This is a genomic window from Synechococcus sp. R65.1 (genome assembly GCF_047461755.1).
Classification (GTDB): Bacteria; Cyanobacteriota; Cyanobacteriia; order Thermostichales; family Thermostichaceae; genus Thermostichus.
The window spans coordinates 1-43,219 of record NZ_JANSHU010000020.1 but is presented as its reverse complement, the minus strand read 5'-3'; the positions used below and the strand labels follow the sequence as shown (position 1 = coordinate 43,219).

The 43,219-nt window shown below is 56.3% G+C and carries 35 protein-coding genes, 1 tRNA gene, 1 other RNA gene and 1 pseudogene; 23 read left to right on the top strand and 15 right to left on the bottom strand.

Annotated elements, in window-relative coordinates; translation table 11 throughout:
* Positions 1 to 484 precede the first annotated feature (484 nt).
* Complete coding sequence (locus NW814_RS08975) at positions 485 to 2,020, top strand: aminotransferase class I/II-fold pyridoxal phosphate-dependent enzyme (protein ID WP_414406027.1); 1,536 nt, start codon at positions 485 to 487, stop codon at positions 2,018 to 2,020.
* 4 nt (positions 2,021 to 2,024) lie between these two features.
* Here NW814_RS08975 and NW814_RS08970 read toward each other — a convergent pair whose 3' ends face one another.
* The gene (locus NW814_RS08970; protein ID WP_414406026.1) at positions 2,025 to 3,458 is read right to left on the bottom strand and encodes a hemolysin family protein; all 1,434 of its coding nucleotides are present in this window, start codon (positions 3,456 to 3,458) and stop codon (positions 2,025 to 2,027) included.
* 162 nt (positions 3,459 to 3,620) lie between these two features.
* Between NW814_RS08970 and NW814_RS08965 the strand changes: the two genes are divergently transcribed.
* Together NW814_RS08965 and NW814_RS08960 are read left to right on the top strand one after the other, a co-directional pair.
* Positions 3,621 to 4,535, top strand: a complete 915-nt coding sequence (locus tag NW814_RS08965) for a branched-chain amino acid transaminase (protein ID WP_414393039.1) — start codon at positions 3,621 to 3,623, stop codon at positions 4,533 to 4,535.
* Positions 4,536 to 4,594: 59 nt separating this feature from the next.
* Positions 4,595 to 5,113, top strand: coding sequence for a phosphoribosyltransferase (locus tag NW814_RS08960; protein ID WP_414406025.1), 519 nt, complete (start codon positions 4,595 to 4,597; stop codon positions 5,111 to 5,113).
* Positions 5,114 to 5,194: 81 nt separating this feature from the next.
* On the opposite strand, the gene NW814_RS08955 is transcribed toward NW814_RS08960, so the two are convergent.
* Positions 5,195 to 8,050, bottom strand: coding sequence for a methyltransferase domain-containing protein (locus tag NW814_RS08955; RefSeq protein ID WP_414406024.1), 2,856 nt, complete (start codon positions 8,048 to 8,050; stop codon positions 5,195 to 5,197).
* Between the two features lie 284 nt (positions 8,051 to 8,334).
* Here NW814_RS08955 and NW814_RS08950 point away from each other — a divergent pair, with 284 nt between their 5' ends.
* Complete coding sequence (locus NW814_RS08950) at positions 8,335 to 8,868, top strand: type IV pilin protein (RefSeq protein WP_414406023.1); 534 nt, start codon at positions 8,335 to 8,337, stop codon at positions 8,866 to 8,868.
* A 109-nt stretch (positions 8,869 to 8,977) separates the two neighbouring features.
* Here NW814_RS08950 and NW814_RS08945 read toward each other — a convergent pair whose 3' ends face one another.
* From NW814_RS08945 to NW814_RS08935, 3 genes are all read right to left on the bottom strand, one after another.
* A complete protein-coding gene (locus NW814_RS08945) occupies positions 8,978 to 9,928 on the bottom strand; it encodes a glycosyltransferase family 2 protein (RefSeq protein ID WP_414406022.1) in 951 nt (316 codons plus the stop codon).
* A 17-nt stretch (positions 9,929 to 9,945) separates the two neighbouring features.
* Complete coding sequence (locus tag NW814_RS08940; protein ID WP_414406021.1) at positions 9,946 to 11,265, bottom strand: 2OG-Fe(II) oxygenase; 1,320 nt, start codon at positions 11,263 to 11,265, stop codon at positions 9,946 to 9,948.
* Between the two features lie 210 nt (positions 11,266 to 11,475).
* Entirely contained in the window at positions 11,476 to 11,820 is a 345-nt protein-coding gene (locus NW814_RS08935) for a hypothetical protein (protein ID WP_414406020.1), read from the bottom strand.
* 236 nt (positions 11,821 to 12,056) lie between these two features.
* Here NW814_RS08935 and NW814_RS08930 point away from each other — a divergent pair, with 236 nt between their 5' ends.
* The 3 genes from NW814_RS08930 to NW814_RS08920 all read left to right on the top strand — a co-directional run bounded on the left by NW814_RS08930 (position 12,057) and on the right by NW814_RS08920 (position 16,803).
* Positions 12,057 to 12,599 (top strand): hypothetical protein, encoded by a 543-nt coding sequence (locus NW814_RS08930; protein WP_414406019.1) that lies wholly within the window; start codon positions 12,057 to 12,059, stop codon positions 12,597 to 12,599.
* A 122-nt stretch (positions 12,600 to 12,721) separates the two neighbouring features.
* Positions 12,722 to 14,083: a glycosyltransferase gene (locus NW814_RS08925; RefSeq protein ID WP_414406018.1), complete on the top strand. Its 1,362-nt coding sequence runs from the start codon at positions 12,722 to 12,724 to the stop codon at positions 14,081 to 14,083.
* A 26-nt stretch (positions 14,084 to 14,109) separates the two neighbouring features.
* Positions 14,110 to 16,803 carry a class I SAM-dependent methyltransferase gene (locus NW814_RS08920; protein WP_414406017.1) on the top strand — a complete coding sequence of 898 codons (2,694 nt, stop codon included), beginning with the start codon at positions 14,110 to 14,112 and terminating at the stop codon, positions 16,801 to 16,803.
* Positions 16,804 to 16,836: 33 nt separating this feature from the next.
* On the opposite strand, the gene NW814_RS08915 is transcribed toward NW814_RS08920, so the two are convergent.
* Positions 16,837 to 17,562: a Uma2 family endonuclease gene (locus tag NW814_RS08915; protein WP_414406016.1), complete on the bottom strand. Its 726-nt coding sequence runs from the start codon at positions 17,560 to 17,562 to the stop codon at positions 16,837 to 16,839.
* Between the two features lie 460 nt (positions 17,563 to 18,022).
* On the opposite strand from NW814_RS08915, the gene NW814_RS08910 reads away from it, so the two are divergent.
* Complete coding sequence (locus tag NW814_RS08910; RefSeq protein WP_414406015.1) at positions 18,023 to 20,191, top strand: FkbM family methyltransferase; 2,169 nt, start codon at positions 18,023 to 18,025, stop codon at positions 20,189 to 20,191.
* Positions 20,192 to 20,267: 76 nt separating this feature from the next.
* The gene (locus NW814_RS08905) at positions 20,268 to 21,461 is read left to right on the top strand and encodes an RNA-guided endonuclease InsQ/TnpB family protein (protein ID WP_414406029.1); all 1,194 of its coding nucleotides are present in this window, start codon (positions 20,268 to 20,270) and stop codon (positions 21,459 to 21,461) included.
* On the opposite strand, the gene lpxD is transcribed toward NW814_RS08905, so the two are convergent.
* From lpxD to ssrA, 3 genes are all read right to left on the bottom strand, one after another.
* Positions 21,458 to 22,552, bottom strand: coding sequence for a UDP-3-O-(3-hydroxymyristoyl)glucosamine N-acyltransferase (gene lpxD / locus NW814_RS08900; protein ID WP_414406014.1), 1,095 nt, complete (start codon positions 22,550 to 22,552; stop codon positions 21,458 to 21,460). The two genes, NW814_RS08905 and lpxD, sit on opposite strands and share 4 nt — an antisense overlap.
* 15 nt (positions 22,553 to 22,567) lie before the next feature.
* Entirely contained in the window at positions 22,568 to 23,086 is a 519-nt protein-coding gene (locus tag NW814_RS08895) for a DUF4330 domain-containing protein (protein WP_414406013.1), read from the bottom strand.
* Positions 23,087 to 23,210: 124 nt separating this feature from the next.
* Positions 23,211 to 23,606: a transfer-messenger RNA gene (ssrA, locus tag NW814_RS08890) on the bottom strand.
* A 100-nt stretch (positions 23,607 to 23,706) separates the two neighbouring features.
* On the opposite strand from ssrA, the gene NW814_RS08885 reads away from it, so the two are divergent.
* From NW814_RS08885 to NW814_RS08850, 8 genes are all read left to right on the top strand, one after another.
* Positions 23,707 to 23,778, top strand: a tRNA-Lys gene (locus tag NW814_RS08885).
* A gap of 68 nt (positions 23,779 to 23,846) precedes the next feature.
* The gene (locus NW814_RS08880; protein ID WP_414406012.1) at positions 23,847 to 24,866 is read left to right on the top strand and encodes an endonuclease domain-containing protein; all 1,020 of its coding nucleotides are present in this window, start codon (positions 23,847 to 23,849) and stop codon (positions 24,864 to 24,866) included.
* Positions 24,867 to 25,068: 202 nt separating this feature from the next.
* The gene (locus NW814_RS08875) at positions 25,069 to 25,584 is read left to right on the top strand and encodes a hypothetical protein (RefSeq protein WP_414406011.1); all 516 of its coding nucleotides are present in this window, start codon (positions 25,069 to 25,071) and stop codon (positions 25,582 to 25,584) included.
* Positions 25,585 to 26,990: 1,406 nt separating this feature from the next.
* On the top strand, positions 26,991 to 28,823 hold the full coding sequence (locus NW814_RS08870) for a helicase HerA domain-containing protein (RefSeq protein WP_414406010.1): 1,833 nt from the start codon (positions 26,991 to 26,993) through the stop codon (positions 28,821 to 28,823).
* Between the two features lie 131 nt (positions 28,824 to 28,954).
* A complete protein-coding gene (locus NW814_RS08865; RefSeq protein WP_414406009.1) occupies positions 28,955 to 29,845 on the top strand; it encodes a hypothetical protein in 891 nt (296 codons plus the stop codon).
* Positions 29,846 to 29,923: 78 nt separating this feature from the next.
* Entirely contained in the window at positions 29,924 to 30,190 is a 267-nt protein-coding gene (locus tag NW814_RS08860) for a hypothetical protein (RefSeq protein ID WP_414406008.1), read from the top strand.
* Between the two features lie 20 nt (positions 30,191 to 30,210).
* Positions 30,211 to 30,918: an energy-coupling factor ABC transporter ATP-binding protein gene (locus NW814_RS08855; RefSeq protein WP_414406007.1), complete on the top strand. Its 708-nt coding sequence runs from the start codon at positions 30,211 to 30,213 to the stop codon at positions 30,916 to 30,918.
* Positions 30,919 to 31,095: 177 nt separating this feature from the next.
* Complete coding sequence (locus tag NW814_RS08850; RefSeq protein WP_414393069.1) at positions 31,096 to 31,308, top strand: CP12 domain-containing protein; 213 nt, start codon at positions 31,096 to 31,098, stop codon at positions 31,306 to 31,308.
* A gap of 58 nt (positions 31,309 to 31,366) precedes the next feature.
* Here the strand turns inward: NW814_RS08850 and NW814_RS08845 are convergent, their stop codons facing one another.
* Positions 31,367 to 32,170, bottom strand: coding sequence for an FTR1 family protein (locus NW814_RS08845; protein WP_414406006.1), 804 nt, complete (start codon positions 32,168 to 32,170; stop codon positions 31,367 to 31,369).
* 26 nt (positions 32,171 to 32,196) lie between these two features.
* On the bottom strand, positions 32,197 to 32,607 hold the full coding sequence (gene msrB, locus NW814_RS08840) for a peptide-methionine (R)-S-oxide reductase MsrB (protein WP_414393072.1): 411 nt from the start codon (positions 32,605 to 32,607) through the stop codon (positions 32,197 to 32,199).
* Positions 32,608 to 32,778: 171 nt separating this feature from the next.
* Here msrB and ndhN point away from each other — a divergent pair, with 171 nt between their 5' ends.
* The 3 genes from ndhN to NW814_RS08825 are packed head-to-tail and all read left to right on the top strand — an operon-like array spanning position 32,779 to position 36,128.
* Positions 32,779 to 33,234: an NAD(P)H-quinone oxidoreductase subunit N gene (ndhN, locus tag NW814_RS08835; RefSeq protein WP_414393074.1), complete on the top strand. Its 456-nt coding sequence runs from the start codon at positions 32,779 to 32,781 to the stop codon at positions 33,232 to 33,234.
* Between the two features lie 53 nt (positions 33,235 to 33,287).
* The gene (locus NW814_RS08830) at positions 33,288 to 34,292 is read left to right on the top strand and encodes an LdpA C-terminal domain-containing domain (protein WP_414406005.1); all 1,005 of its coding nucleotides are present in this window, start codon (positions 33,288 to 33,290) and stop codon (positions 34,290 to 34,292) included.
* A gap of 15 nt (positions 34,293 to 34,307) precedes the next feature.
* Positions 34,308 to 36,128, top strand: coding sequence for a R3H domain-containing nucleic acid-binding protein (locus NW814_RS08825; RefSeq protein WP_414406004.1), 1,821 nt, complete (start codon positions 34,308 to 34,310; stop codon positions 36,126 to 36,128).
* On the opposite strand, the gene NW814_RS08820 is transcribed toward NW814_RS08825, so the two are convergent.
* Positions 36,125 to 37,027 (bottom strand): 4-hydroxybenzoate solanesyltransferase, encoded by a 903-nt coding sequence (locus tag NW814_RS08820; protein ID WP_414406003.1) that lies wholly within the window; start codon positions 37,025 to 37,027, stop codon positions 36,125 to 36,127. The two genes, NW814_RS08825 and NW814_RS08820, sit on opposite strands and share 4 nt — an antisense overlap.
* 174 nt (positions 37,028 to 37,201) lie before the next feature.
* Between NW814_RS08820 and NW814_RS08815 the strand changes: the two genes are divergently transcribed.
* Entirely contained in the window at positions 37,202 to 37,963 is a 762-nt protein-coding gene (locus tag NW814_RS08815) for a response regulator (RefSeq protein ID WP_414406028.1), read from the top strand.
* Here the strand turns inward: NW814_RS08815 and NW814_RS08810 are convergent.
* The 3 genes from NW814_RS08810 to NW814_RS08800 all read right to left on the bottom strand — a co-directional run bounded on the left by NW814_RS08810 (position 37,960) and on the right by NW814_RS08800 (position 41,070).
* Complete coding sequence (locus NW814_RS08810; protein ID WP_414406002.1) at positions 37,960 to 39,297, bottom strand: CCA tRNA nucleotidyltransferase; 1,338 nt, start codon at positions 39,295 to 39,297, stop codon at positions 37,960 to 37,962. The genes NW814_RS08815 and NW814_RS08810 overlap by 4 nt on opposite strands.
* A gap of 140 nt (positions 39,298 to 39,437) precedes the next feature.
* The gene (gene hemH / locus NW814_RS08805) at positions 39,438 to 40,463 is read right to left on the bottom strand and encodes a ferrochelatase (RefSeq protein WP_414406001.1); all 1,026 of its coding nucleotides are present in this window, start codon (positions 40,461 to 40,463) and stop codon (positions 39,438 to 39,440) included.
* 124 nt (positions 40,464 to 40,587) lie between these two features.
* Entirely contained in the window at positions 40,588 to 41,070 is a 483-nt protein-coding gene (locus NW814_RS08800) for a hypothetical protein (RefSeq protein ID WP_414406000.1), read from the bottom strand.
* 289 nt (positions 41,071 to 41,359) lie between these two features.
* Between NW814_RS08800 and NW814_RS08795 the strand changes: the two genes are divergently transcribed.
* Entirely contained in the window at positions 41,360 to 41,875 is a 516-nt protein-coding gene (locus tag NW814_RS08795) for a Tic20 family protein (RefSeq protein WP_414405999.1), read from the top strand.
* Between the two features lie 131 nt (positions 41,876 to 42,006).
* Positions 42,007 to 43,219, top strand: a pseudogene (locus NW814_RS08790) (hypothetical protein); the annotation flags it as partial.

The following is a 43,219-nucleotide window of genomic DNA, read 5'->3' as shown; positions in this document are numbered from 1 at the left end:
CAAGCGCCAATTCCACCTGATTTTCTTGGGGCTGCCCCAGTTGCACCTCCACATCTCGGCCAAAGAAGCCTTGCATTCTCTTCTGGTAGCTTTCCTGCCATTGTTAATAAGGAAACCTTGGGAGAATAACAGAAGCCCTAAGGTATACCGTCCACCCCGCAGTTCTTCTCTGTACTCTCTCACCTTGGGCAGCTCTGCCTCTAGAGGGCCCCGCAGGCCGAAAAACTCCAGATATGCGTTGGCCTCGTAGCTAGTGATGTCGGCGCGGACTCGTTCACGCTCCCCTCAGCAGCAAAGGGATCCCGGCAACAGGCCGATTGGCAAAGCCCCAACCGTGGGGGCAACTCCAGCCAGCAATACTAAGCATCGCAGGCAAAAAGCTACCTGAAACCCAGGCTAGCAGGAAATGTAGCGGCGGTGGACTTAACCCCCACTGGGGTGAATAATTACAGAGACGTCCACCTGGTGTGTTGAGGAGTGGCCTGTGGTTCTATCTCATCTGTCCAGAGCGTCTCATCGCTTGCGCCTGCTGGATCGCAAAGCCCAGGAGCGGGCCCCTCTTTTTGAGGCCATCCGCCACTATTGCAGCTTGGATAAGGCTCCCTTTCACACGCCCGGCCATAAGCAGGGACGGGGGATCGCCACCGACTTGCGGGAGTTTTTGGGAGAGAACGTCTTCCGGGCGGATCTGACCGAGTTGCCGGAGGTGGACAACCTCCACGATCCCGATGGGGTGATCCGGGAGGCCCAGGAGCTGGCTGCAGCGGCCTACGGCGCCGATCGCAGTTGGTTTTTGGTCAACGGCTCCACCTGTGGCGTAGAAACCCTGGTGATGGCGGTGTGCGACCCAGGGGACAAGATCCTACTACCGCGCAACTGTCACAAGTCGGCCATCGCCGGCGTGATCCTCTCTGGGGCCGTGCCCGTCTACATTGAGCCAGATTTTGACTTGGAGCTGGGCATTGCCCACGGCATCACCCCTGCCAGCCTGGAGCAAGCGCTGGCCCAGCACCCCGACGCCAAGGGCGTGTTGGTGGTCAGCCCCACCTACTACGGGGTTTGCTGCGACTTAGAAGCGCTGGCAGCCATTGCCCATGCCCACAACCTGCCTCTGCTAGTGGACGAAGCCCACGGGCCCCACTTTGGCTTTCACCCAGAACTGCCCCTCTCCGCCTTGGAAGCCGGGGCTGACCTGGTGGTGCAGTCCACCCATAAAGTCATCTCCGGCATGACCCAGGCGTCGATGCTGCACCTCAAGGGATCCCGTATCGACCCCAACCGCGTGCGCAACATCCTGCAACTGCTGCAATCGACTAGCCCCAGCTATGTGCTGATGATGTCGCTGGATGTGGCACGGCGGCAGATGGCCCTGGAAGGGGAAGTTCTCCTGGGCCAAGCCCTGGCTTTGGCGGATCAGGCCCGCGCCCGCCTCAACCGTATTTCCGGGATCTTCTGTTTTGGCCCGGAACGCATTGGCTCCACTCCCGGCTTTTTCGATTTGGATCGCACCCGCTTGACCGTGACGGTGTCGGGGCTGGGCCTCTTTGGCTTCGACGCCCACGACTGGGTCAACGAGCACTTCCACGTGCAGCCGGAGATGTCCACCCTGCACAACGTGGTCTTTATTGTTAGCCTCGGCAACACCCAGCGGGATATCGACCGGCTGGTGGAGAGCTTTGCGGCTTTGTCGAAGTATGCCCAGGGATCCCCGCCTTCCCTGGCAATGGCCGAGAAACTGCGGCGCCTGGCCGAATTGAAACGCCCCCCCCTCCCGCCCCAACGGCTCTCGCCGCGGCAGGCCTTTTTTGCCCCCATCGAGCGGATCCCTTTTCAAGAAGCTGTGGGCCGCATCTGTGCCGAAATCATTTCCCCCTACCCGCCTGGGATCCCCATTTTGGTGCCTGGCGAAGAGGTAACCCAAGAGGCAGTGGACTATCTGCTGCTGGTGCACGAGGCGGGCGGCTTCATCAACGGCCCCGAAGACGTGCGGCTGCAGACCCTCAAAGTCGTCAAAACCTAGCTCCTCAACTGCCAGGCTTCGCCGTCTGGGCGGGGGGGAGTGCCGGCAGGGGGCTGGGAGAGTTGCGGCGATGGCGGACAACCTTCACCCGATCCACCCGCGGCCCCTCCATGCGCACCACCTGGAACTCGAGGCCTTGGTAGGTAAACCTTTCCCCTACGCGCGGGATCTTCTGCAGCTGGTAAATCAAAAAGCCTCCCAGCGTTTGGTAATCCTCATGCAAGGGGAGGTTAAGGTGGCAGCGCTCGTTGACCTCTTCAATGTCCAACTGGGCCTGGATGAGGAGGGTATTTTCGTCCAGCTCCTGAATATCCGGCTCCTTCGCCTTGGGATCTGGGCCATCGGAGAGCTTGCCGACGATCTCCTCCACCAGGTCTTGGATGGTGATCAGGCCCGCCGTGCCGCCAAACTCATCCACTAGCACCACCATCGGCCAGTGGTGCCGCTGCATCTCCGGCAAGAGCTCTGCGATCAGCTTGTTTTCCGGCTCAAAGTGAACCTCCCGAATGAAGGGAGCAATGGGGCTGTGCAAATCCAAGGATCCCTTGGCCAGCTCGCCAATGAGCTCCTTGACGTGAATCAGCCCCCGGATGTCGTCCAAAGACTCGCCGTAGACCGGGTAGCGGGAATGCCCTGATTCGGCCACCTCCGCCAGCACCTCCTGGACTGTGGCGGTTTCGGGCACGGCGTCGATGCTGGTGCGCGGGATCATCACCTCGCTGGCCACTGTCTCGCCAAACTCAAAGATGTTGCTCAACAGCTCCCGCTCCTCCGCCTCGATGTTGCCCGACTCCACCGACGAGGCAATCAGCAGCTGTAGCTCCTCCACCGTCATCGTGCTGTAAAAAGAAGTAGCCTCCGGAACGCAGACGCCCAAAAGGCGCAGCACGCAGCGGGAGGAAAACCGCAGGAGCTCCACAAAAGGATGTAAAAAGCGGCTTACCAGTCGGTTGAGCCAGGCCAGCTTTAGGGCAATTGGCTCCGAGTAGAGAATGGCCAGAGTCTTGGGGATCAGCTCCCCCAACACGATCTGCAAATAGGTGAGGAGTGAAAATACCACTACCCCCGACCCACCTTGCACAAGAGCGGGATCCATACCCTGAAACCAGGGCAGTTGCCTCAGAGCCAAGAACAGCGTCGGCGCCACTTGGGTAGCCCCGATCCAGCCCAACAGGACGCTGGCTAGGGTGATGCCCAACTGGGCGGTGGAGAGGGCATACTCCAACTGCTCCTGGGCTTTTTGGACCATTGCCGCCTGGCGGTTCCCCTCACCGGCCAACTGCACCATGCGGGAGCGCCGCGCCGACACCAAGGAAAACTCCACCGCCACAAAGAAAGCGTTGATGAGGAGAAGGGCAATAATCCAGAGGAGACTGAGAGACGCCTCTCCCCACGCAAGCTTAGAGCTAGGTGCCAAGCCTAAAGGAGGGTCGTCCATTAGGGGAGCAGCAAGACGGATAGACAGCATTCTAGCTTAGAGCGCCTCCGGCCCTTGATTTTCTGGCGCCCGTCAGGTGGGCTAGAGAACGGCGGACTCCCGCTGCTGCGTCAATCGGCGATAATATTCCTACCCCTTTTCCTGCTGCAGTAGGTGCCGACCATGCCCGATTTTCTGCCCTACGCCTACTTTCAGGGCCAGATCGTTCCCTTTGCCGAGGCGAAGATCTCCATTGCCACCCATGCTCTGCACTACGGGACGGCAGCGTTTGGCGGCCTGCGCGGGATCCCCGATCCGCAAAATCCGGATCAAGTGCTGGTGTTTCGCCTGGATCGCCACTGCCGACGGCTAAGCCAAAGTGCTCGCCTACTCTGCTTCGATTTGCCTGCGGAGAAGATCGAGCAGGTCATTGTGGAGCTGATCCGGAAAAACCGCCCTTCCACCTCTTTCTACATCCGCCCCTTGGTGTATACCTCCGACCTGGGCATCTCACCGCGGCTGCACAACATCGAGAAAGACTTCTTCGTGTACGGGTTGGAATTGGGAGACTACCTCTCGCCGGAAGGGGTAAGTTGCCGCATCAGCTCATGGGCCCGCCAGGAGGATCGCAGCCTACCGCTGCGGGGCAAGATCACTGGTGCCTACATTACCTCCTCCCTGGCCAAGACCGAGGCAGTACAGTCTGGCTTCGACGAAGCTATCTTAATCAGCTCCCAGGGCAAAGTGAGCGAAGCCTCGGGCATGAACATCTTCATCGTGCGCAACGGCGTGCTGATTACCCCCAGCTTCGACCAGGACATCCTAGAAGGGATCACCCGCGACAGCGTCCTCACCTTGGCCCGCGACCTAGGGATCCCCACCCAAGAACGCCCTGTCGATAAGTCAGAGCTGTTCATCGCTGACGAGGCCTTCCTCACTGGCACCGCCGCCAAGATCACGCCCATCCGCCAGATCGAGCAGTACGTCCTGCCGTCGTCCCGCCCCATTACCGAGCAACTGCGGCAGAAGCTCACAGCCATCATGGAAAACCGGGATCCCGCCTATTCCCACTGGGTAAAGGTGATCCCCCTGAACTAGGTTGCCATCTCCAAGCTGGCTAGGTGCGATATAGATAGTTAGAGCTGGAGAGGGATCCCTTGCACGAGATTTCCATCACCTGGGCCGACTACCACCGCAAAATCGAAGAGCTGGCCGTCAAGGTTTACGAAAGCGGCTGGGAGTTTAACCAAATTGTCTGCATCGCCAAAGGGGGGCTGCGCATTGGCGACACTCTGGCCCGCCTATTCGATCTCCCTCTAGCAATTCTTGCCGCTTCCTCCTACTCCGGCCCTGGCAATCGCCAGCGAGGGCAGCTAATTTTCTCGCGGGATTTGGCCATGACCACCGCCAACCTGGGCAGCCACGTGTTGTTGGTGGACGACTTAGTCGATTCCGGCATGACCCTAAAGCGCTCTGTCCACTGGCTCAAGCACCACTACGGCTTCTACATCGAGGAGATCCGCACCGGCGTACTGTGGTACAAGGCCGCCTCCGTCTATCAACCCGACTACTATGTGGACTATTTGCCGGATAACCCTTGGATCCACCAGCCTTTCGAGCCCTACGAGCAGATGACACCCAAGCAGCTAATGGAGTCCCTGCGCTCTTTGGGTTAAACTGCAAATCTAACTCCTGAGTAAGCTTTTAGATCGACAAGCGGCTCAATACACCGTATTCCGGTTGCTGAAGTTGCACCCCTACTTAGTTGCAACTACATTTAGGCTAACTGGTTCCCCGAGAAAGACCATATCGCTGCAATCATTGAACAGCCCAAATCTGTCCACCTTTCGAATAACCCTGAAACCTACCTGAGCAAGTAAAGCAAATAAGTATTCCCACGAGAAGCCAACTTTATGGTAGTTTTGCTCATCTACTTGGTCACCAAACATCATACGCATAATGCGAAACCTCTGCTCTAAAGAAACTTCATCCTTCAGATAAAGACGGCAGAGAGTAGGCATATCTGGGACACTGATCATCAACTGGCCCCCAAAGCGCAAAACCCGGTGCCACTCTTTGAGAGCAGTAGGTAGTTCACGTGTGTAGTTAAAGCGCTGCAGAATATAGGGAGCGTAGATGGCTTCTATAGAGTTATCTTCAAATTGACTGAGATCAATGGCGCTTCCAACATAATCCACATGGTCTCCTACCTGACTATCTAGAATCTTCCAGTCTGGATGAGGCTGCTTACCTCCAATATGAAGACGAATAGACTCAGCGGGCTTGGGCTCAGCTTGGCAATCTTCTAGAGGAGGAATAGATTGAATAAGTTGATGCTCATAAGCTAGCTCGAAGAAAACTCTCTCCATGGCTTTAGCCAACCGCTTTGGATCCCATACTATTGATCTGTGATATGAATCTCGAATAGTTTGCTTAGCTTTAGCCAAGCGTTCTGGATTATTGCCTAGCTGGATCCCACGCTCAATAAACTCCTCCACCGACCAGGTGATGCAATCCTCGAGGCCAACATTTTTCAGCAGGCTGTAACTCATTCGGCCATAGTAATGCCTGCCCACTAGGGTAAGGACTGGCACACCCATATAGAGAGCTTCCATGGTGTGGGTTGCACCTGTGTAGGGGAAGGTATCCAGAACGAGATCCACTAAGGCTAGTTGGCCACGATGCTCTTCCACACTGCTGGCTTGAGCAAGAAATCGGACGCGATCGAGAACGCCCAGCTCTTTGGCTCTTTCCTGGTAGTGTCTAATAACCGTAGCAATTTCTCCTGATCCTTTGACAATCAAAACTCCGTTGGGAACGGCCTTTAAGATTTGCAGGTGAGCGTCGATACATTTGGGAGTACGTTTGTAAGCACTAGCTGCGGTTAGGAAAACAACATTTTTCGGCTCTATTCTCAGACTAGTCTTAAAGTCTACCTCGTTGGCAGCACAGACGTCCAGATGATCAACAGCACAGTAGCTGGGCAAACGAATAATTCTTTCATGGTAGTCGGCTTGGGCCTCCTCAGGAAGGATATGGGGATCGGCAAAGAAGTAGTCAAATTCCGGCAAACCGACAGCATCTCCACCAAGCCAGCCAATTTGGATAGGAGCGGCCCGCAAAGCTGCTACGATGCTGGCATCGTGACTGGTAAGGGAGTCCATAAAAACCATGATATCGATGCGATCCTCACGAGCTTGGGCAGCTACTTGAGGCGGCTTGGTTTCTCCTGGAAAAAAGCGAAAATGGAGATTTTCGTGAGAGCGAAACTTTCGATACATATTGTCATGACTGGCCATATCTTCATTTTTCCACCCCTGGTAGTAGTAGTAGACAACGTCCAGAAGATCGCGAGATAGGTTCCTGAGAGTAGCCTCACTGAGAAAGCCAACCGAATGTCGCTGAAAGCAGTTACCCAGAAAGCCTACCCTCAGCTTTCGCTTAGTTCTGCCAGATCCGCAGTAGTCTTGCTGATTCTTCTGCCAATATTCCGACCAAAGAAAGTCTCGCTGAGAAGCCATTAAGCTTAGGCAGTCGTTAAAGATTCTACCACCAATTTGTTGGTAATGACGAATCAGAGAGCGATCGTCAGTTAGATAACTCCAACAAAAGCAAACTCGAAACAGAATGGCTTTAGCAATCGTTAGACTCTCGAGTAGATTTTCATCGTTAATTCTTAGTGATTCTAAGTCGGCTTCCCTCGATAAAATTAAGTCTATAATTTTCTGGATAACAAAGTTTACCCGTTCCAGCTGTGCAGCATGGATCAATTTCTCCATGGATTCTGACAGAAGAGATAGACGAAGAGTAAAGTTCTCTTGCACCTGTGAGCTCTCGGCCGCCGTGATGAGAGCTTCTCCTAAAATGGAATAGCCATCACTGGTAGAGTTCTGGAAGAAGGCGCGGGCTGCCCTCTGAAAAAAGTCACCGATTAAGTCCTCTATCGTCCACAAACCTTCATAGCGCTTCGCCTGCTCGGGATCCACCGCATTGGCTAGCTGGGCTAGCAAAGCAGCAAATCCGGATTTCTGGTCCTCCAAAAGACGAGCTTGTAAAGCTGTGGCCACCTCAAAAAACAAATCCAGGTAGCCGTCATCCCATAGCCGAGTGAGAAGTTGAGTCAGGAGGGGCTCCTGGGTAATGTCTAGGGTCTGCTCTTCTCCCAAACTGGCCAATTGCTCCGCCAAAGCCTGCCCGTAAAAGCCCACGGCCAGCTCGTCTTGAGCTTGCAGGGATCGCAACAGTAGAACCTGGGTGTTATCCCGCCGGAATGGATCCAGCTCAAAAGCCAGCTCGCGCAGCTTCAGGCAAACCTGGAAACGTTGTTGCTGCGAATCTTCAGTGGAGCTTTTTTCCAGGCTTTCTGCCAAGGATAGCAACACCTCTACCACCTTCTCTGCCGGCAGGATTCCTGCTTCTACCAAAGGTGTGTAGAGCTGGTAGGCAAGGTTCAGCCGGTTGGCAACCAAGGCCTGCTCCAGCGCCGATAGGGTGATTGCCTCTGGCTCAGAGGGAGAAGCCGACTCATCAGCCAATGAAGATGAGGGGAGGTCACAGAAGCCCCGCAAAAACTCCCGCCAACCCTTTGCGTCTTGCTCTCGGTAGAAAGCCACCAGCCACTCTGCAAAGGCATTGGGAGCCTGCTGAAGCAGTTGCCTAGCTTCCAGGATCTGGGCTTGCAGTGTAGGGTTCATGGGTGGGAAGGAGAGCACTAGTCCTAGTTTGCCCCGCTGCAGCCAGCTCAGCTAGACCACCGGTTTTTGGGCTGCCCCTAGCAGAGATCCGCAATTGCACTCCGTGGGAGGGGACTGTTATGAACTGCCCGCCAGCGGGGTAAGTTAATAGCGGCAGGTAACCTGCACGGTTAACTCTCTAGGTTGTCAAAGGATCGAGTACCATGAGTGCGAAGTCTCGTCAGTCTCTGTTTCGGGCCAAGCTAGCTCAGCATATCCTCTCTGCGTCTAAGGGCTTCACCCTGATTGAGCTTCTGGTGGTAATTGTGATCGTCGGCATTTTGTCGGCGGTGGCGATCCCGCAGTTCTTGAACCAAGTGCGCCGCTCCCGCACGGCTGAAGCCCAGGCAGCTCTTACTGCGGTAGGTCGTGCTTCTGAAGTCTATCGGCTGGACTTCTCCCAGTATCCTAGTGACTACACTACGATTAAGTACGGCTGCCCCACAACCTACTGCGGCGCTAAGCAGGATAAATACATGAATGACCCGTGGAGCGCTCCCAACTACCAGACACCAGTGGCCACCAATATTTCTTCTGTTTCGCCTCAGGGAATACGCTGGGACACCACAGCAAATAACGATAAGTACATCACCGCTTCTGGCAGCAGAATTCAATGCACCATTGGGCTGGGAGCGCAGGAACCAGTAGTGACGACTTTACCTACCTTCGTTGGTAAGAGCTGCAACGTCTTTGACTAGTTTTTATCTCTACTTTATGTACCCCGTGGCTCCCTGTGGGGAGCTTTTTTATTTCAGTTGCTCCAGTCTCCCTCAAGAGTAGGCAAGGGCTCTAGGCTAAACCAGTGAACTAGAGCGAGGACAGTAACTGTGATGGGTAGGAGATGCGAGTAAGAATACCCTTTTCGATGAGGTTCTGGTTGATTGCAGGATTGTCATAAAGTACGAACTCTTGATAGAGGGCTGCCATGCAAGCCATATCTCCTGAGCAGTAGGCATCCCGTGAGGCCAAGTGAAAAGGGAAGCAGATAGGTGTAGATTTTGAGCCCCACCAGTAATCAGGAAAGTTTCCTAGTTGGGCGTATTTCTTGTAGTAGTTCTGAAATCCGCAGTTCAAGTAGTGCAAAACGCAGGGTAAAGATGTTACCAAGGTATAATTTTCAGGAACATCAAAGCCGTGTACGCCATTGGGCAAAAGATCAGGATGGAGCCGAGCTGCCGATTTTCCATTTTGGTAAGCTAGGAAGTATTGGCTCTTACCAGAGATACTTCGAAACTGAGTGTAGAATTCAGGGTTCAAGGTAGCAGGATTCTTCTTAAATAACGTGACCTCGTGAAAGTAATCGCCGATGTCAAATACTTCGGGAGCTGCCTCGTAGTTTAGAAACCTAACTTGGGATATGTTACTGCTTAATTGATCAAAATAATCTGAAGCTGACATCTGGCCAGGATAAAAAAGCTCATCTCCATCAATATGAAGAATCCAGTCCATTTCCTGCTCTAGAGCAAGCTGTATAGCAGTTTCTACGTTAAGGATCTGGCGAGCCATAACTTCATAGCCGATGTGGGGCTCACATGTGGGATAGAGAACATTCCATAACGCTTGTTGAACTTGTAGAGCCTCGTCGTTGGGAATAGCTGTTACATTGGAAAACTTAAGCGCTATCTGTACAGCAGGATCCTCTGGATCGTCAAAGAAGACGTAAATATGGTCGATCCCAATAGCAAGGTGATAGCGAATAAATGACTCTAGGCATAGGCCTGGATCTCGAACAGTGGTTACAATACAAACTCTGGCCATAGTGGAGCTGCAAGCCTTTAGGTGTATTGCTCGGATCCTAGCCATGTGTTGATAGTGAAGCGGCTATCAGCGAAGGCTTGGCTAGGGCTGAACACTGGCAGGATCTCATGCAGACAGCTGCTGGAGAAAAAGACGATGCTGTTGTTGGTCGGGATCACCTCGTCATAGGTTCCGTACAGGATTGGTGGGTGTGGCTTCTGCCTCTGCGTGTCATAGATACGCAGCTCACCTCCTCGGTAGGGCTTTGGTTCTCTGTGAAAGTAATATACACAACTCACTTGTCGAAAAGCGGTTTGCGGGTAGGAGTTATCAGCATGCATGGTAAAGTAGCAACCATCATGGCTAGCAACCATCTCCATTTCGAAGATTTGAATACCAAAATCTTCAATACCAAGCTTAACAAAGATATCGGGAGCCACTGCCGCAATTTTTTCTCTCAGCAGGGATCCATACTCTTGAAAATAAGCATAATCCAGACGTAAGGATCGCCGAAACTTCAGTGACTCAGCTTCGGTGTTGTTTTGGCTATAGCTTCTGGAGGGGATAAACTTATCTTGGTGAGCGATGGCATGCTCTAGAATTGCTTGGTTGACTTCAGCAGGTAGGAAGTTATCTAGCTTAACGTACCTGCAGGGATAAAACCGCGCTGGCTCCGGTGGATCCGGCTGAGCAAAGGTGAGGAACAGTGGACTGGTAGATAGCAATAATCCAGGGGCAGTTGCTTGGATGTAAGCCAGGTCTCGTTCGCTTAAACCTTTGCGCTGGGGATCCCAGCTTAGGAGATAGATACCTTGACCCAGATTGTGAAAAATCTTTTGCAGGTGAAAGCTGGGATCCACCCCCATCAAATCTAGGCTGGCTTGGGCTATGGCTCCGTAGTGGCAATGGTTAACTAAGTACAGGGCTGAGTCGGCCAAATAATCTCGCATCAGTAAAGACTGAAGTAGGCAGGTGCGGTAGTCCGTAAGCTCAGTCCAGAAGCAAACCCCAACCTGAGTCTCTGGGAACCATTCGCCAAGATCTGCCAGGAGGGTAGGAATGGAACCCTCTAGGAGAAGAACCCGTTCTTCTAATCCCAACTGAGAAATTTGGGTTTGGATATCTTCTGTGCTGGTCAGCTTTTGGAATGAGTTCTGCAGAGGATCCCACAGGATTACTGCTAGTTTTTCAGTATAGCGAAGCATTACCTGCAAAATAGCTGCGGATTCTTCCCAGCCAATCTGACAGAAGATTTGTTGAGCAGGAAGACGAGCTAAGGCCCAATCCAATAGCTGGGTGAGGCTTCGGGCTTGCTCCAGTTCTGAGGCAAGATCCTGCGCGAGGTCTTGGCAGAACATGGTGAGGGAATCCTTAGTCCTTAGACCCTTCCTCTAGTCTAGTGTACCCGGATCCACGCCCAGTTCCCGCAGCTTCTGGGCCAGGAGAGCTGCTCGTCGTTCAGCCAGCTCAGCCCGTTGGTGTTCTTGCTCAGCCTCAGTAGGCACCAACTCCCCTGCTTCTGTAGCTCACCGAATCCACTTAGTCTGAATGTCTCGGAAGCTGCCCTGCTATTTCACCAAGTACAGCCCCAAAACCTCGCTTTTCAAGCGCCCCTCTGCATCCGGCTCAATTGGCACATAGGGGACGCTCAGAACCACGAAATAATCGGGCCCCTTGAAATTGCGGCTACGGGCTTGCTCCAGGCTGTAGTAGAGAAACATGTTGCCGCCAACAAAACCATCAGAACGCGGCTGCAGCCAGGTTTGGGTAACGGAGATAAGCAAATCTGCCTGGCACTTGTGCCGCCAGCTCTCCATGGGCTCGCCGTCGTCGTAGGGAAGTTCGTCTTGGGTGGGGGGCCATTCGGGTAGATAAACTGGATGATTCGGCAGGTCAATCGCAGGGTTGCTCATAACTAACCTATGCTTGGCTTGTTGCCCTCTAGAGTAAAGGGATCCCTCACCAGTTGACCTAGCTTCTAGAACCAAGCTGAGGCGATTGGGGGCTAAGCTCTGCCTAGAGTCCAGCAAAGGAAAGCTGGACGAGGGTTTTGCCAGAGCCCCAGGGCGTGAAGTTGGCTTTATAGCCTAGAGCTGATAAGCTTCCATAGAAGCTGGCAGGGCTGAATGCCCAAGTGGGAGGTTGGGAGATGGAGGATATCAAAGCTGCAGCCCCACGTATTCTTCTCAGCTGGCCAGCTCCACCAGACTACATCCGCCCCCCCTTGCTCTCCCAGCGACAAGTTACTCTTTGCCCTAGAGCAAAAGGCTTTGGGCTGGGCTTCGTCGATCCCCTCGAAAGCCTAGTGGAGTGTCCAGGGGAAGATTATGACCTGTTTGACTTTGTGCAGCAATCTAAGCAGATTCCAGACAAGGGGTTTGACCTAGTTGTTGTTTGGACTTCGAGCTTCGACTACAGCAATCCTCTTAATACCAAAAAGTTTGGCCGTCCAACTGTTTTACTGGCTGGAGACACCCACCACTGGAAATTCCCCATCAACCATCTGTTGACCTACTGGATCACCGAAGGCTTCGACTATGTAGCTACTGCCTACAACCGCCAGCATTTGCACTGGTTTGCTGCAGCGGGCGTGGAAAACCTGGCCTGGTTGCCTCTCATCTCCTTGCACACTGTCAGCCACGAGTGGGTGGAAAGTTGTCTTCATTGGACAGAAAGGATCCCGTCATCCTAGGCGCTCCCGCCTGGTTCAAGCCATAAAGCGAGCGGAGTTGCCCATCCTCATCAAAACGGCCAACCGCCAAGAGGCAGCCAAATGGTTTGCCCATTCTCTGATTTCCTTTAACTGCAGCCAAAATGGGGATTCTGAACTTAAGGAACCTGGAAGTGATTTCTACAGGGGGCTTTCTGCTCACCGACCAGCTCTCCTTCGCCTCAGGATTGGACGAACTTTTGGCGCCCAGCACCTACTGCGACACCTACAACTCCGAAGCCGAACTCCTGGAAAAAGTTTGCTACTACCTAGACCATCCCCAAGAAGCCATTCAAATTGCCCGCCGCGCTTATCACACTTTCGACCAACACTGGCATCCCCGCCACCGCATCCAGAACCTCTTGGACTGGGTGTTTGGGGGAGAGCTGCCGGAGCCCTTTCGTTACTCGCCCCGCTCTGATGTGCGCTACTTTGTCAGCACGGCCAGCTCTGCCTGGATAGACACACGACTAGGAATCTACGAGCCCATTCAAGAGCTGCATCGCGTGCAGGAGCGACTGAGGGTATTTGTTGGCCGAGGCTGTCCTGGGGTGATAGCCGCGGACTTGCTGGACTTGCCGCGGCTGGAGCTGTACGTGGAAGAGGGGTTTGGGGATCCCTGTGGTCTGCTGCAGCAGAAGGGAGTGCCCGAGCGAGTTCATGAGGTGAGGGGGGAGCCAGCCAGTTGGCCTAGTTTTGATGCTGTGGTGTGCACAGCTGAGGACTTGCAGCGGCTGGGGCGGCCTGTGAGGGCTAACTTTGCTTTTGTCTTGGCAGAGGACCACCAACTTCTTTTGGCCAATGCCAGTAAGTTAATGGAAGCAGTGTTGACTGGCTTTGACTTTGGCAAACTCAGGTTTTCGGTAAGGCTCTACCCAGACACCGTTTTTTACGAGAGGACGTATCTTAACTTTCCTGTGTTTCTGTCTAGTCAGGTGCAGACGGTTATCGACATCGGAGCTGGGGTAGGCCTTGGTAGCGTTTGTTTTCGGGGTTTCTGCCCTGAGGCGGCTATTCACTGTTTCGAGGTGGATCCCTTGGCCTTGCACCTGCTGCAGCAGAATGCTCTTGGCCTGGGCAACTGCTTTGTGCATCCGGTGGGGCTGGCGGGGCAGGATAGTTGCAGAACTTGTCGGCTCTGGCCGGAGGATCCTCAGGCCGAGTGGGGAGTGGAGCAGCTGCTCCCTTTCCGGGAAGCCAGGGCAGCCCTCAAGGAGTTGGGTTTGGAGCCCATCGATGTGCTCAGGGTGGCTACAGGTGGAGATGAGGTGGAGGTGTTGACCAGCTTGCAAGAGCAGCTCAAAGACATCAAGGTGATTTACGTGGAGTTTACTTCTGAGCAAGACCGCAAGCAGATTGACCAGATGTTGGATCCCTCTCATCTCCTCTGGCAGGGGGAGATCATAGCCGGTCAAAAGGGAGCTCTTTGCTACATAAACAGATTTCATCTTTTCGACAAGAAGTAAGGTCTTAGAGAGGAGAGATAGAAGTCATGAACTCAACTATCATCGTTACAGGTGCCGATAGCAAGTTTTTTGAATTGGTTCAGGGAACTATTCTCTCTATTCGAGAAAAGCCACAGGGCAACTCTGTAGATATTGGATTTTTTGATGTAGGGTGTACGCCAGAGCAGTTGCAATGGATAGGTCAGTACGTTGACTATATCGTAGAGCCAGATTGGAATTACAACGTTCCTGATGTCGATAAACAGCCTAGGTACCTCAAAGCGCTGGTCTCTAGACCTTTTTTGCCTGAATATTTCCCAGGTTATGAAGTTTACATTTGGATTGATGCAGATGCTTGGGTGCAAGACTGGTCTGCGATTGATCTTCTTGTCTTAGGAGCAAAAAGAAAGAGCCTCTCAATAGTTCCAGAGTTAGTAGCTAAACATAAGAATAGACCCTGGATGCAAACTTGGATATCTTGGCACTACCACCTTTACTTCTACCACACGGAATTTGATCGCTTAGATATAGAGCCTCTGCTAAATGCTGGTGTGTTCTCTGGTGCCAGACAGTCTATTCATTGGTCAATATGGGGCAAAAGATTAGGTCAAGCTATTTCTAGGTGCCTTGATTTGTGGACAGACCAGTTTGCTCTAAACGTGGCTATTTATAGAGATATGGGTCTGGATAGAGTTGAACTTTTGCCATTAAATTGCAACTGGCTAGCCCATTATGAGATGCCCCAATGGGATTTGCAAAGGAAGATTTGGGTGGATCCTTTTCCTCCTCACAATCCAGTAGGAATCATACATCTTACAGCCGACGTTAAGGTGAGACCAACTCATATTGCGCTTACAACTGAAGGTTTTAAGATTGAAGCTAGCTTGCGGTATTCAGGCATCATCTCCACTCCGGTCAAGAGATACGACTACGTATCGCCTAACCAGATTAGAATACATCTTGACCATAGCTTTCCTTCAATGATTGCGGCCGAGCCAAGCTCTCACCCCTGGCCTTATCTACGGAAAGAAGTTCCTCACCTTTGGCATACGGATCTACGTCAACCTACCATCGGCTTTGTTAGTCGGGACGAGGCTCATATTCTGTACAATACTGCCCTTAAGCTACAAGGAAAAAACGCCCTAGAGATCGGCTGTTGGCTAGGTTGGTCAACTGCGCACCTGGCGGCAGGAGGAGTTATTCTCGATGTGGTAGATCCTGCTCTGGCCGATCCCCAGATTTATGGAAGTGTGGATCAATCTCTTCGCTCGGCTGGAGTTCGCTCTAATGTCAATCTCTACCCTGGCTATAGCCCAGGGAAGGTGGAGGAGATTGCCCAGCAAGAGGATCGTCGCTGGTCTCTGATTTTCATCGATGGGAATCATGACTCACCAGCCCCCTTGCAGGATGCTCAAGTGGCAGAGCGCTATGCTGCTGAGGATGCCTTGATTCTGTTTCATGATCTAGCCTCGCCGGATGTGGCTGAAGGTTTGAATTACTTGAGAGACAGGGGCTGGAACACGATGATTTACCAGACCATGCAAATTATGGGAGTGGCCTGGCGAGGCAATGTCAAGCCCGTTGAGCATATTCCAGACCCTGCTGTGAATTGGACATTGCCAGAGCACCTCAAGGACTATCCGGTCTGTAACCTTGAGTTGTCTAGGGTGCTAGAGAAAGTTAAATCTTTTACCTTGCTGGGCTTTGAGCGTCTTTGGAGCCTTTATTCACTGGCTAAGCAGGTTTGTGAAGAAGACATTCCTGGGAACTTTGTAGAATGTGGTGTTTGCAGGGGTGGAAGCTCAGCTTTGCTGGCCTGGGTGATTAAGAACTACAGCCGTCGACCTCGCAGGCTATATGCTTTCGATACCTTCTCAGGTATGCCTGATCCAACAGAGGTGGATCGAGATTATCGAGGAGTTGCTGCCAACGATACGGGTTTTGGATCCGGTGCTTTAGCGGCACCCATTTCGGAGAACTTAGAGGTGATTGCCAGGGAACTAGGGGTCTGGGATCTCATTGTCCCCGTACCAGGGCTGTTTGCTGACACCTTGCCTGCCTATCGAGAGCAGGTGGGTGAGATTGCTCTGCTGCATGCAGATGCTGACTGGTATCAATCAACGATGGATATTTTTCATCATTTCTATGATCAGGTTCATTCCCAAGGATTCATCCAAATCGATGATTACGGACACTGGCAAGGATGTTGCAAAGCTGTTCATGACTTCGAGCAGGAAATCAGAGCCTTTTTTCAGCTCCATAGTGTCGATTACTCAGGAGTTTGGCTGAGTCCTTCTGAGAACTGGCTAGTGGTTAGAGATGGCCTAACAGAAATCTCTAAATCAGAAAGGATCCGCTTGAGTAAGATCAACGTGGGCCTTTTCCCCTACTGGGAAATGGAGACAGAGCAGCTTATCCAAGAACTGGAGGGCTTGCTGGAGCCAATTCTGCGCAGTCCTCAGCCAGAAGACTATGCTCTGATCTTCCTAGGGGATCCGGATCCGCAACTGGCCAATCAAACTCTGGAGATAGCTGCAGGCAACATAGCTCTCAGGCTCATGGAAGAGGGGTTAGAGCTCAGTAGAGAGCCGTTCTGTTCAGTGGTAGCTGGCTTGAACCCCTATCAATGGGAGAGACTCATTCCCCAACTCAACTATCGCTATCCCTTGAAGCGGGAGCGCTTTCCCAAGGGATTACGGCCTGCTATTCAAAAGCTACCTGTGTTGCTGTTGGCCTCCTAAGGATCCATCTGTTGTCTTGAGTTACTTGGCTGTCTACAGGGCGTCTGGATCTACCCCTAGCTCTTGTAGCTTCCGGGCCAGGCGCCCTGCCCGTTGTTCGGCCTGCTCAGCCCTTTGCCGCTCCAGTTCGGCCTCAGTGGGTACCAGTTCCCCAGCAGCAGTGGCCCAGCGAATCCAGGTGGCCTCGATGTCCCGAAACCTGCCCTCCCACTTCACTAGGCACAATCCCAAAACCTCGCTCGGCAAGCAACCCTCTGCATCCTCTTGAATTGGCTCATAGCGGCCGCCCCTTAGCCGAAACCCCGCCCAGTCCTCTGGCTCAAACGGGTCAAACCAAAAGTACTCCGGCACCCGGATAATCTGCTCATAAAGTTGCTTTTTGCTTGTCTTGTCCTCCTGGGCAGTGCTGGGAGAAAGAAGCTCAATCACCACGTCCGGCCCTTTGCCCTGCTCCCAAATCACCCAGCTTTTGCGCTCGCCTTTAGGCACACCCAACACCACAAAATAATCCGGCCCTTTGAAATTGCGGCCGCGGGTCTGCTCCAAGCTGTAGTAGAGAAACATATTGCCACCGACAAAGCCATCAGGGCGCTGCTGCAGCCAGGTTTGGGTAGTGGAGATGAGCAAGTCCATCTGGCACCTGTGCCGCCAGCTTTCCATAGGTTCGCTGTCGTCGTAGGGGAGCTCGTCTTGGGTGGGGGGCAACTCGGGTAGATAAACCGGATCCAGCACCTCAGTAATTGGGTTCGGGTTAGTCATTGCCAGTTCTCCTCTCTTTACCCTTACAAGGTATCGGGATCCACCCCTAGCTCCCGCAGCTTCTGGGCCAGGTGCTCTGCTCATTGTTCGGCCTGCTCAGCCCTTTGCCGCTCCAGTTCGGCCTCGGTGGGCACCAATTCCCCAGAAGCAGTGGCCCAGCAAACCCACGCGGCCTCAATGTCTGGAAACCTTCCTCCATCTCATTGTTGCCAGCAAAGCAGCTGGGGCGCTGCTGCGACCAGGCTTGGGTAACGCAGATGAGTGAGTCCATTTGGCACTTGCGCTGCCCGCTTTCCGCGAATGCACCGTCTAACTTGGTAGGTGTGTAGGTATAATCAGCACTTGGCTCCTGACTTTGTCATTATGGATGCACGTAGGGCAGGATAGTGCAAAACTAGCCCTCTTTGTAGCCTGGGCAGAAGCTACACTTTGTCAGCAGCACTGATTAGAAGGACGAGCCATGGAAAATTCCAACAAAGAAACTCTGCAACCGCGAGTTCTCCTGAGCTGGCCAATTCCGCCAGACTACGTCCCACCGCCGCAGTTTTCAGATCGGCAAGTAACTGTCTGTCCCAAAGAAAAAGTGGGGGGCTATGGACTAGGCTATGTCAACCGTCGTGAAGGCTTGGTGGAGTGTCCGGAAGGAGATTATGACCTCTATGACTTTGTCCAGCAGTCTGATCAGATTGTGGATAAAGAGTTTGACTTGGTGATTGTACGAGCTTCCAGCTGCGAACACAGCAACCCCTTCAACACGAAAAAATTTGGCTGTCCAACCGTCTTACTAGCCGGAACCACGCATCATTGCCACTTCCCCATCCAACATCTTTTGGCCTACTGGGCCGTTGAAGCCTTTGATTATGTTGTTACTGCTCACAACCGCCAGCACCTGCACTGGTTTGCCGCGGCGGGCGCGGAAAACCTGGCCTGGCTACCTCTCATCTCCATGCATACGGTTGTCCACAAGTGGGTAGAAGCAAGAGAAAGCCAAGTTGTCTTTATTGGCCATCAGGGATCCGGGCATCCCAGACGTTCCCGTCTGGTCGAAGCCATAAAGAGGGCACACTTGCCCATTCTTGCCAAAACTGCCAACCGTCAAGAGGCAGCCCGCCTATTTGCCGAATCGCTGATTTCGTTTAACTGCAGCATGAATGGGGATCTGAACCTTAGGAACCTGGAAGTGATTTCTGCGGGTGGCTTTTTGCTGACAGACAAGCTCTCCTTTGCATCCGGCTTTGATGAGTATCTGAGCCCCGGCTTATACTGCGACGTCTATAGTTCTGAGCTGGAGCTAGTTGAGAAAATCAAGTTTTACCTAGAAAATCCAGGGCTGGCTCTAGAGATAGCTAAAAGAGCTTATGAAAAGTTTCTTGTGGACTGGCATCCCAGGCATCGGATAGCCGATCTGATGAATTGGGTTTTCAAGGGAGAGCTACCCAACTTTTACGCAGCTAAGTCCGATCCCAGATTTTTCATTAGCACTGCCTACAGAGATCTTGTCAATACACGCCTTGCTATCTACGAACCTGTTCAGGAGTTACACCGTGTAGAGGAGCAACTTAAGGTACTGGTTAGCAAAGACTGCCCAGTAGCAGTTGTGGCAGATCTCCTGGATCTGCCGAGACTAGAAGTCTATGCTGAGGCCGGGTTCCCAGTGTCTGAGCTTCCCAAGGACGAGAGGGTCGTTTCCAGAGTACATGTCTGGGAGGAAGAGTCCAGCCACTTAGGTACTGCGACTTGGGATGTTCTGATTGCCAGATCCAACAGCCATCTTACTTCTCGACTCCTGCCCTACTCAAAATTTGTTTTTGTCCTTGATGAACAAAATCAGTTGGTGTTCTCGAACGCAACAAAGTTAGCGAACATTGAAAGACTTTTCTTGAGCGCGACTAGAGCGGATGGATCTTCTTGGACACTACATCTCAATTTTTATAGGGAGGAAGAAGACGCAGCGCTATTTGCGACTCTTACGACTGACGAAATCTTTAGTAAGCAGTCATATCCTTTTTTAAACTTCGTCGATGGCGTATCAATAATTGTTGATGTAGGAGCAAACATAGGCATCGCAAGCGCCTACTTTCGAATGCTTTATCCAAATGCTACTATTCTTTGCTTCGAGCCTGACCCTGTAGCTCTTCACTTGCTGAAGCTAAACAGCCTAGAGATAGGCGGCTGCACTGTATACCCTTTTGGGCTGTACAGTGATGATATCACCAAGACTTTCTACAGTAGTCTTGTAACGGCCTGTTGGAGTTCGATACACAAGAACCAACATGGTGACTTTCCAAGAGTTGTACAGCTTGTAAAGGCAAGCTCATTCCTAGGCTCATTTCTAAGGAGTGTTGGCGCTTACAACATCGATATTCTCAAGATAGATACTGAAGGTAGTGAGACCCAAATATTAAAGGATTTGTTCGAAATTCTAGTCGACATTAAGATAATATACCTAGAGTTTCACTCTGAAGAAGATAGACGATTAATAGACCAGATCCTGTGCCCTACCCATGTTTTGTACAAGGGAAACATAGTTCACACACATAGAGGTACTCTTTGCTACTTGAGTAGAAGGTATATCCTTCATGACGTTTCAATAGAACCTCTTCGGTCAAAAGTTCTCCCAGTCAGCTAGAAATCGCAGGAGCCCCGCACTGTACCCGTAGGGTCAGTGCCGGGAGGAATGCGCTTTGATGAAGTACAATGAACTTATGAGCCAAGTCCTGACCATATCCTGCAAGCTCAAGGTGTCCCCGTCGCAAGCCGCCAAATTGGACGCGACGATGGATGCCTTTGTGCAGGCATTGAACTGGGTCAACCAGAACACGCCGGAGAAGATCGTCAACGCGGTCAAGTTGCAATCCCTTTGCTACTACGAGATTCGAGCCCGGTTTGGCTTGTCCAGTAACTTGGCTCAACAGGTGTGCAGACGGGTGGCGGGCGCTCGCAAAGTGGCGAGACAGCGCAACCGTCCGGTTAAAGAGTTCAAGCGTAGGTTCGTTACCTACGATGCACGTATCTTCTCATTTCGCGAGAAAGACTGGACGGTGTCGCTGACCACGGTGGAGGGGCGAGAGCGCTTTGAACTAGCCATTGGCAACTACCAGCGTGGGATGCTGGCTGGTTCTAACCCCAAATCGGCCACCCTAGTCCAGCGGAAGGACGGCTCCTACTCCATCCAGATTTGCGTAGAGAAAAACCCGCCCAAGCAACAAGATACCGACAGGGTGATCGGGGTGGACTTGGGCAGGACGGATATCGCCCATACGTCAGAGGGGGACAATTGGAATGGACAGCAGTTGAACAGAGTCCGAGACCACTACTCCCGGTTGAGGGCGGCACTCCAACGCAAAGCCAGTAAGGGCACACGCAGTTCGCGGCGCAGATGCCGTCAACTGCTGCAACGGCTGTCTGGCAAGGAGAGACGCTTTCAAGCGTGGGTCAATCATCGCATCTCCAAAGCTATTGTCTCCAGGGCAAAGGCTACCAACAGCGCTATCGCCCTGGAAGACCTGACAGGGATCCGGGAAAGGGTCAATCAACAACCCCGCAGCAAAGCCGAGCGGCGTAGGACCAACAGTTGGGCGTTCTACCAACTACGTCAGTTTCTGGAGTACAAGGCGAGGGTTGCAGGGGTTTCTCTGATTCTTGTGCCGCCCGCCTACACGTCGCAGACCTGCCACAAGTGTTTGCATATCCATCCCGATCCTGCGCAATCCTACCGCAGTGGCAAGTCGTTCAAGTGTGGGCACTGTGGATGGGAAGGGGATGCGGATTTGAATGGTGCGAATGTGATTGCGCTCTTGGGGGCTGTCGTAAACCAGCCTAGAGGTCCGGGCTTGTTTTGTTCTCTGGTAAAGCAGAACAGGCTCAGGGCTACTGAAAGCCCGCTCCGTACCGCTTAGCGGTCGGAGCCGGGTAGTTTACGATCCACGCCCACTTCGAGCATTTTTGTGTTGGGGGCTCTATCCGTGCTGTTCTGTTCCAGCTTGGCCACACGAGCTTCCAGCTTGCGCAAGGTACGTTGCAGCTCAGGCAAATGCCGATGAACGGCCATGCTCTTGCGCCATTCGGCAATAGGCTGATGGGGGTAGCCGGCCACGGTTTGACCAGCGGGGACGTCGCTGGTTACTCCTGTCTGGGCAGCCACGCGCACGCCATCGCCAATGTGCAGGTGCCCGGCCAGGCCGCATTGCCCAGCCAAGATGACGCGGTGGCCCAATTGGGTGCTGCCGGCAATGCCCACCTGAGCCACGATCAAGCAGTGGGATCCTGTCTTCACGCCGTGGCCAATCTGCACTAGGTTGTCAATCTTGGTGCCCCGGCCAATGCGGGTCTCGCCAACAGCGGCCCGGTCGATGGTGGTGTTGCTGCCCACCTCTACGCCGTCTTCCAGCACCACCCGGCCTGCCTGCAGCATGCGCCGCCAGGAGCCGTCGGGAAGAGGAATGTGGCCAAAGCCGTCGTCGCCGATGACAGCGCCGCTGTGGATTAGGCAATCATCCCCAATCTCCGTGCGCTCGTGAATGACGCAGTTGGCGAAAAGCTGACAGCGGGATCCAATCCGCACGTGGGGGTAGATGGTTACGTTGGGGTGGATTTGGGTGTAGTCGCCAATTTTCACCCCTTCCATCACCACTACATGCGGCCCAATGGCCACGCCCTCCCCCAACTCAACGCTGGGATCGATCACGGCGGTGGGATGGATCCCAACAGGCAAGCGATAGGGCTGGTAAAACAGCTCGATGGCCTGGGCAAAGAGCAGACGGGGATCCTTCCCTCGCAGGCAAGCAATGGGGCGGGGCAGAACCAGCGATTCCTCCACAATGACGGCGCTGGCTTGGGTCTGCTCCAGCAAGGGTAGGTAGCGGGCTTCACTGAGAAAACTCAGCTCTCCTGGGCGCGCCTCTGCTAGGCTAGCCACGCCGTGAATTTCTAGGGTGGGATCTCCCTCGTAGGGGCATCCCAATTTTTGGGCGATCTCCTGTAGCTGCATCAGGCTCGAGATCCTCTACGATTGCAGCAGCCGCACATCCATCACGGTTCCACGCAAGTTGTAGCTAAAGGTCTCGAGCTCCAGGGGAACGCCGACTTTGACGCGGTTGTTGCCTAGGACAATGCCATTTTCTGTCCGCTGGCCCCGTCCCCGTAAAGTAAACACCAGATCAAAGCGGTAGGGCTCTGGGTCAGGCAAGTTCTCAACCCGTCCATCGGGAAAAACCACCGGCACAGTGCGGCTGACGTTTTCCACCCGCACCACCTCCACCTGGCCGTAGGGTTGGTTGCGGATAATCAAGTCGGCCTTCTGACCTGCTTGAAAAGGTTCCAGGGATCGGCTGCTGACCCCCCGCACAATCATATCCACTTCCACCGGCAGCGTGGGGCCACCCCCCACCTGGACGACGCTGCCCGCCTGCCGCCCGGGGAAAAACAGGACAGCCACAATCGCCGCTACTACAATGGCCAGCGCCCCCAGATCCAGAAGGCTGACCTTCCCCAGCAGACGCCCCCGTTCATCGACGAGCTGCATGGCCACTTCTCTTCCAACACCCTGCTTTATTGTAGGGTGCTCTCCTAACTGGGAAACATGGTCATCGGCCAAGTGCAACCACTCGCGGGCTCCCCGCTAGGTAAGTAGCAGCCAACTGGCAAAGGAGTGGAGCTGACGGGAGTCGAACCCGTGTCCGAGATGGGTACTGGGGGTTCACTCCTTCACAGGCTTAGCCTCTCTGACCCTCGAGGCGGGGATCGCCGTTTAGATCCCGGCGATGGGAGTTCTCCGCCTAAGCTTAGGCTCTCCCTCGACGGAGCCGGAGAAGAGAGCTGCACCCGTTGGGGTTGTGACCCGCCCACTTAACGGGGTCGTGGGAGGATCCTCGAGCTCAGACTTCTCTTACTGAGCCTTAGGCAGCCAGAGCAGCTGCTTTACGAGCAAAAGGTACGACGTTGTTCGCACCTACTTTGTTGAGCCTAGTGGTAACGGGATAAGCTCAAGCCCGACCTGTATCATGAACCCTTGTTCGCCACCCCGTCGAAACCGTTACAGCCCCGGGGTTAGCTTACATCTAGACTAGCAAAACTCTCGGGGATCCGGCTAGAGTCTTCGCGAATGTGACAAAAGTCCTGCTATCATAACGAAAGTGTAAACTCGGGTCGGTAGCTCAGCGGTAGAGCACTCGGCTTTTAACCGATTGGCCCAGGGTTCGAATCCCTGCCGACCCAGCTTGCGATACCCTCTCCCCCCGGCCTGGCCTAGGCTAGGATTCCAGGAGGCAGGTGGGAGAGGCGAGGTGGCCGTTCTTTCGTGGCAAGACCTAGGCAAAGAGGGGGAGGTCAAGCTATTGCTGGCGCCGTGCGTGGAGGAAGCGCTAGCGAGCCTGGCGGAGGAGGCTGAAACTCGAGAGACGGTCTTTGTCTCCAAGCTTTGGCACCGAATTCCTGCCCAGGATGCCATCCTCGATGAGTGTCTGCAGGTGCTGGCGAGGGTAGCTCTATCCCTCTGGCCTTATTGGTATGGGGAAAAGTTTGAGCCGGGCACAACGGCAGAGGTTCAAGCTCACAATCGTCTCCGCGCCCAAGAGCTACCAGCAAAACAGGATCCCACCATTGCCAGCACCTGGCTCAGGGCGGCCATGCACCTGTGCCAACAGCAACGCCTGCCTCTGCTGCCAGGGATCCAGCGGGCGATCCAGGTGCAGCAACTGGCCAAGGCCATTGCCCCTCGCGAGCTGACCTTGGCTTTGGCAACCGACGAGACGGAGCCGGCGCCCAGCTACTTACTCGGCTTGGCCAAGGCAGCTATCTGGTTGGCTGACCACAGTCAGGCACGGCTGGTGCTGGTGGTGCCGAGCGCTTTGACTGATCACCCCGAATTGGCCTCCGTGAGCTACGGTGCCATTCGACTGCCGCTTCCTGAGAGGCTAAAGGAGTTCGACAGCTCGGTGCAGGTGGTGGTGGGTTACAAGGGATCCCCTCACCCCTTCAGTCCCGCCGAGAGAAAGCTGGCCGACCGGGTGGCAGCAGATGCGCAGTTAAAGAATTTGCTGGAATTCAACCAAACTGTACAGAGTGTTAACGGACGCGCTTTCCGAGCGGATCTGCTTTGGCGGGAGGGTAAGGTGGTGGTGGAAGTGGATGGGCCAGAGCACCGCGAGCCAAACCACTACTACCAGGATCGCCTGCGGGACTACGAGTTGCTCATCTCCGGCTACTTGGTGTTGCGGATTCCCAATGAGCTGGTGATGTCCGACTGCGAGCGGGCGGTGGAGATGATCCGCAAGGTGGTTCAATTGCAACAGAGCCGGCTTTGAGGCAGGGCTGGAGGTTGGGGAAATGAGCGATTTGTTGCCCAAAAGCGAAATCTTGCTCTGGAAGCTCCTGCTAACAGGGGAAGAACCGACCAAGTCGCAAGTGAAGCCAAAGCATAGGGCCAAAGAGCTCAAGCTGTTGGAGGAAAAGGGCCTCATTGAATGCAAGACTGTAGTCGAAAAGGGAAGGAGGATAACCCGGCTTGTGCTGACTGACAAGGCCTGGGACTGGGCTTCTACCACACCTCCAACGGCCATTGCCCGTTCCAAGTCGCCAGAGGCAGCAGTTGTTTTGCAAAAGGCGTTGGCAACCCTAGTGGATTACGCACAGCGGGAGAACGTTCCCTTGGCGCGGATTCTAGGCCTACGGCCCGCTGACGCGAACAGACCCTCTCTCGGTGGAGCAGCCCCTGTTCCTACTGGGCAAACGCAGCCCTGGGAAGTTAGCGAAGGGGAGGTTGATCCTAACTTCCTCGAGAAGGTCTTTCGCACTTGCGAGGGGATGGGAGGGCGTTACGTCCTGGTCTACCTCAATGAGTTGCGCAAAAAATTCCCCGATATTCCCCGCTGGCTATTGGATCAGGCGCTCCTGACTTTGCACGACCAAGCCAAGATAGTGCTGATGGACCTGAACGATCCTCTGTCCATTACTCCTGAAATCGAAGCCGCCGCTATTGACCTGTACGGCTACAAAAAGCACGTTCTTCGTGTTAGGAACTAGCCATGACTTCCAAGGAAAGTACCTCTTTCTCAATCAACCAACAAAAAGCTCTAGAAGCCCTCAAGGAGGTTGATTTTGATTGGACAGTTCATCTTAGAAAAATCTGGCAACCTCCGGATTTTGACGTTCCTGAGCTTAACCGGGATGTCAGGGAGAAGCTATTCAGCCGGCTGGAGAAGTTAATCCAATCTCCCCAGATGGAGACACCCTTTGGAATCCCTGTGCTTGGCGATGGTGGCTCTGGCAAAACCCACCTTCTCAGGGTCTTAAGACAGCACTGCTTTGAAAAAGGGGTGGGATTTGTCATAGTGGACATGACCGATGTGAAAGACTTTTGGGAAACCGTAATCCAGGGCTACCTCACCTCTCTGCTTCAGGAAGAGCCTGATGGCACTAGCCAGCTCCAAAAAATTCTCGATCTGGTCTTTCTGAGAGCTCTCTCTACTCCCAAGCAGGCGAAGGAGATCGCCAGTTTTTCCCACGAATCTTTGCTCGACGTCATTAGACAAACTCTGCAATGGCTATTCACTCAAGATCGCAAGCACACCATCAAGTACCAAGATTGTGTACGAGCTGCCATTCTAGCTAATTCGAATGATTTTTCACTGGCGTCAATAGGTACTAGCTGGATACAGGGCCTAGGTGTGGAATCAGAGGTTGCCCGACAATTCGGTTTTACCAACGCCAGCTTAAATCCTAGTCAAGTTGTTGCAGGGCTTTCTTGGCTGATGAGCCTAAGGGGACCCACTGTAGTTGCTTTGGATCAGTTGGATCCCATTGTTGTGCAATCTCAAACAAGTCCTAGTCCTTCGTCATCCTTGCAGGAGCTCTCGCCAGAGACAGAAAGAGAAGCTTCCCAAAACATCATTCATAACATCGCAGGTGGCCTCATTGGGCTACGGGACTGCCTCTCCCGATCCCTTGTCATCATCTCGTGCCTAAACCATTCTTGGGAAATTCTAACGAAAACAGCTGTTAAAACCTTTACAGGACGCTTTGAGCCGCCTTTAACTTTGAGGCCTCTTCCTCGGGACAGTGTCGCTGTCGCTGAGGGAGTTGTTGTTCCTCGCCTGCAGGCTGCCTACCACAAGGTGGGCTTTATCCCTCCCTATCCTTCCTACCCGTTTAAGCCGGAGTTCTTCCAGCAGAGTATCTATCCTCGGCAGCTCCTCCAGAAATGTCATGAGCACAGGGAGCAATGCCTACGGGAAGGGAGAGTTACCGAGTTAGGTGTCCCAAGTTCTGCTCCTATCACTCCAAGTCCCCCTCCACTGAAGGAACTAGATCGAATCTTTGAGGAGGCCAAGCAAAAGGTTGATATTTCCCCGTATTTACAGGAAAACGAGAACGAGATATGGAAAGAGCCCCTAGCTTCTCTGTGCAACTTTCTCGTCTGGCAGGAAAAGTTGCCGGCTAGTATTGGCAGCCAAGTGGAAACTGACTTCCCTGGATCCAGAGGTTTCTCGCCTCTGCATTCTCGCTTGCGGCTAATCTTCTACGAGGCAAACGAGCGGGAAAGGCACCTTTGTTTTACAGCTATTCAATCAACTAATCCTAGATCTTTCCAAACTCGCTTAGTAGCTGCTAGGACGGCAGCCGGGATCGACGCGGCCCTGCGATTTCGCAAGTTGGTAGTGGTGCGCACTACCTCCCTACCAGGAGGCGAACGTACTCAGAAACTGTGGCAAAAGTTCCTTGAGGAGGGTGGGATCCACTGGCAGCCCAGCGGAAGGGAAATCAGGGTTCTGCTGGCCCTGGAGCAGCTCCAATCCAGACGCGATTTTAGAGATTGGCTGGCGGAGCGGCAGCCCCTTGCCCAACTGGCAGCCGCCGAGCCGGATTCGGGTCTGGCCAAGCTCCTCGCCTGGCTGAAGGAAGGGATCCCTGCGCAGGAAACTCCAAAAGTTGAGCCTGCCAAAAAAGGGGATTTCTCACTTTCTAGGGTAGAGAACGGCAAGGCCCCTCAAGCCAAGCAGGATCTGCACCTAACGGGTTTGTTGGTCGGGCGGCGTTGGGTGGCCAATCGAGAAGGGGATCCGGTCTTTCTGCCCGTCCCAGAGCTGGTGCGGCACACCGTGATCCTGGCCGGCAGCGGCTCCGGGAAAACGGTGCTTTTGCGACGCATCGTGGAGGAGGCGGCCTTGCAAGGGATCCCTTCCATCGTCATCGATGCAGCCAACGACTTGGCCCGGCTGGGGGATCCCTGGCCTGCCGCTCCCGAAGGCTGGACAGAGGAGGATCAAGCCAAGGCAGAGCGCTACTTTGCCCAAACCGAGGTGGTGGTTTGGACCCCTGGGCTGGCGGCGGGCAACCCCCTCACCCTTGCCCCCCTGCCGGACTTTGCTGCGCTGGCTGGTGATCCCGAAGAGCTGGAGCAAGCCGTCGACATGGCCTGGGGCGCCCTCCAGGAGATCGTGGCTCCCGGCAAGACCGTCAGCGACGAGCTGAAGCGGGGGGTTCTCAAGGCAGCTTTGAAATACTTTGCCACCCACCAGCCGGGATCTCTAGCTGACTTTGCCGAGTTCCTTGCGGATCTGCCTCCGGAAGCAGGAGCTGGTATCAGCAAGGCGCCGCAACTGGCGCTGCAGATGGCTAATCTCCTCAAGGCTGCCATGGTTAACAACAAGTTGCTCCATCAACAGGGGATGGCGTTGGATCCGGCCATCTTGTTGGGGCTGGGCTCAGACTACGGCAAAACCCGGGTGTCGGTTGTCAACTTGGTGGGCCTTCCCACCCTGGGGGAACAGCAGCAATTTCTCAATCAACTGGCCATGGCGCTGTTTACCTGGATCAAGAAAAACCCCGCCCCGCCGGAAGCGCCAGTGCGCGGGCTGCTGGTCATCGACGAGGCCAAAGACTTTGTGCCCTCCCAGGGGACTACCCCCTGCAAGCAGAGCCTGCTGCGCCTAGCCGCCCAAGCGCGCAAATACGGCCTGGGCCTCATTTTCGCCACCCAGGCTCCCAAAAGCATCGACCACAACATTATTGCCAACTGCTCCACCCAGTTCTTTGGCCGGGTCACGTCTCCGGCAGCCATCGAGGTAGTGCGCGAGCAAATTGCCCAGCGGGGAGGAAGCGGAGAAGATGTGGCTGTCTTAAAGGTGGGACAGTTTTATCTCTCCTCGCAGCAGCTTCACCCGCCCTGCAAAATCCAAACTCCCTGGTGCCTGTCTTTTCACGCCCCCACCCCTCTAAGCGAAGCTGAGGTGATCCAGCGCTCCCAGGCGGTCAAGCTCTAGGCCCTTATCTCAGCAGTTCTGCCGCTGTTGGCTGTCGCGGCAATCTTCTCATTGCTCTTCTATTCCCTGGCAACTTGCTGCTGCCAATTCCTGAGGCTGCCTGGCAGTTGGGAGGCCTCGGGAGCAGGGCAATGGGGCAGGGGCTAGGAAAAGCTCAGCAGCGGTGGTGGGTGTTGGGTCTAGTGGTGATTTGGGCTTGGCTGAGCTGGGGGAGGATGGCCTGGCCTGCTGCCTCCTGCCAGGATCCTCTCTTCCTCCGGCAAATCTTGGCCGCAATGGGCCGGCCTGAGGTGGTGGTGGAGGAAGTAGCTCTGTTTGATAGAGATCAGTGCCTTGTCCAGTTGGTGTTGGATCGCCGCGGGCTAAGGGGATCCCTGCCACCGGAGATCGGCCAGTTTCGCCGGCTGCGGGCTCTGTCCCTAAGCTACAACCAACTTTCCGGCCCTATCCCCGCCGAGCTGGGGCAGTTGAGGGAGTTGGAACAGCTTTTTCTCGACTACAACCAGTTCTCTGGCCCCATTCCGCCGGAGCTAGGACAACTGGGCAAGCTGCGGGGACTGTTTTTGGATCACAACCAGCTCTCTGGATCCATTCCTCCAGAGCTAGGTCGGCTCAGCCGCCTAGAAAACCTCTGCTTGCAAGATAACCAGCTCAGTGGCAGCATTCCTAGCCAACTCGGCCAGCTCAGCTCTCTTAAGGGGCTGTTTTTGGATCGCAACCAGCTTTCTGGGCCCATTCCGCCCCAACTGGGGCAACTGCGCAACCTGGAAAATCTGTACCTGTCGGACAATCGCCTCAGCGGACCCATACCCCCCGAGCTAGCCCAGCTTAAGCAATTGCGGGATCTGCGCCGGGCCCGTAACCAGCTCACAGGCAAGCTGCCCAGCTTCTTGGCAGAACTGCCGCGGCTAGAACGGCTCCACATTGGGGGCAACCCCGGCCTGTGCCTGCCAGCTGTCCTTTCTAGTTGGTTTGCTGCCCTCAGTGAAGGGGATCCCGCCCCCACCTTCCCCTGTCCCTAGGGCAGGGATCTCCAGCTCTCGCCTTAACCTGCGATACTGGGATCAGGTGTCCACAGCCCACTACGCAAACGGTCAGCCATGTATACTCTCGAACTGCTCCTGAAAGGGAATCCTGCCCCTATCGTCATCCACCAAAAAGAGGAGGAAGCGGCCAACCGCGCCTATCAAAGTGTGGTTGAGGCTCTTCGCAACGGATCCCCTCAGAGCCTAGAGCTGACCTGCGACCGCACGGGCAAGAAGGTGTTCTTGCTAACTGCCGAGCTGTGTGGTGTGCAAATGACCTCCAAGTCGGGCACCGCGCCCATGGGAGTCCGCCCTGGCTTCTTGGCCCAGTTGCAGGGCTAAGGCCAGCTCCTTAGGGGTCTATGAGTTCCCTAACTGGGAGAGAATCCCCGCTGGCTATCCGGGTAGAGGGCTTGACCTTTGCCTGGCCAGGAAGTCCGCCGGTCCTGCAGGAGTGCAGCTTTGCTGTTCCCAAGGGCCAGCTATGGATGCTGCTGGGGCCCAATGGCAGCGGCAAATCGACCTTGCTGCAGCTCCTATCAGGAGTGCTCACCTATCCCCAGCCCCTGGCGGGGTTCTGGGAGGTGCGGGGGCGGCTAGGCTACGTGTTTCAGAACCCGGATCAGCAGCTGTTTATGCCAACGGTGGGGGCCGATGTAGCTTTTGGTTTGGGGGCAGAGCCCCTCACCTTGGAAGAAATCCAGGAGCGGGTGGAGAGGGCCCTGGAGCAGGTGGGCTTGCGCCACTTGATCCGCCGGCCTATCCACGGCCTCAGCGGTGGGCAGAAGCAACGGGTAGCAGTTGCCGGGGCGTTGGCCCAGCGCTGTGAAGTGCTGCTGTTGGACGAGCCGACGGCCCTCTTGGATCCCGATAGCCAGAGGGATCTGCTGCGCTGCGTCCGCCAACTGGTGGATCAAGAGGGGATCACCGCTCTTTGGGTCACCCATCGGCTGGCAGAGCTGGAATGGGCAGACGGGGCGATCTTTCTGGCGCAAGGGCAGGTACGCCAACAGGGATCCCCGGAACAGGTGCGGCAGCAGATTAGCCAACTGTTTGGCGGCTTGAGGTGATCCCAAAGAGATTGCAAAAGGATGGCAACACCCTCCGGCGGGGGCTACATAGAATAGTAGGTAGTAGATTCACTGCGATTGGTTGGCCAACGGTATCATCTTCAACCTATCCGTGGACGATCTGCGTCAACCAACCCAGGGGTGAAGAGCCCTGCCGGTCGAAAGGAGCTTGAGAATATGGGACTGTCTGAAGTCATTGCCAAAGAGCTGGAGAACGCGCGCAAAGTCTGCTCTGAGTACGGCGAAGGGGATCCCCACTGCCGTGCAGCCTGGGATGCGGTAGAGGAGGTGCTGGCAGCCCGCAGCCACCAGCCAAAGGCCCCCACCAGCCTCGAGCAGCACTGTGCTGAAAACCCCGACGCCGTCGAGTGCCGCGTTTACGACACCTGATTTCTGGGTTAAAACGCAGCAGCCTGCCAGCTCCCTAGGGGCGGGCTCTGTTTTTCTCTCACGGAGAGAGCTTTTGAGCAGAATCAGCCCGCAGCCATTGCCTCATCCACAAGACAAAGGCTATTCCCAGCAGCACCGTTTGCGGGATCAGCGTCTGCCAAGTGGGATAGATCCCCAACCAGCGCAGCTTCGGGATCCCGGATAAGGGGGTCGTCGGAAGCCAGCCTGCAACTTGCAAAGCGTGGAGGCTGCTGCCCAGGAACTTAAAGCCCAAGTAAAAGATCAGCAGGCTCAAACCCCGGAAAAAAGCCCCCAAGGGCAGTTTTAGACCCAAGGGCAAAAGCAAAACTGCCACTCCTGCAAGCAGAAGAGCTCCCAAGCCAATTCCGAGCCAGAGATCCCGAGCCGGCAGGGAAGGCGCCAACCCCACATAGAACACCACCGTTTCCGCCCCTTCGCGAAACACGGCTGTAAAGGCCAGGAAAGCTAGGGAAAAAACCTGACCGCTGGCAAGGGCTACTTGAGCTTGTTCGTGGACGAAAGTTTGCCAGGCAGCGGTGGCCGGCCGCCGGTGCAGCCAGAGGCTGATCGAAAACAGGAGAGCTGCTGCCACCAGCCCCGTGATCCCCTCCAGCACCTCCTGGCGGGTGTGGGTAAGTAGCTGCTGGAAAAACAGCTTGACCAAGAGGCCAAGCAGCACCGCTGCCAATAGACCCGCTGCTCCTCCCAGCCATACCCAGCGCTGCTGGGCCGACTGCCCGCTCTTCCCAAGAAGCGCCACCAGGGCCAGCAGCACCAAGAGAGCTTCCAGGCCCTCCCGCAGCAGGATCGAGGTAGCATCCAAGAAAGTGTAGTCCGACATGCTCAGCCGGCAGGCGGCTTAAAGGCCTAGGCGTTGGCTGGGATAAACTTCAAAGCTGCCGAGTTGATGCAGTAGCGCAAGCCTGTTGGCGGGGGGCCATCCGGAAACACATGCCCCAGGTGACCGCCACAGTTGGAGCAGTGCACCTCGGTGCGGGGCACAAGCAGCTTCCAGTCGGTCTTGGTGCCAATCACCTCTGGAGCAATTGGCTGCCAAAAGCTGGGCCAGCCGGTGCCGCTGTCGTATTTGGCCTCTGAAGAGAACAGCGCCTGCCCACAGCCCGCGCAGACATAGATCCCTGGGGCCTTGTTGTTGTAGTAGGCATTGCGGAAGGGGGGTTCAGTCCCTTCTTGACGCAGCACGTAGTACTGTTCTTCAGTAAGCAGCTGCCGCCACTCGGCGTCGCTTTTGGTTACGGGGTAGCTTGGTTGAGCCATTGGTGGTTGCTCTCCTGTCGTCCTCAATTCTAACGCTTCTTCCTGCTCTGCCTCCGCTCTTCGGCACGTCGGGGAGAACCAGGGAGTTTCTAGGAGTTCTATCGGAAACTTCTATCCTCGGCCAGGGGCATACTCCCGCTACAATGGGCGCAGGCAAAGACGGAGCTTCTTATGTTGCTAGTCGGCTCAGGTGCCAAGTTTGTGCAACAGCTCGAGCAGGCTGGGGCTTTGGCCATGTTTGTCACGCCGGAAGGGGGATCCGAAGGACACTACCTGCGGCGGCTGCGCGGGGCCGGCTATGAGGTGGTTACCCTCTCTAGCAAGGGAATTGGGGATCTAGCCAGCTATCTGACGCGCAGCCATGGGGTGCGGCCTGCCACCCTGGGCAAGTCGCAGCGGCGCACCTACTTCTACCCTTCGCTAATTGAGCAGTACCGGGCCACTTTGCCCCCCAAGGCCAAGGGATTGGTCTTTTGGTTTTACGAGGGGCATGTCCTCAGCCGGCAAGAACTTTCCTACTTGGTGAAGCTCAGCCAAGAAGACAAGGGCGTGAAGTTTGTGGTGGAGCTGGCTCGAGAGCGGTCAATTCGCTGGCAACCTTTAGAGAGCGCCCTGCAGAGCGCCTGAGGATCTTTGCTACCATCTCAAGTAGGCGGCCTTGCTGGTGGCTAGTTGTACCTGTGACCTTGCCGAAAGCCTCGCTGCACCAGGGCACTTGGTTCAAGCTCATCTGTGGCGCAAGTTTCCACCACTTGCCCTCCATTCGGGAGTTAGCCTTTCTCTACACCCTAGCTGGGGCCGATTGCATCGACGTTGCCGCTGAGCCGGCTATTGTCCGAGCTGCCCAACAAGGGATCCAGCGAGCCCAAGCAGAAGACCCGCAAGCGGGATCCCCTTGGCTGATGGTTAGCCTTAACGACGGCGAGGATGTCCATTTCCGCAAGGCAGTCCTGACAGAGCCCACCTGCCCTGCCGAGTGTCCACAGCCTTGTGTGGCGGTCTGTCCGCCCCATGCCTTGGTGCCTCTAGGCCCCTCTGCCCGGGTTTACATCCAGGCGGAGCTGTGCTACGGCTGTGGCCGCTGCGAGCCCGTCTGTCCCTACCGGCGCATTGTTACCTCTGGCTATCAGGTGGCAGTAGCGGAGGTCTTGCCGTCTCTAGTGGAGCTGGGCGTTCAGGCAGTAGAAATCCACACCTGTATCGGCCGGCAGAAGCAGTTTGAGCAAGTGTGGAGAGCCCTGAAGCCATGGCTGGGACGGCTGCAGGCCGTCTCGATTAGCTTTAACGATGGTCCGGGCCTTGAGGCCTATTTGCGGGATTTGCTAACCCTGATGGATCCCGTGCCGGAGGTGTTGATCTGGCAGGTGGACGGCCGGCCCATGAGCGGAGATATTGGGGCTGGCACTAGCAAGGCCACCCTAAAGCTGGCCCGCAAGGTGCTGGACATGGGCCTACCTGGCTATGTGCAATTGGCAGGTGGAACCAATGCGCAAACAGTGTCGCTGTTGGATCCCTGCTGGCCAGTGGCGGGGATCGCCTTTGGCAGTTATGCCCGCCAGTTGGTGGCTGCCCATCTAGAGGAAGGATCTGGCCTGACCACAGCGATCCTGTTAGCCAAGCAGTTGGTGCAGCAGGTAAAGCAGCGGCCAGTTGCCCTCCGACCGAGCTGTTTTTCCAGTGCTTGACAGCGTCGCTTGACCATGAGTTTCCCAGCCCAGACCTTTAACAGGGAAAGGGAACCCACCTCCTTTCCTGGACAAGTCCTCTACAACGACGACTTAAACAAGCTCCTGGACGTTCTGCCCCCAGCCATCCGGGAGCGGCTGCAGCAGCATCCTCACTTAAATCAGCTGGTGGAGGTGGTGCTGGATCTGGGCCGCCGCCCGGAAGCCCGTTTCCCCGGCTTTGCGGAGTACCTCTCCGAGGAAGTAGTTAGCCGCGCCGACCTGGATTTGGTCATCAGCCAAGTGGGGGAGTTTAGCAGCGACAACCGGGCTGGCATTGCCTCAACCCTGCACCGGATTAGCGCCATCCGCAACCGCCAGGGCACGATCATTGGCCTCACCTGTCGGGTGGGCCGTTGCGTGGTCGGTGTCATCACCATGATTCGGGATCTGGTGGAGCAGGGCCGCTCAATGCTGTTGCTAGGCCGGCCAGGAGTAGGCAAAACCACTGCCCTGCGGGAAATTGCCCGCGTTTTGGCAGACGAGCTGCACAAACGGGTCATTATCATCGACACCTCTAACGAGATTGCCGGGGATGGCGACGTGCCCCACCCAGGGATTGGCCGGGCTAGACGCATGCAGGTGGCCAGCCCAGAGTTGCAGCACAAGGTGATGATCGAGGCGGTGGAAAACCACATGCCGGAAGTGGTGATCATCGACGAGATTGGCACAGAGTTGGAAGCTTTAGCCTCCCGCACCATTGCCGAGCGAGGGGTGCAACTGGTGGCCACTGCCCATGGCAACCGCATCGAAAACCTGATTAAAAACCCCACCCTCTCGGATCTAATAGGCGGGATCCAATCCGTCACGCTGGGGGACGAGGAGGCACGGCGGCGGGGCTGTCAGAAGAGTGTCCTGGAGCGCAAGGCTCCCCCGACTTTTGAGATTGCGGTGGAGATGCTAGAGCGGCATCGCTGGGTCATCCACGAAGATGTGGCAGCCACAGTGGATTGCCTCCTACGTAACCGCGAGGCGTCAATCCAAATACGCAGCCTGGACGAACGCGGCCAAGTGGTGATTGTGCGCAGTACCACTGGCATGAACGGACGCTCAAGCCTCTCGCGACCCCAGTGGCCCCCTGCCGACACTGCCCTGTTTGCTGGGGGGGGCACTTGGGGATCCTCCGGCCGCCTGGAGCCTTTACCTTTGGAACCGGTTGCAACCCGTCTGCAGCAACCTGGATTGTCCTTAGCGAGGGAGGAAGAACCTACCTCCTCCGCGGGGTCGCTAGCCAGCCCCCGGTCAGAGTCCAAAGCCGAGGAGGAAAAGGAAGCGGAGCTCCCGCAAGACCCAGAGGGGCTCCTGAGGATCTACCCCTATGGGGTTAGCCGTTTCCACCTAGAGCAGGTCATCCAGACCCTGCAGCTGCCGGCGCAGGTTACCAAAGACCTGGATGAGGCCGATATTGTCTTGGCTTTGCGATCCCAGGTGCGCAGCCGCTCCAAGATTCAGCAACTGGCCCACTCCCGCCAGATCCCCATTCATACCGTCAAGGCCAATACCCTGATTGCTCTGGCCGGCGCCCTGCGCCGCATCCTCAACATCGAGAGTGAGGAGGGGGCCCAGTCAGACCTGGAGCTGTTTATTCAGGCTAGCACAGCAGAAGAAGCAGAAGCTCTGGAAGAAGCTCGCCTGGCGGTGGAGCAAATCGTCATCCCCAAGTCGCAGCCGGTGGAGCTCCTACCCCGCTCTGCCCACATCCGCAAGCTGCAGCATCAGCTGGTGGAGTCCTATCACTTGCGCGCTCAGAGCTTTGGCGAAGAGCCCAACCGCCGCCTGCGCATCTATCCCAACTAGGCCAGCCGGCAGCCGGCAATCATCCCCGCCAGCAGGATAAAGCCTTGCACCACGTTCTCGCCAAAGATAGCTGGGTAGAGGCTGGGGGAGGAATGGACCCGGTGAAGCTGCCAGGTTTGCCGAGCCCAGAGGCCGGCGGCAACTGCCAGGCTGAGGAAATAGATCGCGTGCAACTGCAGGCTAAGCCCCACCCCCAAGAGGGCAATGGTGGTGCCTAGGAAAAAGAGCCCCACCGCCCTTGGGGTTTGCCGGCCAAAGAAACGGGCGCTGGAGTGGATCCCAGCTCGCTCGTCGTCCTCGCGATCCGAGAGAGCATAAACCGTATCAAACCCTAGAGTCCAGAGTACCGTGGCCAGCCACAGCCAGCCCAGCCCCTCCTCCCACAGGGGTAGTTGGGGATCCTGACCTCTCACCGCTGTCCAACTGATGAGCACGGCAAATCCCCAGGCCAACGCCAGGATCAGTTGGGGCACTGGAAAAACCCGCTTGGCCCCTGGGTAGAGCAAAATCACCGGCACCGCTGCCACGCAGAGGGCAAAGCTAACGGGGTTGAGCAACAGCGCCAGACCCCCCGCACAGGCCAAGCAGAGCAACGCCATTGCGATGCCGACACCAACACTCAATTCGCGGCTGGCTAGGGGGCGGGTGCGGGTGCGCTCCACCAACGGATCCAAGTCCCGATCCCAGAGGTCGTTGATTACACAGCCTGCCCCGCTAGCGGCCAAACTGCCTAGAACGAGAATCCCGACCAATGGCCAAGGCGGCGCTCCGCGTCCGGCTAGGAAAGCTCCCCACAGAGCAGGGATCATCAAAATCAAGCGTCCTGCCGGCTTGTGCCAGCGCAGCAACCGTAAAATTGCTCCGCCAGTAGTCCAGAGTGCAGAAAGAGAAGCAAGCATGCCCGGCCGCGCCAGTGGCTTCGGCTCCACCCCAATCTTAAATCATCCTGAACCAACCAATGTTGGAACCTTCGGGGTTCAACCTGACGTCTTGGAACCTCGAATCGCGATTTGACACCTTTTCTCCTCTCTGTTGGCCAACCCTGAAGTTTGATATCCTAGCGGGCGGCTGCCATTGAGGGTGATGAAGCGAGGCGGAGTTTGCTTTCCATGACCAGTCAACTTCCCCAAGCTAAGGAAGCTTCCCCCCTTCAGGAGACTCTGCTGGTGGTGGAGGATGAGGATGCGATCCGGGAAACCGTTGCCCTTGCTCTGGAAGAACAGGGGTACAGAGTCTTGCAAGCTGCCGACGGCCGGGAGGCACTAGAGCTGGTGCATACAGCCGAGCGGCTGGACTTGATGATCCTCGATCTGATGCTGCCCAGTTTGAATGGCTTGGATCTGTGCCGGCTGTTGCGTAGGGAGGGTAACACCCTTCCTATTTTGATGCTGACGGCCAAAAGCAGCGAGACTGACCGGGTGGTGGGCCTGGAGCTGGGGGCCGACGACTACCTAACTAAACCCTTTGGCATGCGGGAGCTGATTGCCCGCTGTCGCTCTGTGTTGCGCCGTCGGCAGCAGGCTTACACCAGCGAGGCCACAGTGCTCCGCTACGGGGATATTTGCCTGTTTACCCAGGAGTGCCGCGTGTTGGTGCGGGGGGTGGAGGTCAGTTTCTCGCCTAAAGAGTTCCGCCTGTTGGAGCTGTTCATGTCCCATCCCCGCCGCGTCTGGACGCGGGAACAGCTTCTGGAGCGGGTCTGGGGATCCGACTACATGGGCGACAGCAAAACCGTGGATGTCCACATCCGCTGGCTGCGAGAAAAGCTGGAGGTGGATCCCAGTAACCCCGAGTATTTGGTAACGGTGCGCGGCTTTGGCTATCGCTTTGGCTAGGTTTGGGAGCTTCTCTCGCGCCAGCGGCGGGCAAAGGAGAGGGCCTCGGCGCGGGTTTGGATCTGGCCCCAAGCTTGGGCCTCCTGGAGCTCTTGCAACAGCTGGCCTACCCAGGGGCCGGGTTGACCGCCTAGGGTGTGCAGTAGGTCGCGGCCATCCAGCAGGGGCACCAGATGGGCCAGGGGATCCTGGGGATCTTCGTAGCGGCTAAGCCAAAGCTGGATCGTTTCTGCCGAGCTGCCGGTGGCTGCAGCCAGCAGGGCTAGGCCGCCAAAGAGGGATCCCGCCTGCTGGTAGAGCCGCCACTGCTGGGGAGGGGTGGGGGAGCTGGCCAAAAGCCTCTGGAAGTGGGGCAGAAGCTGGTGCAGCCTTTGGACGGCCCGCATCTCGGCCCGGCTAAAGCGCAGCCGTTCCAGTTCGGTTTCCACCGTCTCGGCAGGGGTGCCTGCCGGATCCCACAGCAGGGCTGCCAACACCGTCGCCAACAGGCTGCTGCGCCGATCCGCCAAAGGCTGGGCCAGCTCCGCCAGAGTGCGAGGATACTGGGGTTGCCAGATCTCGGCCCATTGCCAGACGGCTTGGGCCTGGGCAAAGCCGGGGCTCTGGGGGGCTAGGCGGGGCAGCCAAGCCACCAGCAGACCTGCCGCCACGGCTGCCTGCAGGTGGGCCAGGCCCGGGATCCCCGTCTCCAACAGGGTCACCACCTCGGCCCGCACCCGTTCTGCTGCCACATTGGCCAAGAGGGGAGCCCGCTGGCGAATCGCCTCTGCCGTGGCCGGATCCAGCGCAAACCCCAGTTGGGCTGCTTGGCGATAGGCCCGCAACAGCCGCACCGGATCGGCGCTGAGGTTGTCGGGGTGAACCATGCGCAGACACCCCTGCTGAATGTCCGCCCGCCCCCCTGTGGGATCCAACAGTTGCCCCTCCCGCAGCTCCAGGGCCAGGGCATTGCAGGTGAAGTCCCGTTGCCACAGATCCGCCGCCGGGGTGGGGCCCGCCTGCAGGGCTACGTCCACCGTCGCCGCTGTGGGAGGGGAAGCCCCTCCTTGGCCCAGCACGATGCGGGCAATCTGTCGCTCCGCATCCAGCACCACAAAGCCGGCTTTCAGCCGCCGCGCCACCCCTGCTGCCCACCCCACCGGATCCGCCGGACACATTAAATCCAAATCCACTGGCCCCTTGGAGTCTCCAGACTGGCCTCGCAGCCAAGCCAGGTAGGCATCCCGCAGGGATCCCCCCACCCAGTAGCTCCCCTGGGGCAGCCACTCTTTGGGAAAGGGCAGCCGTTGGTGGAAATAGGCCAGCAGCCACTCGGTCAGCAGGGCTTCGCTCATCGATTTTGCACAGGGGGAAACTTTGATTTAAAGGCTAGGATCCCCAGAGCACAAGTACTTGGCCAGGCCGTGCCTGCACCTAACCGCTGGGCAAAAACAGGTGCTAACTGTGGCCTGCCCCCCGCCTAGAGTCCTTTTGCCTAACGCTCCAGCAGCGAGCTGCCCACCGCAGCCGGCACAAAAGCAGGTGCTGAGGGAACCAGATGGGGCTGCACCAGAGCTGCCAGGCCAGCAATAAATAGCGGGTCGGCGTTCAAGGCGGGCACACGGCGAAAATCGCGGATCCCAGCCCGGTGGGCCAGCTCTCGATACTCGATGTCGATCTCTTGCAGGGTCTCGATGTGCTCTGAGACAAAGCTAATCGGCACCACCAGCAGTTGCTTTACTCCCCGCGCGCCTAGCTCTGGGATTACTCTCTCGGTGTAGGGCTGCAGCCAGCGCAGCGAGCCCACCCGGCTCTGGTAGGAGAGCGTGTAGCCATTTGGGCGTCCCACCTGGCGCCAGATGAGCTCGACGCAGGCCTCCATCTCTTGCTGGTAGGGATCCCCGGCCTGGGTGACGTAGCTTTCGGGAATGCCGTGAGCGCTAAAGAGCACATGCACTTCTAGGGGATCCTCGAAGGCGTCCAACTGCTCCCGGATGGCCCTAGCCATGGCCTGGACATACTGGGGCTGATCGTACCAGGAACAGATCTGGCGGCGCTCGATGCGGGCCAGCTCTGGGTCTTCGGCCCAGAGGCGATCCAGGAGCTTGAAGCTGGAGCCAGTTGTGCTGATGGAGTACTGCGGGTACAGCGGCAGCACCACCAGGCGGGTGATCCCGTCCGACTTGATCTGCTGCACCACAGACTCAATGAGCGGGTGCCAGTAGCGCATGGCGACATACACTGGCACGTCGTAGCCCGCCGCCACCAGTTGGGCCTGCAGCTTTTGCGCCTGTTCAGCGGTGATGCGCCGCAAAGGAGATCCCCCCCCGATGGCAGCGTAGTTGCGCCGGGATTTGGGCGCTCGCAGGATGGAGATGGCCCAGGCAAATGCCCCCTGCAAAAAGGGAAAGGGCAGCCGGATGAGCTCCGGATCGGCAAAGAGGTTGTAGAGAAAGGGCTGGACCTCAGTCTGCGTTTCTGGCCCCCCCAAGTTCAGCAGGAGCACGCCGCATTTGGACATAACAAGCTCAATGACCTTCCTTATCCACTGTAGAAGGTCTTAGCCCCTAGCGAGAAAGGAATTCTCAGCTTTCCGTGGGTCGGATCGTCTCCCCGCCCTCTACTCCGCTGCTCTTGGGCTGGCGTTAGAACTCTTGGCCGCGGTAAACCCGCTGTAGGGCTGGCGTGACCGAATAGCTATCGACATCGGCCAGGCTCAACTTCAAGCGCAGCGTATTGAGCAGCCTCCAGTAGGGGGGCACAAAAGGGGTTAAGGACTCCATCCCGCTAGCGCGAACGGGAAAGGGTTGATGGGGGAGGGGGTGGGCAACCCTCTCCAGAGGGCAGCCACGGTAGCGGAGCAAGCTAGACCCGACCAGGGAAGCTGAGGATTCCCCTTGGCTGGGATCCACCGTCAGGCCGCGAAACTGGATCTTCCCTGGACGAGAGGCTTGTCGATAGCGCAGGTAGCGACCCCAGAGTTGTGCCAGCCACTCCGGCAAAGCCTCAGGCCGAACGTGGAAGCGCTCCGGCAACAGACGGTCGTTGAGAAAGCCGATGAGCCCAGACCAGGCCTTCCAGAGCAAGGCGGCGACGAGGCGAGTAGGGGGAGAGGATGAGATTTTCATAGATCTCTGCACAGCCGAGAGTTGGCGTCGATTATACCAGTCCAGAAAGGACTCCGTCCTGCTGCGCGAACGGCTGGAATGCTCGCCCTGAACGTCTTGCCGCAAAAAAAGGGAAGCTGGCTTTCGAGCCAGCCCGTGGAGCCCCCCAAACCCAAAGGACTCCGTCCCGCTGCGCGAACGACTACAATGGGCCCAAGGCTTGTCTGCCCTTTTCCTCTGGCAAGGGAGCGGCATTGCCCAAACAAGCAGACTCTAGCGACCACTGCAGTGAGCTGAGGGACTCGAGGACATGACCTGGCGCGGCAACATCACTCCCAGCGAAAGGCCTCCGGCCCGCTGGCGCGAACGGCTGTGGGGATCCCTTCCTTACCTTCTGCCTTTGGTATCGGCTTTGCCCTTGGGCTTTGTCCCCTCGGGGCTGTTTCAATCCCTGCCAGGACTGATCCCTATCTTTCTACCGCTACTGCATTTGTTGCCTCTGGTCACGGGCTGGCTGGGGATGGGGCTGTTCTTTGCCCTCCTCTTTTTCGTCATCCGCAACGGCCGCATCGCCCACTTTGTTCGCTTCAATACCATGCAGGCGCTGCTGCTCAACATTGCCCTGTTCTTGGTGCAAGTGCTGCTGCAGGTGTTGGGTAGGCTCCTTGGCAGCCTAGCGCTAGGGGCAGTGGGCAGCATTTTGGCCAACACTGCCCTTCTGGGAGTGATGGCTGTTACTCTCTACGCTTGGTCCCAGAACCTGCGTGGCCGCTACGCCGAGGTGCCGGTGCTCTCTGAGGCTGCCTATGCTTGGATTCGCTATTAGTTCCTGGCCAAGAGGGAGGTGGGCCCAAGGCTGTCTGTTTGGCTAACGCCTGCTACAGAAGCTGGAAGCTGCCCTGCAGCCTGGAGCTATCGAAAACATCTGCCCGGTGCGCGAAAGGTGGGCTCTTGAAGATGGTGAAAGCGTTGCGCCAACCGGGGCTGTTGGTCGGGCTTGCGCTGCTGGCCGGAGTGTTGGCCCTGCTCTGGCCAATGCTGCAGCAAGGCTATCCCATGACTCACTCCACCCACTTCAACCTCAGTTGGGCCTTTCAGTATCAGCGCCAGTTTTTCGGCGGGCAGTTTTACCCCCGCTGGCTGGAGTACTCCAACTTCGGCTACGGCAATCCCACCTTTGCCTTCTACCCGCCTTTGTGTATGGTAGCCACCCTGCCCTTTCGCGCCCTGGGGCTGGACCTGCCTGGATCCCTGGTGGCCAGCATGGGTCTGGCGATGGCGGTCTTTGGGCTGGGGCTATACGTTCTGCTGCGGCAGGTGCTTCCTTGGGCTTTGGCGCTGGTCTTGGCCCTGCTGAGCATGGCCGGCCCCTATTGGTTGGTGGATATCTACCAACGGGGTGCAATTGGAGAAGTGTGGGCCATTGCCGTCTCCCCCTGGGTTTTCTGGGCCTCGCTGCAGGTGATTTGCCGGCCTCAGTCCCTCTGGCCGATCGGGGCTTTGGCTCTGAGCTATGGCCTACTAGCGCTCTCCCACCTGCCCACTTTGCTGATTTTTACTCTGGTTTGGCTGCCCCTACCGTGGGTGGTGGGGGGAAGGGATCCCTTCTGGCCCAGAGTGGGACGCTGCTACCTGGGATTTGGTCTGGGACTGGGGTGGGCGGCTTTTTATTTGCTGCCGGCTTTCTGGGATCAGCGCCATGCCCAGGTGGATTTTGTCAACTTTGCCGAGGAATACATGCCCCAGCATCGCTTAATGCTGAGCGGGCTAACTCAGCTTCAGCCGCGCTGGACAGAGCACTGGTTTGAGAGCAACCTGGTCGGGTACTGGGTCTGGATGGCAGCGGTTGTGGTGGGCGTTGGGATCTTAGCTTTTCTAGAATGGCTGGTCCGCCGGCCGGGGGGGAGTTTTGATGCGGCTGGCTCCCTTGCCAGAGCTACCTTGCTCTACAGCTTTGGGGCTAGCCTGGTGGCGCTGCTGATGACGACGGATCTGCTGGCTTGGCTCTACGAGTGGTTTCTGCCCCTGCAACGCATTCAATTTTCCTGGCGCTGGATGGCAGTGACGGCGGTAACCGTGCCCTGGCTTTTGGGGTCTCTAGCGGGTTGGGGATGGGGGCAAAGGCGCCTGCGGCTTCTCTTGCTGGTGGGGATCGGACTAGCTATGGGGG

Coding starts and splice junctions, on each gene's coding strand:
- NW814_RS08865 (WP_414406009.1), top strand. CDS start 28,955: ATGGGGCAGGGGCTAGGAAAAGCTCAGCAGCGGTGGTGGGTGTTGGGT.
- lpxD (WP_414406014.1), bottom strand. CDS start 22,552: ATGCAGCTACAGGAGATCGCCCAAAAATTGGGATGCCCCTACGAGGGA.
- NW814_RS08970 (WP_414406026.1), bottom strand. CDS start 3,458: ATGGACGACCCTCCTTTAGGCTTGGCACCTAGCTCTAAGCTTGCGTGG.
- msrB (WP_414393072.1), bottom strand. CDS start 32,607: ATGGCTCAACCAAGCTACCCCGTAACCAAAAGCGACGCCGAGTGGCGG.
- NW814_RS08895 (WP_414406013.1), bottom strand. CDS start 23,086: ATGCAGCTCGTCGATGAACGGGGGCGTCTGCTGGGGAAGGTCAGCCTT.
- hemH (WP_414406001.1), bottom strand. CDS start 40,463: ATGTCCAAATGCGGCGTGCTCCTGCTGAACTTGGGGGGGCCAGAAACG.
- NW814_RS08860 (WP_414406008.1), top strand. CDS start 29,924: ATGTATACTCTCGAACTGCTCCTGAAAGGGAATCCTGCCCCTATCGTC.
- NW814_RS08930 (WP_414406019.1), top strand. CDS start 12,057: ATGGAGGATATCAAAGCTGCAGCCCCACGTATTCTTCTCAGCTGGCCA.
- NW814_RS08825 (WP_414406004.1), top strand. CDS start 34,308: ATGAGTTTCCCAGCCCAGACCTTTAACAGGGAAAGGGAACCCACCTCC.
- NW814_RS08800 (WP_414406000.1), bottom strand. CDS start 41,070: ATGAAAATCTCATCCTCTCCCCCTACTCGCCTCGTCGCCGCCTTGCTC.
- NW814_RS08845 (WP_414406006.1), bottom strand. CDS start 32,170: ATGTCGGACTACACTTTCTTGGATGCTACCTCGATCCTGCTGCGGGAG.
- NW814_RS08915 (WP_414406016.1), bottom strand. CDS start 17,562: ATGACTAACCCGAACCCAATTACTGAGGTGCTGGATCCGGTTTATCTA.
- NW814_RS08965 (WP_414393039.1), top strand. CDS start 3,621: ATGCCCGATTTTCTGCCCTACGCCTACTTTCAGGGCCAGATCGTTCCC.
- NW814_RS08795 (WP_414405999.1), top strand. CDS start 41,360: ATGACCTGGCGCGGCAACATCACTCCCAGCGAAAGGCCTCCGGCCCGC.
- NW814_RS08935 (WP_414406020.1), bottom strand. CDS start 11,820: ATGAGCAACCCTGCGATTGACCTGCCGAATCATCCAGTTTATCTACCC.
- ndhN (WP_414393074.1), top strand. CDS start 32,779: ATGTTGCTAGTCGGCTCAGGTGCCAAGTTTGTGCAACAGCTCGAGCAG.
- NW814_RS08945 (WP_414406022.1), bottom strand. CDS start 9,928: ATGGCCAGAGTTTGTATTGTAACCACTGTTCGAGATCCAGGCCTATGC.
- NW814_RS08920 (WP_414406017.1), top strand. CDS start 14,110: ATGAACTCAACTATCATCGTTACAGGTGCCGATAGCAAGTTTTTTGAA.
- NW814_RS08820 (WP_414406003.1), bottom strand. CDS start 37,027: ATGCTTGCTTCTCTTTCTGCACTCTGGACTACTGGCGGAGCAATTTTA.
- NW814_RS08850 (WP_414393069.1), top strand. CDS start 31,096: ATGGGACTGTCTGAAGTCATTGCCAAAGAGCTGGAGAACGCGCGCAAA.
- NW814_RS08855 (WP_414406007.1), top strand. CDS start 30,211: ATGAGTTCCCTAACTGGGAGAGAATCCCCGCTGGCTATCCGGGTAGAG.
- NW814_RS08910 (WP_414406015.1), top strand. CDS start 18,023: ATGGAAAATTCCAACAAAGAAACTCTGCAACCGCGAGTTCTCCTGAGC.
- NW814_RS08940 (WP_414406021.1), bottom strand. CDS start 11,265: ATGTTCTGCCAAGACCTCGCGCAGGATCTTGCCTCAGAACTGGAGCAA.
- NW814_RS08925 (WP_414406018.1), top strand. CDS start 12,722: ATGGGGATTCTGAACTTAAGGAACCTGGAAGTGATTTCTACAGGGGGC.
- NW814_RS08905 (WP_414406029.1), top strand. CDS start 20,268: ATGAGCCAAGTCCTGACCATATCCTGCAAGCTCAAGGTGTCCCCGTCG.
- NW814_RS08950 (WP_414406023.1), top strand. CDS start 8,335: ATGAGTGCGAAGTCTCGTCAGTCTCTGTTTCGGGCCAAGCTAGCTCAG.
- NW814_RS08810 (WP_414406002.1), bottom strand. CDS start 39,297: ATGAGCGAAGCCCTGCTGACCGAGTGGCTGCTGGCCTATTTCCACCAA.